General features: G+C 61.5%; 57 protein-coding genes (1 of these 57 cut by a window edge). 18 read left to right on the plus strand and 39 right to left on the minus strand.

Translation table 11 applies throughout. The features are described from left to right. From KW841_RS28155 to KW841_RS28170, 4 genes are all read right to left on the minus strand, one after another. A protein-coding gene (locus tag KW841_RS28155; RefSeq protein WP_305729911.1) for an AraC family transcriptional regulator crosses the window boundary here: on the minus strand, positions 1–512 show its 5' portion. Its footprint begins 448 nt before the window's first position; only the first 512 of its 960 coding nucleotides appear in the window; it begins with the start codon at positions 510–512; its stop codon lies off the left edge, out of view. Positions 513–684: 172 nt separating this feature from the next. Beyond that, positions 685–1,614, minus strand: a complete 930-nt coding sequence (catA, locus tag KW841_RS28160; RefSeq protein WP_218480577.1) for a catechol 1,2-dioxygenase — start codon at positions 1,612–1,614, stop codon at positions 685–687. A 53-nt stretch (positions 1,615–1,667) separates the two neighbouring features. After that, complete coding sequence (gene catC / locus KW841_RS28165; RefSeq protein ID WP_007978984.1) at positions 1,668–1,958, minus strand: muconolactone Delta-isomerase; 291 nt, start codon at positions 1,956–1,958, stop codon at positions 1,668–1,670. Positions 1,959–1,968: 10 nt separating this feature from the next. Beyond that, on the minus strand, positions 1,969–3,108 hold the full coding sequence (locus KW841_RS28170; RefSeq protein WP_162130297.1) for a muconate cycloisomerase family protein: 1,140 nt from the start codon (positions 3,106–3,108) through the stop codon (positions 1,969–1,971). Positions 3,109–3,232: 124 nt separating this feature from the next. Here KW841_RS28170 and KW841_RS28175 point away from each other — a divergent pair, with 124 nt between their 5' ends. Then, positions 3,233–4,120 (plus strand): LysR family transcriptional regulator, encoded by an 888-nt coding sequence (locus KW841_RS28175; RefSeq protein ID WP_218480578.1) that lies wholly within the window; start codon positions 3,233–3,235, stop codon positions 4,118–4,120. Positions 4,121–4,314: 194 nt separating this feature from the next. On the opposite strand, the gene KW841_RS28180 is transcribed toward KW841_RS28175, so the two are convergent. Both KW841_RS28180 and KW841_RS28185 read right to left on the minus strand, forming a co-directional pair. After that, positions 4,315–4,554 (minus strand): DUF1652 domain-containing protein, encoded by a 240-nt coding sequence (locus KW841_RS28180; RefSeq protein ID WP_102701593.1) that lies wholly within the window; start codon positions 4,552–4,554, stop codon positions 4,315–4,317. 118 nt (positions 4,555–4,672) lie between these two features. Continuing rightward, positions 4,673–5,572 (minus strand): polysaccharide deacetylase family protein, encoded by a 900-nt coding sequence (locus KW841_RS28185; RefSeq protein WP_218480579.1) that lies wholly within the window; start codon positions 5,570–5,572, stop codon positions 4,673–4,675. Between the two features lie 172 nt (positions 5,573–5,744). Between KW841_RS28185 and KW841_RS28190 the strand changes: the two genes are divergently transcribed. After that, a complete protein-coding gene (locus KW841_RS28190) occupies positions 5,745–6,425 on the plus strand; it encodes an SOS response-associated peptidase family protein (protein WP_218480580.1) in 681 nt (226 codons plus the stop codon). Positions 6,426–6,609: 184 nt separating this feature from the next. Here KW841_RS28190 and KW841_RS28195 read toward each other — a convergent pair whose 3' ends face one another. From KW841_RS28195 to KW841_RS28205, 3 genes are all read right to left on the minus strand, one after another. Continuing rightward, on the minus strand, positions 6,610–6,756 hold the full coding sequence (locus KW841_RS28195; protein ID WP_218480581.1) for a hypothetical protein: 147 nt from the start codon (positions 6,754–6,756) through the stop codon (positions 6,610–6,612). A gap of 65 nt (positions 6,757–6,821) precedes the next feature. Beyond that, on the minus strand, positions 6,822–7,133 hold the full coding sequence (locus KW841_RS28200; RefSeq protein WP_165824817.1) for an AzlD domain-containing protein: 312 nt from the start codon (positions 7,131–7,133) through the stop codon (positions 6,822–6,824). Further along, positions 7,133–7,831 (minus strand): AzlC family ABC transporter permease, encoded by a 699-nt coding sequence (locus KW841_RS28205; RefSeq protein WP_041474903.1) that lies wholly within the window; start codon positions 7,829–7,831, stop codon positions 7,133–7,135. The genes KW841_RS28200 and KW841_RS28205 overlap by 1 nt, the downstream gene beginning before the upstream one ends. Before the next feature lie 169 nt (positions 7,832–8,000). On the opposite strand from KW841_RS28205, the gene KW841_RS28210 reads away from it, so the two are divergent. The 3 genes from KW841_RS28210 (at position 8,001) to KW841_RS28220 (ending at position 10,533) form a co-directional block, all read left to right on the plus strand. Further along, positions 8,001–8,936 carry a sensor domain-containing diguanylate cyclase gene (locus KW841_RS28210; protein WP_102701597.1) on the plus strand — a complete coding sequence of 312 codons (936 nt, stop codon included), beginning with the start codon at positions 8,001–8,003 and terminating at the stop codon, positions 8,934–8,936. 286 nt (positions 8,937–9,222) lie between these two features. Further along, positions 9,223–10,098 carry a 4-hydroxy-tetrahydrodipicolinate synthase gene (dapA, locus tag KW841_RS28215; RefSeq protein ID WP_218480582.1) on the plus strand — a complete coding sequence of 292 codons (876 nt, stop codon included), beginning with the start codon at positions 9,223–9,225 and terminating at the stop codon, positions 10,096–10,098. Between the two features lie 60 nt (positions 10,099–10,158). Next, positions 10,159–10,533, plus strand: a complete 375-nt coding sequence (locus tag KW841_RS28220; protein WP_218480583.1) for a DUF2784 domain-containing protein — start codon at positions 10,159–10,161, stop codon at positions 10,531–10,533. Positions 10,534–10,595: 62 nt separating this feature from the next. Here KW841_RS28220 and KW841_RS28225 read toward each other — a convergent pair whose 3' ends face one another. Both KW841_RS28225 and KW841_RS28230 read right to left on the minus strand, forming a co-directional pair. Further along, a complete protein-coding gene (locus tag KW841_RS28225; RefSeq protein ID WP_218480584.1) occupies positions 10,596–12,140 on the minus strand; it encodes a GGDEF domain-containing protein in 1,545 nt (514 codons plus the stop codon). 81 nt (positions 12,141–12,221) lie between these two features. Beyond that, positions 12,222–12,749 (minus strand): DUF3087 domain-containing protein, encoded by a 528-nt coding sequence (locus KW841_RS28230; RefSeq protein ID WP_218480585.1) that lies wholly within the window; start codon positions 12,747–12,749, stop codon positions 12,222–12,224. A gap of 234 nt (positions 12,750–12,983) precedes the next feature. Here KW841_RS28230 and ppnN point away from each other — a divergent pair, with 234 nt between their 5' ends. After that, entirely contained in the window at positions 12,984–14,357 is a 1,374-nt protein-coding gene (gene ppnN, locus KW841_RS28235; protein WP_218480586.1) for a nucleotide 5'-monophosphate nucleosidase PpnN, read from the plus strand. 89 nt (positions 14,358–14,446) lie between these two features. After that, positions 14,447–14,887: an NUDIX hydrolase gene (locus tag KW841_RS28240; RefSeq protein WP_218480587.1), complete on the plus strand. Its 441-nt coding sequence runs from the start codon at positions 14,447–14,449 to the stop codon at positions 14,885–14,887. Positions 14,888–15,071: 184 nt separating this feature from the next. On the opposite strand, the gene KW841_RS28245 is transcribed toward KW841_RS28240, so the two are convergent. The 16 genes from KW841_RS28245 to KW841_RS28320 all read right to left on the minus strand — a co-directional run bounded on the left by KW841_RS28245 (position 15,072) and on the right by KW841_RS28320 (position 28,741). Beyond that, the gene (locus KW841_RS28245) at positions 15,072–15,395 is read right to left on the minus strand and encodes a DUF6124 family protein (RefSeq protein WP_218480588.1); all 324 of its coding nucleotides are present in this window, start codon (positions 15,393–15,395) and stop codon (positions 15,072–15,074) included. Positions 15,396–16,473: 1,078 nt separating this feature from the next. Next, complete coding sequence (locus tag KW841_RS28250; RefSeq protein ID WP_218480589.1) at positions 16,474–17,013, minus strand: type II secretion system GspH family protein; 540 nt, start codon at positions 17,011–17,013, stop codon at positions 16,474–16,476. Then, entirely contained in the window at positions 16,988–17,362 is a 375-nt protein-coding gene (locus KW841_RS28255; protein ID WP_218480590.1) for a type II secretion system protein, read from the minus strand. Before KW841_RS28255 ends, KW841_RS28250 begins: the two co-directional genes overlap by 26 nt. 4 nt (positions 17,363–17,366) lie before the next feature. Further along, positions 17,367–17,840, minus strand: coding sequence for a type II secretion system protein (locus KW841_RS28260; protein WP_218480591.1), 474 nt, complete (start codon positions 17,838–17,840; stop codon positions 17,367–17,369). A gap of 2 nt (positions 17,841–17,842) precedes the next feature. Then, entirely contained in the window at positions 17,843–19,669 is a 1,827-nt protein-coding gene (locus KW841_RS28265) for a secretin N-terminal domain-containing protein (protein ID WP_218480592.1), read from the minus strand. Beyond that, positions 19,666–20,184, minus strand: coding sequence for a hypothetical protein (locus tag KW841_RS28270; RefSeq protein WP_218480593.1), 519 nt, complete (start codon positions 20,182–20,184; stop codon positions 19,666–19,668). Before KW841_RS28270 ends, KW841_RS28265 begins: the two co-directional genes overlap by 4 nt. After that, positions 20,184–20,732 carry a GspMb/PilO family protein gene (locus tag KW841_RS28275; RefSeq protein WP_102702444.1) on the minus strand — a complete coding sequence of 183 codons (549 nt, stop codon included), beginning with the start codon at positions 20,730–20,732 and terminating at the stop codon, positions 20,184–20,186. Before KW841_RS28275 ends, KW841_RS28270 begins: the two co-directional genes overlap by 1 nt. Continuing rightward, positions 20,719–21,264 (minus strand): PilN domain-containing protein, encoded by a 546-nt coding sequence (locus KW841_RS28280; RefSeq protein ID WP_095967671.1) that lies wholly within the window; start codon positions 21,262–21,264, stop codon positions 20,719–20,721. The genes KW841_RS28275 and KW841_RS28280 overlap by 14 nt, the downstream gene beginning before the upstream one ends. A 1-nt stretch (position 21,265) precedes the next feature. Then, on the minus strand, positions 21,266–22,069 hold the full coding sequence (locus tag KW841_RS28285; RefSeq protein ID WP_218480594.1) for a hypothetical protein: 804 nt from the start codon (positions 22,067–22,069) through the stop codon (positions 21,266–21,268). Beyond that, positions 22,050–23,756, minus strand: a complete 1,707-nt coding sequence (locus tag KW841_RS28290) for a GspE/PulE family protein (RefSeq protein WP_218480595.1) — start codon at positions 23,754–23,756, stop codon at positions 22,050–22,052. Before KW841_RS28290 ends, KW841_RS28285 begins: the two co-directional genes overlap by 20 nt. Positions 23,757–23,840: 84 nt before the next feature. After that, positions 23,841–24,374 (minus strand): response regulator, encoded by a 534-nt coding sequence (locus KW841_RS28295; RefSeq protein ID WP_218480596.1) that lies wholly within the window; start codon positions 24,372–24,374, stop codon positions 23,841–23,843. 219 nt (positions 24,375–24,593) lie between these two features. Further along, complete coding sequence (locus tag KW841_RS28300; protein ID WP_218480597.1) at positions 24,594–24,875, minus strand: peptidylprolyl isomerase; 282 nt, start codon at positions 24,873–24,875, stop codon at positions 24,594–24,596. 13 nt (positions 24,876–24,888) lie between these two features. Then, positions 24,889–26,439, minus strand: a complete 1,551-nt coding sequence (locus KW841_RS28305; RefSeq protein WP_218480622.1) for an ABC transporter substrate-binding protein — start codon at positions 26,437–26,439, stop codon at positions 24,889–24,891. An 8-nt stretch (positions 26,440–26,447) separates the two neighbouring features. Beyond that, positions 26,448–27,068, minus strand: coding sequence for an SCO family protein (locus KW841_RS28310; RefSeq protein WP_218480598.1), 621 nt, complete (start codon positions 27,066–27,068; stop codon positions 26,448–26,450). After that, complete coding sequence (locus tag KW841_RS28315; protein ID WP_218480599.1) at positions 27,065–27,721, minus strand: SCO family protein; 657 nt, start codon at positions 27,719–27,721, stop codon at positions 27,065–27,067. Before KW841_RS28315 ends, KW841_RS28310 begins: the two co-directional genes overlap by 4 nt. Positions 27,722–28,132: 411 nt before the next feature. Next, positions 28,133–28,741, minus strand: a complete 609-nt coding sequence (locus KW841_RS28320) for a lytic transglycosylase domain-containing protein (protein ID WP_218480600.1) — start codon at positions 28,739–28,741, stop codon at positions 28,133–28,135. 194 nt (positions 28,742–28,935) lie between these two features. On the opposite strand from KW841_RS28320, the gene gspG reads away from it, so the two are divergent. The 3 genes from gspG (at position 28,936) to KW841_RS28335 (ending at position 31,291) form a co-directional block, all read left to right on the plus strand. Beyond that, positions 28,936–29,370: a type II secretion system major pseudopilin GspG gene (gene gspG / locus KW841_RS28325; RefSeq protein WP_015095760.1), complete on the plus strand. Its 435-nt coding sequence runs from the start codon at positions 28,936–28,938 to the stop codon at positions 29,368–29,370. Between the two features lie 14 nt (positions 29,371–29,384). Beyond that, entirely contained in the window at positions 29,385–30,572 is a 1,188-nt protein-coding gene (locus tag KW841_RS28330) for a type II secretion system F family protein (protein ID WP_218480601.1), read from the plus strand. Between the two features lie 155 nt (positions 30,573–30,727). Beyond that, the gene (locus KW841_RS28335) at positions 30,728–31,291 is read left to right on the plus strand and encodes a hypothetical protein (protein WP_218480602.1); all 564 of its coding nucleotides are present in this window, start codon (positions 30,728–30,730) and stop codon (positions 31,289–31,291) included. 152 nt (positions 31,292–31,443) lie between these two features. On the opposite strand, the gene KW841_RS28340 is transcribed toward KW841_RS28335, so the two are convergent. Further along, positions 31,444–32,340, minus strand: a complete 897-nt coding sequence (locus KW841_RS28340; protein ID WP_218480603.1) for a LysR family transcriptional regulator — start codon at positions 32,338–32,340, stop codon at positions 31,444–31,446. A gap of 151 nt (positions 32,341–32,491) precedes the next feature. Here KW841_RS28340 and KW841_RS28345 point away from each other — a divergent pair, with 151 nt between their 5' ends. Beyond that, positions 32,492–33,919 (plus strand): mechanosensitive ion channel family protein, encoded by a 1,428-nt coding sequence (locus tag KW841_RS28345; RefSeq protein WP_218480604.1) that lies wholly within the window; start codon positions 32,492–32,494, stop codon positions 33,917–33,919. A 121-nt stretch (positions 33,920–34,040) separates the two neighbouring features. Here KW841_RS28345 and ycaC read toward each other — a convergent pair whose 3' ends face one another. The 6 genes from ycaC to KW841_RS28375 all read right to left on the minus strand — a co-directional run bounded on the left by ycaC (position 34,041) and on the right by KW841_RS28375 (position 40,006). Beyond that, positions 34,041–34,667: an isochorismate family cysteine hydrolase YcaC gene (ycaC, locus tag KW841_RS28350; RefSeq protein WP_007977200.1), complete on the minus strand. Its 627-nt coding sequence runs from the start codon at positions 34,665–34,667 to the stop codon at positions 34,041–34,043. 69 nt (positions 34,668–34,736) lie between these two features. Further along, positions 34,737–36,575 (minus strand): amidohydrolase, encoded by a 1,839-nt coding sequence (locus KW841_RS28355; protein ID WP_218480605.1) that lies wholly within the window; start codon positions 36,573–36,575, stop codon positions 34,737–34,739. After that, entirely contained in the window at positions 36,575–37,183 is a 609-nt protein-coding gene (locus KW841_RS28360) for an antibiotic biosynthesis monooxygenase (protein ID WP_007977196.1), read from the minus strand. The genes KW841_RS28355 and KW841_RS28360 overlap by 1 nt, the downstream gene beginning before the upstream one ends. After that, the gene (locus KW841_RS28365; protein WP_218480606.1) at positions 37,176–37,592 is read right to left on the minus strand and encodes a DoxX family protein; all 417 of its coding nucleotides are present in this window, start codon (positions 37,590–37,592) and stop codon (positions 37,176–37,178) included. Before KW841_RS28365 ends, KW841_RS28360 begins: the two co-directional genes overlap by 8 nt. A 271-nt stretch (positions 37,593–37,863) precedes the next feature. Further along, positions 37,864–38,130 carry a DUF6124 family protein gene (locus tag KW841_RS28370; protein ID WP_095968231.1) on the minus strand — a complete coding sequence of 89 codons (267 nt, stop codon included), beginning with the start codon at positions 38,128–38,130 and terminating at the stop codon, positions 37,864–37,866. A gap of 958 nt (positions 38,131–39,088) precedes the next feature. Further along, positions 39,089–40,006, minus strand: a complete 918-nt coding sequence (locus KW841_RS28375) for a LysR family transcriptional regulator (protein ID WP_218480607.1) — start codon at positions 40,004–40,006, stop codon at positions 39,089–39,091. A 158-nt stretch (positions 40,007–40,164) separates the two neighbouring features. On the opposite strand from KW841_RS28375, the gene KW841_RS28380 reads away from it, so the two are divergent. Continuing rightward, positions 40,165–40,608, plus strand: coding sequence for a helix-turn-helix domain-containing protein (locus KW841_RS28380; RefSeq protein WP_218480608.1), 444 nt, complete (start codon positions 40,165–40,167; stop codon positions 40,606–40,608). A gap of 36 nt (positions 40,609–40,644) precedes the next feature. Here KW841_RS28380 and KW841_RS28385 read toward each other — a convergent pair whose 3' ends face one another. Both KW841_RS28385 and KW841_RS28390 read right to left on the minus strand, forming a co-directional pair. Beyond that, on the minus strand, positions 40,645–41,469 hold the full coding sequence (locus tag KW841_RS28385; protein ID WP_218480609.1) for an alpha/beta fold hydrolase: 825 nt from the start codon (positions 41,467–41,469) through the stop codon (positions 40,645–40,647). A gap of 35 nt (positions 41,470–41,504) precedes the next feature. Next, positions 41,505–42,080: a flavodoxin family protein gene (locus KW841_RS28390; RefSeq protein ID WP_218480610.1), complete on the minus strand. Its 576-nt coding sequence runs from the start codon at positions 42,078–42,080 to the stop codon at positions 41,505–41,507. A gap of 367 nt (positions 42,081–42,447) precedes the next feature. On the opposite strand from KW841_RS28390, the gene KW841_RS28395 reads away from it, so the two are divergent. Further along, entirely contained in the window at positions 42,448–45,252 is a 2,805-nt protein-coding gene (locus KW841_RS28395) for a winged helix-turn-helix domain-containing protein (RefSeq protein WP_218480611.1), read from the plus strand. On the opposite strand, the gene KW841_RS28400 is transcribed toward KW841_RS28395, so the two are convergent. Further along, entirely contained in the window at positions 45,217–46,701 is a 1,485-nt protein-coding gene (locus KW841_RS28400; RefSeq protein ID WP_218480612.1) for a winged helix-turn-helix domain-containing protein, read from the minus strand. The two genes, KW841_RS28395 and KW841_RS28400, sit on opposite strands and share 36 nt — an antisense overlap. 161 nt (positions 46,702–46,862) lie before the next feature. Beyond that, complete coding sequence (locus KW841_RS28405) at positions 46,863–47,813, minus strand: GlxA family transcriptional regulator (RefSeq protein ID WP_218480613.1); 951 nt, start codon at positions 47,811–47,813, stop codon at positions 46,863–46,865. Between the two features lie 319 nt (positions 47,814–48,132). On the opposite strand from KW841_RS28405, the gene KW841_RS28410 reads away from it, so the two are divergent. Further along, positions 48,133–48,855: a pirin family protein gene (locus KW841_RS28410; protein WP_218480614.1), complete on the plus strand. Its 723-nt coding sequence runs from the start codon at positions 48,133–48,135 to the stop codon at positions 48,853–48,855. 42 nt (positions 48,856–48,897) lie between these two features. Here KW841_RS28410 and KW841_RS28415 read toward each other — a convergent pair whose 3' ends face one another. After that, the gene (locus KW841_RS28415; protein WP_218480615.1) at positions 48,898–49,962 is read right to left on the minus strand and encodes an AraC family transcriptional regulator; all 1,065 of its coding nucleotides are present in this window, start codon (positions 49,960–49,962) and stop codon (positions 48,898–48,900) included. 162 nt (positions 49,963–50,124) lie between these two features. Between KW841_RS28415 and KW841_RS28420 the strand changes: the two genes are divergently transcribed. The 4 genes from KW841_RS28420 (at position 50,125) to KW841_RS28435 (ending at position 53,204) form a co-directional block, all read left to right on the plus strand. Further along, complete coding sequence (locus tag KW841_RS28420) at positions 50,125–50,976, plus strand: 3-hydroxybutyryl-CoA dehydrogenase (protein ID WP_218480616.1); 852 nt, start codon at positions 50,125–50,127, stop codon at positions 50,974–50,976. Continuing rightward, positions 50,963–51,622 carry a TetR/AcrR family transcriptional regulator gene (locus KW841_RS28425; RefSeq protein ID WP_218480617.1) on the plus strand — a complete coding sequence of 220 codons (660 nt, stop codon included), beginning with the start codon at positions 50,963–50,965 and terminating at the stop codon, positions 51,620–51,622. The genes KW841_RS28420 and KW841_RS28425 overlap by 14 nt, the downstream gene beginning before the upstream one ends. 89 nt (positions 51,623–51,711) lie before the next feature. Further along, positions 51,712–52,125 carry a VOC family protein gene (locus KW841_RS28430; protein WP_218480618.1) on the plus strand — a complete coding sequence of 138 codons (414 nt, stop codon included), beginning with the start codon at positions 51,712–51,714 and terminating at the stop codon, positions 52,123–52,125. A gap of 317 nt (positions 52,126–52,442) precedes the next feature. After that, positions 52,443–53,204, plus strand: a complete 762-nt coding sequence (locus KW841_RS28435) for a hypothetical protein (protein WP_218480619.1) — start codon at positions 52,443–52,445, stop codon at positions 53,202–53,204. Positions 53,205–53,337 lie beyond the last annotated feature (133 nt).

Here is a 53,337-nt window from a genome sequence, read left to right on the forward strand (position 1 = left end):
CAGATCATCGCCAACAGGTTGACGAAACCTTCCAGTTCATTGAGCTGATAACGGTTTTCCAGAAACCGCACGCCCTGCTCCGGATAGCGCCAGCGCTGCTCATCGCAGACTGATTCAAACAAGCGGGTCGGGACCTTGAGGATGAATTTCTCGCAATCGGCAGAGTACGTCAGGTCCACCGGATCGTCGGGGTTGATCAGCAGCAATTCGCCGGGAGCGAAGTAATGCTCCTGGCCGTGTCCACGCCACAGGCAGTTGCCGCGCAGCAGCACTTGCAGGTGATAAATGCTGTCCAGCGCACCGGACGTCACGCGCACACTGGCACCGTAGCTGATGCGACACAGGTCGAGGCTGGCGAACTTGCGATGATCAAGGCTGGCCAGCGGGCTGCCGGCACGGGGCATGAGAATGCAGTGGTTACCGACGTGCTGATTGACGTAGCCCGACACGGCGTAAGGGTCGGCATGGTCGAACACCCGGCTGCGCTGACTCAACAGTTGCGCTTGCATCATCAGGTCACTCTCGTTGTTGTTATGAGTTGCTTCAGTTCATTCTAGAGCCGAAACACTTGTAGGAGCGAGCCTGCTCGCGATGGATTTGAGGACGCCGCGGGGCATCAGGCACCCAGCGTCATCGTTGACGACCATCGCGAGCAGGCTCGCTCCTACAGGGGAGCGCGGATTATCAGTCTTCCAGTGCGCGGACCCGTTCGTGGCGCTGCTGTTCTTCAGGTTGTGCAGAGGACTGCAGGGTGAAGTCGAACTCGATTTCGGCAAAGCGACCGCTCACGCCATGGGCCGCCGCGCGCTGCTGATCGTCGCTGAAGGTGATCTTGGCGATCAGTTCGTCGCGGGTGGCGTAGGCGAAATCGTCGTGCAGGTATTGATCGCCGTCGAGGTTGATCTGGGTGGTCAGGTGGCGATGATCCGGCGCGGAAATGAAGAAGTGCACGTGCGCCGGGCGCTGGCCATGACGGCCCAGTTGATCGAGCAGTTGCTGGGTCGGACCGTCCGGTGGGCAGCCATAGCCCGATGGCACGATGCTACGGAAACGGTAGCGGCCTTCGGCGTCGGTCACGATGCGGCGACGCAGGTTGAATTCCGACTGCGAGGCATCGAAGTACGAGTAGGTGCCGCCGGTGTTGGCGTGCCAGACATCCACCACGGCCCCGGCCAAGGGTTCGCCGGCGGTGTTGAGCACGCGGCCTTGCATGAACAGGGTCACGCCCGGATCGACGCCGTCATCCAGACGCGCCTCACCCTCGGACAACGGCGCACCGGCCACGTACAACGGGCCTTCGATGGTGCGCGGAGTGCCGCCGGTCTTGCCGGCCTGTTCGTCTTCGGCGTCCATCAACAGGTCGAGGTAGTGCTCCAGGCCAATACCGGCCACCAGCAACCCGGCTTCCTGGCGCGCGCCCAGCACGTTGAGGTAATTGACGGCCTTCCAGAACTCTTCCGGGGTCACGGCCAGGTCTTCGATGATGTTCACCGAGTCACGCAGGATGCGGTAGACCAGCGCCTTGGTCCGTGGATCGCCGGCGTCGTTGAGCAGGCCGCTGGCCTCTTCGAGAAATTTCTGGACTTCGGCAGTGTGGGAAATCTTGACGTTCATTTTTTTGGGTTCCTCATCTTGTAATTATTAGCGTAGCGCTGAGCAGGCTGGGCTCAGCGGTCATCGTCACGGATGGAAGAAGGATGCCGGCACATCGCGTCGATTTCGATGGCCATGTAGGGAAACAATGGCAATTGCATCAGCAGGTCATGCAGTTCCTGAACACTGTCGACATCGAACACGCTGTAGTTGGCGTAGTGCCCGGCGATGCGCCACAGGTGACGCCACTTGCCCTGCTCTTGCAGGCGCTGGGCCAGGGCTTTTTCGTCAGCCTTGAGCCTGGCCGCCGCCTCCGGATTCATGTCGACCGGCAGGTTCACAGTCATTTTTACGTGAAACAGCATAATGCTCTCCTCAGGCTTGATGAGTGGTCTTGTCGCGACGGAAGAACGCCAGGCGCTCTTCATCCAGGCTCAGGCCCAGGCCCGGTGTTTTCGGCACGTGCAGTTCAAAATCGCGATACACCAGCGGCTCGCTGAGAATGTCTTCGGTCAGCAGCAGCGGGCCGAACAGTTCGGTGTCCCACGCCAGTTTGTTCAGGGTGACGAAGGCATGGGCCGACGCCATCGTGCCCAGGCCGCCTTCGAGCATGGTGCCGCCGTACAGGGCGATGCCGGCCGCTTCGGCGATGCAGGCGGTACGCAACACGGCGCGCGGGCCGCCGTTCTTGGCGATCTTCAGGGCGAACACCGAGGCCGCGCCTTCGCGGGCCAGGTTGAACGCATCTTCCACGCATTCGATGGATTCGTCGGCCATGATCGGCGCCGGGCTCATCGCATTCAGACGGGCCATGCCGGCGCGGTTGTTGCGCGAGATCGGCTGTTCGATCAGGTCGATGCCGTTGCTGCCGAGGATTCGGCAGGCACGTATCGCGACGGCTTCATCCCACGCCTGATTGACGTCGACACGTACGCTGGCGCGGTCACCCAGGGCTTTCTTGATGGCGATGACGTGGGCCAGGTCGCGATTGACCTCGCCGGCACCGATCTTCAGTTTGAAGATGCGGTGACGGCGCAGGTCGAGCATTTTTTCCGCTTCGGCGATGTCTTTTTCCGTGTCACCGCTGGCCAGGGTCCAGGCGACGGGGAGCGCATCACGCACGCGGCCACCGAGCAATTCACTGACCGGCAGGCCGAGGCGCTTGCCCTGGGCGTCGAGCAGCGCGGTTTCGATACCGGATTTGGCGAAGGTGTTGCCACGGATGCTGCGCTCCAGGCGCAACATGGCGGCGTTGACGTTGCCGCTGTCCTGGCCGATCAACAAGGGGGCGAAGTGCGTGTCGATGTTGGTCTTGATGCTGTCCGGGCTTTCATTGCCGTAGGCCAGGCCACCGATGGTGGTGGATTCGCCGATGCCTTCGATGCCGTCGGCGCAACGCACGCGGATGATCACCAGGGTCTGGTTCTGCATGGTGTGCATGGCCAGCTTGTGCGGGCGGATAGTCGGCAGATCGACGATGATCGTCTCGATCGACTCAATGGCGGTTGCAAGCATTTCGATACCCGTCAGGTTCTTGAAGTTCTGAAATCGATTCTCGTACGGCTTTTTTCCTGAAGCCAATATAGAATTGGTCTGACTTGATACCTTAAAGGTATGCAACTGATTCGCTGGAGGCTCCATGGAACTGCGGCACCTGCGTTACTTCCAGGTATTGGCTCAAACCCTCAACTTCACCCGCGCGGCCGAACTGCTGCACATCGCCCAACCGCCGTTGAGCCGGCAGATCCAGCAACTGGAGGACGAACTGGGGGTGATGTTGCTGGAGCGCGGCCGCCCGCTGAAGCTGACCGACGCCGGGCGGTTTTTCCATGAGCACTCCACCGCCCTGCTCGAACAACTGAACAAGGTCTGCGACAACACGCGGCGTATCGGCCTGGGTGAAAAAACCTGGCTGGGTATCGGCTTTGCGCCCTCGACCCTGTATGGCGTGCTGCCGGAACTGATCCGCCGGTTACGCAGTGGCGAACCGCTGGAGCTGGAATTGGGCCTGTCGGAAATGACCACCCTGCAACAGGTGCAGGCATTGAAGGCCGGGCGCATCGACATCGGTTTTGGCCGGATCCGCATCGACGACCCGGCCATCGTCCAGACCGTGCTCACCGAAGACCGCCTGGTCGCCGCCCTGCCCGCCGGCCATCCATTGCTCGCCGGCCCCATCAGCCTACGGGAACTGGCCAGGGAACCCTTTGTGCTGTACCCCGGCAATCCACGGCCGAGTTACGCCGACCATGTGATCGCACTGTTTGAGTCCTACGGCGTAAGCATCCACGTCGCGCAGTGGACCAACGAACTGCAAACGGCGATCGGTCTGGTGGGGGCAGGAATCGGGGTCACGCTGGTGCCGGCCTCGGTGCAGTTGCTGCACCGCGACGACATCGGTTTCACACCCTTGCTGGAAGACAACGCGACCTCGCCGATCATCCTCAGCCGACGGGTGGGGGATGTTTCGCCGGGGTTGAACCATTGTTTGCGGATGATTGATGAGCTGTTGCCGCCGGCAGCGTAAGACGATGATCATTTGTGGCGAGGGGGCTTGCCCCCGTTGGGGCGCGTAGCGGCCCTAAAAGCCGTTATCCGGTTTCTCGGAGATGAACGTAGGGACCATTTTGGGGGCGCTTCGCACCCCAACGGGGGCAAGCCCCCTCGCCACAGGCAAGCTCCCTCGCCACAGGACGGTGCATGCATTCGATCAGCGAAGTATCAGCCCGCAAACGCCCGGCGCCCGGCCTTCATCTCGGTACGCAACTCGCCGATAAAATCAGAGATGGCGCGCACGCTGGTCAGTTCGGCTGTCGAGACACCGCTGATCAGCAGCTCCACCCGCCCGGTGACGGGGTCGTAGACTTCGATGCGCAGCAGCCCGAGATTCTCGGTGCACTCGCACGACAGTGGCTCAAAACCGGACTCTACGATGTTGCAAAGCACTGAAATAGGAACCATGACCGATGCCTCGGCGGCAGTTGATCGGATTGGATCCGTTTCAGAATAGATACACTTTGCGAGTCTGCACAAGAAATCATTCGCAATTACTGTTAACCAGCGCTCATTCCTGTTCGGTTTAACGGGCGTTCCGGCCCCAGATCCAGTTCCAGAACCCCGGCAACTCGACGGGCTGAGAGCCATCGCGCACGGTTCGCGCCATGGCCGCCCGCTGTAGCGCAGCCTGGTCGTCGTAAAACGGCTTGTCCGCGGTTTTCACGCCGGTCTCCCGGGCGCTGTCGAGCAGAATCTGCAGGTATTCACGGGTATGCCGGGCGGTATAGCGGTTGAGGTCGTGAAACGTCACCACGATCGGTATCACCCCGTCGACCACCGGCAATTCGCCACGAGCCATGCGTTCGCGCACTTCAGACATCGAGCGCAGCATGTGCGACCGGCGCCGGGGGCTGGCGTTGAAACCCCAGATCTTGCCGTCATTGGCGCTCAAGTCCGTGAGCAGCACGTGCAGGCCATGCTGCTGATAAGCGGCGAAGGTGCGCTTGTCGTAGTTCCAGAATGGCGGGCGCAACAGGGTTGGGGGGGCGCCGGTGATCGCCGCGATGTCGGCGCTGCCATCGGTCAGGGCCTGCTCCAGCTCTTGCGGCTCCAGCGAGCGATGATTGGTGTGCCAGGGCGTTGCCGTGTGGAAGCCCAGAATGTGACCTTCGGCGTGTTCGCGCCGCATGATGTCCCGACCCAAGTCACTGCCACCGGCGCGCGGCGCGCGGGTCTGCACGAAAAACACGGCTTTGATCCCCGGCTGCAGCGGGTTTTGCGCCAGGCTCTCAAGCACCGTGACGGTCGGATTCCACCAGCTCGATGCACTGGGACCGTCATCGAACGTCAGCAGAAAACGGATGGGCGGTTGCGCCTGCAAACGCTGTTCGGTCTGCGGCGTCATTGCAATGGGTGCGGCGATACAACCCAGCAAGCCAACTGCCAGGGCGCACACCGTTAAACACTTGAACCACTGTTTCATCTTTTGCCTTGGGCCAGACCATCAGGATTGAAATACAAGTTGACGGGAATCCTTTGCCCGAGACGCCGGGCCGAGGTTGGATAAGGTACACAGGCTTTGGTTCCGACGCTTGCCAAGCCTGTTTCGTCGCCACCTACTAAACTGAAAAAACGCTCAACCAGAGTGTCAGGCCATGTGCGGACGACTGTCGCAATACCGCGGGATTCACGACTTCGTGGCGGTGCTGAGCATCCCCGACGCGCTGGTCAATCACGTCGGCAACGAACCCCTGGCGCACTATAACGCCGCGCCCACCACGCAACTTGCCCTGCTGCACCTGGAGAACGAGCGGCTGCACGCCGACGCCGTGCGCTGGGGTTGGCGGCCGCACTGGGCAACGGATCGCACAGAGCCGATCAATGCCCGGGTCGAGAAAGTCGCCCACGGCCCGTACTTCCGGGCCATCTGGCCGCATCGCGCGATCTGCCCGATCGATAACTGGTTTGAATGGGTCGACGCCGGTGACGGCAACAAACAACCCTGGTTGATCCGGCGACGGGACCGGGCGCCGGCTTTCTGCGCAGCCATCGGCCAGTACCCCATCGGCGGAGCCCCGCACAGGGAGCACGACGGTTTCGTGATTCTCACGGCAGACAGTGCAGGCGGCCTGCTTGACGTGCATGACCGGCGGCCGGTGGTGTTCTCGCCCGAACTGGCGCGGGAATGGCTGGACCCGGCAACGCCCAAGGAAAGAGCCGAGGAAATGGCGTTATCCCAAGGCGAAGTCAGTGATGTATTTGAGTGGTACAAGGTGGACAAGGCCGTTGGCAATGTCAGGAACCAGGGCGCCGCGCTGATCAAGGAAGTTCCTTGAATCTGTCGATAACGACAAAGCCCCACTCAATGGCGTAATGCTGCTCAGTCAAGGAAATTGTAGGAGCGAGCTTGCTCGCGATGGACTCAAGAGCGCCGCGTTCAGCCAGTAAACACGCGTTATCGTTAACGACCATCGCGAGCAAGCTCGCTCCTACAATGGCGGGCTTTGTTGTTTGGGTTGATCAGAACTTGCGGTCAGGTTCTGACAGTTCCGTACCGTCGTCAGGATGCTTCCAGTCCGGTACCGAACGCTTCTGCTGCTCAATCTCTTCTTCCGTGGGTTCGTCCACGTCTTCTTCCGGGTCCGCACGCTTGGGTTCATTGGCCATGTTCACCTCGCTTCCTGAAGGGATCGGTCATCCACTTTAAGCTTAGATCAGTTCCCCTGCTCCGCTCAGAGCCACCAGCGCAGCAAAAAGAAAAAGCCCATGCTCAACAGCATGCTGAGCAACGTATTGCGCGTGTAAAGCACCAGCCCCACCGCCACCAGCGAGCTGATCAGATAGGGGTTGTCCCAGTGCAGGTTCAGCTGTTTTTCCGGCATGAACACAATCGGCCCACAGATAGCCGTCAACATGCCCGGTACGGCAAACCCGAGGAATTGCCGGGCATTGCTGCTCAGGCGCACCGGCAGGCGCGGTTCGAGAAAAACGTAGCGGTTGAGGAACACCAACACGCCCATTCCGATAATCACAGCCCAGACCATCATGTGCGTCCACCGTAGAATTTATTGCAGACAAACCCGGCAGTCATCCCCGCCAGCCCCGACAGCACCAGCGCTGAACCCCATTGCCAGTAGCTGAACAGCACCGAACAAAACAGCGACACCGCCACGCACACCACGGTCGGCACGTTGCGTACCACCGGGGTGATCAGGGCAATGAAGGTGGCCGCGATGGAAAAATCCAGGCCCAGGTGTTCAAGGCCCGGGATGCTGCTGCCGAGCACAATGCCCGCCAGGGTGAACAGGTTCCAGGCGATGTAGAACGTCAGGCCCACGCCCAGGGCGTACCAGCGGTTGAATTGCTGCTTGTCGTGCTGGCTGGTCAGGGCGAACAGCTCATCGGTGAGCAAGAAACCCAGGCCTGCACGCCAGCGCCCCGGCAATGGCGAAATCACCGAACGCATGCTCATCCCATAAAGCAAATGCTGGGAGGTCAGCAACAGCGTGGTGAGCAAGATCGAAAAGATCCCGGCACCGCCCTTGAGCATGCCAATGGCCACCAGTTGCGCCGCACCGGCAAACACAATGCTCGACAGGCCCTGGCCTTGCAGGGGCGTGAGGTTGGCTTCGATGGCCATGGAACCGGCCAGCAAGCCCCAGGGCGCGGTGGCCAGGGACAGCGGCATGATCGCCGCGGCCCCGCGCAGAAAGGCGCTGCGCGGCATGAGTGAGTTGGGCATGACAGTCTACAGACAGGGAAAGACCTGAGACTTTGCCAGCTGTGGCGGCCAATGGCTTGAACAATCTTGCTCACTCAGACGCCTGCGTGCCATTCATCGGCTGCCCGCTTGATTCGCCTCAGTGGTAGCAACATGATGGCCCTGCATTTTTCATCGAGGCAGGTCCTTCATGATTTCAGCCGAAACCGACAGCGACGTTTACAAAACCCTGCTTGAGTCGACCAAAGCCATTCCCTGGCGCATCGACTGGAAAACCATGACCTTCAGCTACATCGGACCACAGATCGAAGAACTGCTGGGCTGGAAGCAGCACAGCTGGGCCTCGGTCAATGACTGGGTCGAGCGCATGCACCCGGATGACCGCGACTACGTGATGGACTTCTGTGTCTCGCAATCGCGGGCCGGCATCGATCACGAGGCCGACTATCGCGCACTGACCGACAGCGGCGAGTACGTGTGGATCCGCGATGTGGTGCACGTGGTGCGCAAGGACGGCGAAGTCGAGGCGCTGGTGGGGTTCATGTTCGATATCAGCGAGCGCAAGAAAACCGAAGAACACCTGATCCGCCTGCAAAAGCAGCTCGAAGAGTATTCCTTCCAGGACGGTCTGACCGGCATCGCCAACCGCCGCATGTTCGATACCGTGCTGGAACGCGAGTGGAACTCGGCCCAGCGTACCGGCTTGCCGTTGTCGGTGATGGTGCTGGATATCGACTACTTCAAGCAGTACAACGACCATTACGGCCACATCAAGGGCGACGAATGCCTGCGCCGCGTCGCGCAAACCTTGTCCCTGGCGGCGAACCGGCCACGGGATTTCATCGCCCGGATCGGCGGTGAAGAGTTCGTCTGGCTGCTGCCGGAAACCGATGCCGAATCCGCACGGCTGGTGGCGCACAAATGCCTGCACCTGATTCGCCAGCAGCAAATCCCCCATGAATTCTCGAACGTGTCGAAGCTGCTGAGTATCAGCCTCGGCGTCGGCACCACCCTGGCATCGATGCATGCCACGGCCCTGGAGTTCGTCGAGCAGGTCGATCATCTGCTCTACAAGGCCAAGCACAATGGCCGGATGCGCGCCGAGTTCGCTGATTTTCGTGATTGACAAAAGGCGCGCCGGCTTTTAAAACTGGGCGCCTCACTCAGGGTGTAAGCAAGTATGTCCGCAACCTTCAACCTCAACACTTCCGTCATTGGCTTGATTGCCAAGGCGCAAGGTTGCGTTGCGCACGCCCTCAAATCGAAGAAACAGTCGCTCATGTGACCGGGGCGCGCTGTCCCGTCAGATGAGCTGACAGGACATTGAGCGCGCCGGACCACACGCCCCTTGCTTACTCTCCTTCCATGCCCCTGACGGTGACGAAATCGGTCAACCATCAGGAGAAAAAAGCATGTCAGCGTTTCAGGGTATCTGGGTTCCACTGGTCACCCCCTTCCACAACGGCGCCATCGATTTCGTCGGCTTGCGCCGGCTAGTCAGCCATCTGCTGGAAAAAGGTGTCGACGGCCTCATCGTTTGCGGCACCACCGGCGAGCCGGCGGCGATGGGCAAACATGAGCAACTGGCCGCGCTTGATGCGGTGCTGGAGCGGGTGCCGGCGCAACGGGTGGTCATGGGCCTGGCCGGCAACAACCTGACCGAGTTGTTGCAGTTCCAGAGCGAGATCCTCAAGCGCCCGGTGGCGGGCCTGCTGGTGCCGGCACCGTATTACATCCGCCCGTCCCAGGCCGGCCTCGAAGCGTTTTTCCGCACGGTCGCCGATGCCTCCAGCGTGCCACTGATTCTCTACGACATCCCCTACCGTACCGGCGTGGTTTTCGAACAGGCGACCCTGCTCAACATCGTCGCCCACGAGCGGATCGTCGCGATCAAGGATTGCGGCGGTAACTTTTCCAACACCCTCGCCTTGCTCGATAGCGGCCATGTCGACGTGCTGTGCGGCGAAGACAACCAGATCTTCAATGCCCTGTGCCTGGGCGCCAAAGGCGCGATCGCCGCGTCGGCGCATGTTCATCCGGACCTGTTCGTGCAGTTGCACCGGCAGATCCGCGACAACCGATTGGCTGAAGGTCGCGCCACGTTTTTCCGTTTGCTGCCACTGATCAACAGCCTGTTCCTGGAGCCCAACCCAGCCCCGGTGAAAACCGCGCTGGCCCTGCAAGGCTTGATCGGAGACGAACTGCGCGCACCGATGCAACGCAGCAGCGAATCGATGACCGAGCGTTTGCAAGGCGTGCTCAGGACATTGGATCGCGACAATCGATAGAGCGCCCGCCACCGGCCCGAGTACCATGGAGCGATTCGATCAGCCTTCAGGGGCACCGACATGCTGTACCGAATCGCCGCCGACGGGCTGATGCTGTTTCACCTGTCGTTCATTGTGTTTGTCGTGTTCGGCGGGCTGCTGGTGCTCAAATGGCGCCACCTGATCTGGTGGCATCCACCCGCTGCGCTGTGGGGGATGGCGGTGGAGTTCTTCCACCTGCCCTGCCCGCTGACCGACTGGGAAAACCGCATGCGCCATGGGGCCGGGCAAACCGGCTATGGCGGCGGGTTCATCGAACATTACATTTGGCCGGTGATTTACCCGGCAGGCCTGACGCCCGGCATTCAGCTGGGTTTGGGCAGCGTGGTGTTGGTGATCAATGTGTTGGTCTATCTTCGATTGATCAGGCAGTGGCGATTGCGGCGGGCGACCTGAAAGATCGCAGCCTGCGGCAGCTCCTACACAGGGAACGGACCGGTTTGCCTGACGCCTGAGCCTCAGTTGGCAATCACACTCATATTGCGCCCACTGGCCTTGGCCACGTACAGCGCCTTGTCCGCCGCACCGATCAGGTCTTCGGAGCGAACCTGGGACGCACCATTGCTGGCACACACGCCAACGCTGACGGTGACGGCGCCTTCCGGGCTGTCGCTGTGGGCAATTTCAGCCTGAAGCACCGCGCGGCGGATTTTCTCCGCCACCAGGAATGCCCCCACGTAGTCGGTGCCGGGCAGCACCACTGCAAACTCCTCGCCACCATAACGGGCGGCCAGATCACCGGGGCGCTTGATGTTGCTGGTGATGATCGCACCGACCTTGCGCAAACACTCATCACCGGCCGGGTGACCGTAGCGGTCATTGAACGGTTTGAAATGATCGACATCGATCATCAGCAGCGCCAGCTCGCTCTGGCTGCGTCGGGCACGGCCCATTTCGGCATCGATGAACGCGTCGAGCTGACGCCGGTTGGCCAGCCCCGTCAGCGCATCCTTGAGGGCCAGGCCTTCGAGGTTGCGATTGACCTCCAGGAGCTTGTCCTGGGTGTCCAGCAACTCGACCTGCACCAGGTTCTGCTGCTTCATCAGCTTGATCAGCCGGAACCCCAGTACCCCGAGAACACTGAGCAACAGCGTGACGATACCGGCGCTGAGCAGCGTTTCCTTGCGCCAACTGGCCAGCACTTCATCCTTGTTCAGCGCGGCAAACACGATCAGCGGATAACCCTCGACCCGGCGATACCCCGTCACCCGCTCGACACCGTCGATGACCGACGTGATCGTGGCCGTGCCCGCATCGCTCTTGGGCAACAACTGGGTGAACAACGGGCTCTTGGCAAGGCTGCTGCCGATATCCGATTCCTTGAAGGGCCGGCGAATGACAATGCTGGCGTTGTCGGCGATCAGGGTGATCACGCCGTTGCTGCCCATGTCGATGCTGTCGTAGAGCTGCAGGAAATGACTGAGGTAGATCGTCGCCAGCGCCACGCCGGCAAAACTGCCGTCGGGATGATTGAGCCGACGCGAAACCGTCATGATCCACTCGCCGCTCGACCGGCTCTTGATCGACGGCCCGATGTGCGGCCCTCGGCTGGGGTTGTCGCGATGGAAGATGAAGTATTCGCGGTCGGAATTGTTGACGCCGGTTTGGCCGGCGCCATTGGAATTGGCGAGCCACTGCCCGTTTTCGTCAAAAACGAACAAGCCATGGAGCTGGCTCAACTCACTGCGCTGGGCATTGAGCAATGCCGGCAGCCGGGATTGATCCACGCCGTCGTGTTCCAGGCGATCGACCAGCGTGAACAGCAGCGTATCGGCCTGCTTGATCGTTGCCTGCGCTTGCGAAGCCAGGGTCTGCGCCAGGTTGGACATCACCACTTGCTTGTCATGCAGGTGGTACTGGCGTGAGCTCCAGGCTTCCCAGATCACGATAGCCACCATCGACAGGCACACCGCCATCAGCAAGGTCACCGCCGAGCGGACCTTGAGCCTTGCCACGGTTGGCCGAAGCATTTCAATTTGATCGTTGATCAATGGATGTCCCATGGTGCTCCCTGTGTCGATGACGGACGAACCTTCCTGATCGCCGTTTTTGCTCACTATGCCCGAGCCGGGCTCGCATTGATGTTAGCGCTGCGCCTGCTTTAGCGCCTCCAGCCACGCCGGATCCAGTCGTGTCTGTTCGATTTCGATACCCTGGGCTTGCATCCGTTCCCTGTGCTGGTCCATTTCGCGGATCAACTGGCCGTGGTCACTGGAGTTGCCATCGAGTTGATGCATCTGGTTCAAGCCCAAATGGTAGAAACGCAACAGCTTCATCGCAACCGGATCACCGCGTTCCACGGCCGCCGTTACATGATGCATGACATTGGTGATGCTCATCAGGCTGCGCTTGAGCTGCCAACTGTAGACCGCAGGCGCCATCCACGCCTGGTGCCAGAACACCTTGCGCATCAGCGCCACCATCACCAGCACGGCAACAAACACGCCACCGACGTTGAAGCGCAGATTGTCGCCCCCGGGCGTGCCGAACAGCGCCACTGCCGCCGAGGACAGCAGCATCGCCAGCGCCAGGAAGATCAGGGCAATGATGACCGTGCTGCGCCGCGTCTGTTGCCGGTAGGTATCAGCGTTCATCGGCTGGATTGCGAACATTGCGTCGGGTTTCCTGAGCTGAAAGGGTAAAAAGGGGTCTGAGGCAAAAAGACAGCGGGCCATTATCCCCTCTGCGAGGGATTTAGCTATGCTGGGGCTCCTTTTCATCTTTTCATCGTCAAGCGGGGGACATGGCGAGACCGCGCAGTTCGTGCCATCTTCTTTCATGAATACACATTATTCGGATGCCATTCGTAGTTGCTGTGGGAATGACATCGTTTTAAGGATCATTGAATGACCCAACGCCAAGTTATCAACGCCTCCGTCAGTCCAAAAGGCAGCCTGGAAACGCTCTCGCAACGGGAAGTCCAGCAATTGAGCGAAGCCGGTTCCGGCAGTACCTATACCCTCTTCCGCCAGTGCGCCCTGGCCATCCTCAACACCGGCGCCCATGTCGACAACGCCAAGACCATTCTGGAAGCCTACAAGGATTTCGAGATCCGCATTCACCAGCAGGACCGCGGCGTACGCCTGGAACTGCTGAACGCCCCGGCCGACGCCTTCGTCGACGGCGAAATGATCGCCAGCACCCGGGAAATGCTGTTCAGCGCCCTGCGTGACATCGTCTACACCGAAAACGAACTCGACAGCCAGCGCATCGACCTGAGCAACTCCCAGGGCATCAGCGACTACGTCTTCCACCTGCTGCGCAACGCCCGCACCCTGCGCCCCGGCGTCGAGCCGAAGATCGTGGTGTGCTGGGGCGGGCACTCGATCAACACCGAAGAATACAAATACACCAAGAAAGTCGGCCACGAACTGGGCCTGCGCAGCCTGGACATCTGCACCGGTTGCGGCCCCGGCGTGATGAAAGGCCCGATGAAAGGCGCGACCATCGCCCACGCCAAGCAACGCATCCACGGCGGCCGCTACCTGGGCCTGACCGAACCCGGCATCATCGCCGCCGAAGCGCCGAACCCGATCGTCAACGAACTGGTGATCCTGCCGGACATCGAAAAACGCCTGGAAGCCTTCGTCCGTGTCGGCCACGGCATCATCATCTTCCCGGGCGGCGCCGGTACAGCCGAAGAGTTCCTGTACCTGCTGGGCATCCTGATGCACCCGGACAACGCAGGCATTCCCTTCCCGGTCGTCCTCACCGGGCCGAAACATGCCGCACCGTACCTGGAGCAACTGGACGCGTTCGTCGGCGCCACCCTGGGCGACGCCGCCAAGCAGCACTACCAGATCATCATCGATGACCCGGCCGAAGTGGCGCGCCAGATGACCCTGGGCCTCAAGGCGGTCAAGCAGTTCCGCCGCGAGCGCAACGACGCGTTCCACTTCAACTGGCTGCTGAAAATCGACGAAGGCTTCCAGCGCCCGTTCGACCCGACCCACGAAAACATGGCCAACCTGAAACTGAGCCTCGACCTGCCCTCCCACGAACTGGCGGCCAACCTGCGCCGCGCGTTCTCCGGCATCGTCGCCGGCAACGTCAAGGACAAGGGCATCCGCCTGATCGAAGAGCACGGGCCTTACCAGATCCGTGGCGACGCCGCGATCATGCAACCGCTGGACCTGCTGCTCAAAGCCTTCGTCGCCCAGCACCGCATGAAACTGCCGGGCGGCGCGGCGTATGTGCCGTGTTACCGGGTGGTGGCTTGACCCTTTCGGTGTAATAACACCGACATGAGCTTTACCGTCGCGGGCCGCAGTGAAAGCTGCGGTTCGCGGCACTCTATGGAAAGAAAAAAATGCGCCAACGCCATTCCGCCAGACTGCTGGTGATCAATCCCTCGCAACAGGTTCTGCTGTTTCACTTCCAGCACAAAGGCGATGCCCTCGACGGCCAAAGCCACTGGGCGACACCCGGTGGCGGGCTTGAGCCGGGTGAGTCCTTTGAGGCGGCGGCGGTTCGTGAACTGTTTGAAGAAACCGGGCTGAATGTCGCTGCCGTGGGAGCCAGCGTTGCAGAGCGCAGTTTTCCGATGATGCTGCCAAGCGGTGAAACGGTGCTGTCGGTTGAACGGTATTTTGTGGTTCATACCGAGAGTGAACGTCTGTCCCGTGAAGGATGGACGGCTCACGAAGTCCGGGTGATGGCGGACCATAAGTGGTGGTCCGTAGCCGAACTGCGTGAGACCCGAGAAACGGTGTGGCCGGAGCACTTGATCAATATGCTGGAAAGCGCCTGAAGCGTTCCGGCGTACACAACCCTGTGGCGAGGGGGCTCGCCCCCGCTGGGCTGCGCAGCGGCCCTAAAAGCCGTTACCCGGTTTCCCGGAGATGAACGTAAGGACCATTTTTTGGGGGGCGCTTCGCACCCCAACGGGGCGGTGCGGCGATCCGACAAGCCCCCTCGCCACAAAAGCTCGGCGTTTAGTCCAATGGAGCAACGTTATCCAGTGCACGGTTAACTGCCAGGTCCGCCAGCATGATCACCTGCTGGATCCCCAGCAGCATGCTGCGTTGCGGACCATCCAGGAATGTTGCGAAATCACTGGCCATGACACTCGCCGAGGCCAGCGATTCGCAGGCGTGGGCCAACAGGCTTTCGGTATCGATGTCTGGCGCGATGATGAACATTGTGCTGGGGTTGTGGGGCGCGTTGTTCTTGAGGATGGCGGGTTTGAGGTGGAGAGTTGATGCACTCCGGGTGGTATCGGTTTCTGATTCGGGGGGATTGGGCGTGGGTTTGAACATGGTGGAGCTCCTGTAGAAACTGGAACCACCAAGACCTGTCGCTAAACAAGTAAGGGTGGCGACTGTACGAAGGTTAGCGAACCGGTTACAGGCAAACCCGGCAGACCCGAAGGTCTCCGACGCACAGCCGCCATAATCAAATTGCAGGCATAGAAACGAATGCAATCAAGACTGGAGTGCTGGTGTCCCTGTATCTGTTCGGATCGCTAAATCCGGTCGCTGAATTTGCAGCGACCCGACAACGATAGAGTCAGGGTCCAAGGCCCACAAGCTGGCGGATTCTGGCGTAGTTGTAGGCAACGACGCAAGGCGGTGTAGCCTCACTCCTGATCCTACAGCCTTGCCTGACATCCATAATTTCTGGCCATTTTGCTGGTGTGAGGCAGAGGACTTTCGTTGGCTGCAAGGCCGTCTTCGCGAGCAAGCCCACAGGTGCCTACCGGCCGACCTGGTACTGATGGGAGAGTGTTTCCCTGTAGGAGCTGCCGAAGGCTGCGATCTTTTGATTTTGATTTTTGACAATGTCGAAGGGGCAGAAGATCAAGATCAAAAGATCGCAGCCTTCGGCAGCTCCTACAGGGGGAATGCGTTTAGTCGAAGGAGATTGGTCGGCCATAAGGCCGCCCGCGTACAGCCCCACCACTCATCAGGCCGAGCGTTAGCTCGCCTGCAGCTCTTGATCTTGATCCACCCGCCCCCTCGGCAGGCTGAGTGGAGGCGTTCATCCGGGGGTAGGCGCGCAGCGCCGTTCGACGCAGTCGAACTCATTGCATGTAGGTCGAAGCGAAGCCGACCGGAGGGCAATGCCCCCGGATGGACACCGGAGCGAAGGAACCCCGAGCCTCAGCGAGGGGCCGTACGTAAGGGGCGAGACCTTTGGTTCCTTTGGGGCGTTTGCCAAAGGGACTCGCCGTCAGGGCGAAACCATAAGCCGCCGTTACCAAAAAAACGGATATGTACACAGTCAACAAAAGACAGGTCGGCTATCAGGCCGCCTTCGCGAGCAAGCCCGCTCCCACAATTGGACCAGGTACATTTGGCGCAAATGTGTTGGCTGTTAAAACCCGCTCCCAAGGGTTCAAGGCTGCAATGCCTGGGGCGCGATGGACTGTTCTTTGGGCAGCCCCTCGGTGCCATCGAGGACAACTTTCTCGGCCACGAACTGCCAATCCTTGTAGCTGGCCATGCCTTTGAAGTCCGACCACTCGCTGGGAAAGTTCTCTTGTTTGAGCGGCTTCTGCTCGGACGGGCAGTACACACCGCTAATCCGTCCGTCGACACCGCGTATCAGCTCCCATTCGCCCCCCGTCATCGGCTCCGGGTACAACTTGCGGATATGGTGCCTGGCCGACGGGAAGCGCTCGTCCTGCAACAGGTCCGCGAGTTCTTTGGGGTACATGGCGACGCCGGGCGAGCTGCGGTAATAGCTGCGCAGCGCCTGGGCATACTGCGTTCCGACCCAGAGCAACTGGTTTTCGCGATCCCGGCGTGAAGCGGTGGCCCACAACTCGCCGGCACTGGCCAGGCCCATGCCCATCACGACAATCAGAAACAGCACACCCAGGTAGGTGAAGCCGTCCTGGCCCGAAGGCTTACCACTCGGAGTAAAGGCTGCCATCACGTGCCCTCCCGCTGGCGCCACTCTTGATATCGGCCACCCCGCCCGCCACGCCATCCGGTGGCGCGACCATGACCCAGGTGTCCTTGCGCTCGGCAATCGGATCCAGCGGCTGGTTGCGCAGGTAGCGCAGCTCGACCAGTTGTTCGATGGAGTCGGGATATCGCCCGGTGTCCCCGTAGTAGTGGTCCAGCGCCTCGCGCATGGACGACAGGCTCTGGCGCAGGGTGGTCTCTTTCGAGGCTTCCAGGCTGGTGAAATAGCGTGGCATGGCGATCGTCATCAGGGTCGCGATGATTGCCATGACCACCATCAGTTCCAACAAGGTAAAACCCTTTTGCCGACGCATATGCTCACCACTCCCGATAGGCGATGCCATTGAGCCCCTTGCCCCGGGCCTTGGAGTAAACGTCAAAGACGTCCTGGCCCTCACGCGGGTTCTCAGCCGAACTGTCATAGGCACGCAGGCCCCAGCCACCCTCGTCGTCACGCTTGACAGTGGCCAGCGGATCACGGGGGATGCGCCGCAGGAAATAGAACTTGGCGCCCTTGGCGCTGCGCACGTCACGTACACCATCGACCAGCACTTTCAGGTTCGGCGGGTAGCCGTTGCTGTCGAGCGTCTTCTCGATGTAACCGGCGTCGAAGGCGCGTTTATAGGCGTCGATGGCATCGCGGATCTGGTACAGCGCGGTCCGCAGATCCTGCTCTTTGCCCCGACGCACCACCGTCTCGGTCAGCGGTGCGGCCATGCCGGCCAACAGGCCGACCAGGGCAAGCGTCACCACGACTTCGATCAGGGTAAAACCGCGTTGGGAGGCGTTCATGATCAAGGCTTCCCGACGGTAACTGTGGTGGCGATCGGTGCGCTCATGGGGCCGGTCTGAACCGTGGTGCTCATCGAGCGGTCAGGGGCCTGGATGTGCATGCTGGTTTCGGTGCCGGTCGGGAATTCCATGTCCGACGGGCTCTGGTACGGCAGGTTGCGCACGATCCGCGGGGTGATCGACAGCACCAGTTCGGATTTGCTGATGTCGTCTTTATTGCTGCCGAACAGGCGGCCCAGGCCAGGAATGTCGCCAAGGCCAGGGATCTTGTTACCGCTGCTGCCATGGTCGTTGCGCACCAGACCGGCGAGAATCTGTGTTTCGCCATCATGCAGACGCAAGGTGGTCTGGGCGTTGCGGGTATCGACCTGGACGGGAATGGTGCCCTGGGCGGTCGGCGACAGCGGCGTGGCGTTACTGACTTCCAACGCGATCTTGATCGCCACTTCGTTGTTCAGGTGCACGATGGGCTGCACTTCAAGCTTCAGACCGACGTCGAGGTAAGTCACGCTTTCGGTGATCACCGGGCCCTGGGTCGAAGGCACCGAGGTGGCGCTGATGATCGGCACGCGCTGACCGATGTGGATGCGCGCCTGTTCACGGTTGCTCACCCGGATCACCGGGCTGGCCAGGGTGTTGATGTCCTTGTCCTGGGCGTTGATCTTGGCCTGGGGCGCCGGGCTGATGGAGATGCGGCTGGAGTCGATGCCTTTGAGCTGGTCAAGGATGGACACTGGCGAGCCGTCGCTGTTGATCACACCGAAGGTGTTGGGCCATTGCAGACCGAGGTCGAGAATGCGCTGACGGGCCACTTCCATCACTTCCACTTCCAGCACCACTTCGGGGTTGGACTGGTCCTGCGATTGCAGGAGTTTTTCCGCCATGCGGATGGCGTCGCCGGTGTCGCGCATGGTCAGGGTATTGAGGCGTTCATCGACGAACACGTCGCGGGTCTTGAGCATGGTCTTGATCATGTTCAGCGCGGTGTTGGCATCGATGCTGGTCAGGTAGAAGGTGCGCATCACCAATTCCTGGTAATCCTTGAGCTTCTGCGGCGAGTCCGGGTAAATCAGCAAGGTGTTTTCATTCACCACTTTCTGATGCAACTGGTTCTGTTGCAGCAGCAAATCCACGGCGTCTTCGATGCGCACATCACGTACGAAGATCGTGGCTTTCATGTCCGGGCGCAGGTCCTTGTCGAAGATGAAGTTCAGGCCGGCGACCTGGGACAGCACTTCGAAAATGGTCTTCAGGTTGGCGTCGCGAAACTCCAGGGTCACCGGCCGGTCCAGGCGTGTACGCAGCTGCGGGTACTGCACCACGTTGCGGCTCTGCACCAGGCGGATGCTGTCTTGCAGTTCCCGGGCCCCCTCGTTCTGTGGGTCCAGTTCGAGAATCTGCTTGACCTGGCGGTCGGCACCGTAGATGTCACCGCGACGCAGGTCGCCACGGGCCATTTCGAGTTTCTCATCCATGCTGCGCAAGTAGTCGAGTTGACGCAGGGAGTCCTGGGCACGACGGTTGTTCGGCTCGATACCCAGGACCCGGCTGTAGCCCATGCGGGCCCCGGCAAAATTACGCTGGGCGCGGTCCATGTCGGCCTGGGTCAGCAGTGCCGTCACGGCGCGGGCCCGACCACTGTTGAGTGCTATGTGCAGATCGGTATCGCGAGGGTTCTCGCGCAACCCCTGTTCGATGCGAGCCAGGCCGGCTTCGTACTGGCCGGATTCCATCAGGGCGGAAGCTTCTTCCTTGGCGACCTGCGCCGAACTGCATGCAGCCAGCCCTGCGCAGAGACAAAGGCTCATCAGCAAACGGGATTTGTTCATTCCGTACTCCCCACAGACAGAGTCTGAGCTAAATGCAGAGGCAGGTAGACCAGGCTCAGCTCCTCTTTGGAAATGCGCTCGATCCGCCAGGTTTCGTCGATAACATCCCCTTTGCGTACGACGTATATTTTTTCGCCGCTCTGCAAGAACACCTGCAGATCGGAACGGTCATCCAGCCTGCCGACAAACTGGAAGGGCAACGGCGGTGCAGTGGGGACCTGCACCTCTGGGGTCACGACTACCGGTTGTTCAATGACGGTGCCGAGGACCGGCTCCGCTTTCCAGCTGCGGGCGGCGAACAGGTCGCCTGCCGGGCTCAGGTCCTTGATCGGCACGACCGCCGCGGCGCTCGATGCAGCCGCCGCTGCGCCCGGGGCCTTGCCTTTGGCTGACGTGGCCACGGCGGCCAGCGCCGGGTCGCTGTCGTCAGCCTGCTTGAAGTATTCGGGGAACCAGGCGAGCGCGGCCGCTACACCGAAGAACGCCACCCAACCCACCACTCGTTTGGTATTCATCATGACCTCGACAGGTAAAGGGTCATGCGGATCCGCCCGGTCAGGTCGGTATCGGCGATCTTCTTGCGCTGCAGCTCCACATCCTCCAGCACCACCGCCGGCAATTGACCGAGCAAGGCGTGCAGGAAACGCCGCAGTTGCGGATAGCTGCCACGTACCGGCAGCAGAATCTGATAACGGGCCAGGTGCGTCTTGGGGTCCACGCCCAGGGAGTACTCACCCCGGGACAAGGTGATGCGCTCCTGGGCGGCCAGGGCGTAGATCTTGTCGATGGCCACGGTGGCCTGGGGCTGGGACGGCAACTTGCTGCGGAAGTCGTCGAGCTGGCGCTGCGGCACCACCGGTGCAGCCACCGTGCCGTCTTCGACCTTGGCCAGGTACTCGGTGGCTTCGCGGGTCTGCTGGCTGAGGCTTTGCAGCGACTGCCAGTCCGGCAGCAATCCGACCAGGCCATAGCTCAGCGCCAGCACCAGCATGGCCAACCCTGCCAGCCCCGGAACGCCCAGGCCTTGCAGGTATTCGTGGACGATCAATTTATGGATTTGCATCGCCGATCTCCCAGGTAGCCGACAGGTTGAACTGCACCGGGTGTTCCGGCACGTTGGCGACAATTTCGTGGCTCAGCAGCGACACGTCGGACAGTTCGTCGCTGGCTTCGAGGCGACGGTGGAAATCGAGCATGGCGTCCAGGTCCATCGCCTCGGCGCTGATCCGGACCTGGCCTTTGCGAGCGTCCGGGGTCAGGGTCAGCAGGGCAATGTTGTCCCGTGGCATGGCTTCCAGCGTGGCGAACAGACGCTCCCAGGGGCGGCGCAACTGCTGGGAGACCTTGCGCATTTCGGCCAGGTTCTGCGCCTGCTCGCGAGTTTGTGCCGGGGTCAGGCCGGGCTTGCTGCCGTTGTCGCCGGTAAGCACTCGCTGGGTGGTTTGCAGGTGGCCCTGCTGTTGTTCGGCCTCGTTGCTCAGGTGCTGCTGCACCAGAGCGCAAGTCAGTGTCAGCACCACGCCACCGGCCAGCAGGCTCCAGCCCAGGGGGCCTGCACGGCGGCGCGGCTGAAAGTCGAGCATCAGGGGGCGCATGTCAGGCCACCGCCCGAGACATGACGTACAGGCAATCGCGTACGGCTGTCCGGTCTTCTTCGAGGGTGCGCAGATGCACACCGGGCACATCAGGGGGCGAGTCGATGCGCGCCGGCGCATGCAGGTAGACCGTCAACGGCCGTTCGCTGGTGGATGCCTGCAACTGGTTCTCACGGCCGATCAGCGCCGTCAGGGCCGCATCACTGTCGCTGCTGCCCACCGAACGCACCGACGTCCAGCGCCCTTCCCTGGCCAGCAGCAACACGCTGCGTACCGGTTCGGCGACCACGAACAGGAAGTCCCCGGCATCAAGGCTTTTATCGAAATGGTTGAACGCCGCCATCAGGTACGGTTGCACCGAACGCAAGCGCAAGCCACGCGCGCTGACCAGGGCGCGCAGGCGGTCGAGCAAGTCCTGGGGCAGCGCGGTGGCGATGCGGTCATAACCGGCAGGCTCGGCCGACAGCACCAGGCTCCAGGGTTGCGTCGGTGCACCGTAGAGGTCTTCGAAACACAGTTGAGCGAAGCCGAGCAATTCGGCCGGGCTGCTGATCTGATCGCTCCAGGGCACCAGGCAATAGCGGCTGAAGTGTCCGGAGATCACCACCGTCAGTTCCGCCCTGGCAACGGCGTGCTCGGCCAGCAAACGGTCGAGGGTGTCGAGGGCCACCGCCCAAGCCTGGAAACCTTCGTCGATGTAACCGACGCTGCCCAGCCAGTGGGTTGCACTGCCTTGGCGATGCCCCAGGCCTACACCGTTGGCGCCGAGCACGGCGACAAATTGCTCACGAGATAAAAGTGACACGATTGATCTCCTCGAGAGTGGTCCGGCCTTGTTCCACCATCTCCAGCGCCGACTCGCGCAGCAGGCGCAAGCCACGTTTGCAGGCATGGGCCTTGATTTTCGAGATGGGTTGGCGCTCGACGATCATTTGCCGCAATTCGTCATCCAGGTGCAGCAGTTCGGCAATCGCACTGCGCCCGCGATAGCCGGTGCCCCGGCAATGCCCGCACCCCTTGCCGTGGACGAACCGGTAGTGAGCGACCTTTTGCGGATCGAGCCCCGAGACCTCCAGCTCTTCTTCTGTCGGGCTGTAAGGGGCGCTGCAACTGGTGCAGACCAGACGGATCAAACGCTGGGCCAGGACGGCATTGAGTGCCGAGACCAGGCTGTAGGGATCGATTTCCATCTGGGTGAATCGGCCGATCACGTCGAACACGTTGTTGGCGTGGATGGTGGTGAACACCAGGTGACCGGTGAGCGCCGATTGCACGGCGATCTGCGCGGTGTCCGGGTCGCGGATTTCACCGACCATGATCTTGTCCGGGTCATGACGCAGGATCGAGCGCAGGCCCCGGGCGAAGGTCAGGCCCTTTTTCTCGTTGACGGGGATTTGCAGCACGCCCGGCAGTTGATACTCCACCGGGTCTTCAATGGTGATGATCTTGTCCACGCCGTGGTTGATCTCGGTGATCATCGCGTACAGGGTGGTGGTCTTGCCGCTACCGGTAGGCCCGGTTACCAGCACCATGCCGTAGGGTTCGGCGGCCAGCCGGCGCAACTGGCGCAGGGTATCTTCTTCAAAGCCCAGGGCTTGCAGTTGCACGCCACAGACTTTGTCGGCGAGGTCCTGTTTGTCGAGCACCCGCAGCACCGCGTCTTCGCCGAAGATGCTCGGCATGATCGACACCCGGAAGTCGATCTGTCGGCCGCTGATGCCGATCTTGAAACGTCCGTCCTGGGGCACGCGCTTTTCGCCGATGTCCAGTTCAGCCATGACCTTGACCCGGGAAATCACTTGCTCGGCGAACTCGCTGCCCTGGATCTTGCTGATGTTGTTGAGCACACCGTCGATCCGGTACTTGATCACCAGGCCGCTGCCGGTGGTGCCCAGGTGAATGTCGCTGGCGTGCATTTTCAGCGCGTCGTACAGCGTCGAGTTGACCAGCTTGACCACCACGCTGGCGTCTTCGCTGATGCTGGTCAGGGACAGGCTTTGCAGGGTATCGACTTCGGCTCCGCCCTCGGCCTGGGCGTTGAGCGACTCCACCGCGTGGAAACTTTCTTCGTGACGTGCCAGGTAGGCCTTCAAGTCGTCGGCATGCACCAGGTACAGCGGCGCGCCGTGCAGGCATTCATCGATCCAGGCCAGGCGTGCGCTGTCGAAGGGGTCGGCGAACACACCGATGACCGCATCGTCGTGACGCAGCAGGATGAACTCACGCTTGAGGCATTGGGCCAGGGTCACCCGGTCGAACACCGGGGTGGCACTGAACAGGCTGTCGGTGTCGAGCACCGGGTAGTGCAGGGTTGCGCCCAGGCACTGGATGAAAGGCATGGGAGCCAGCTCACTCAACTCCCCGAGGGTGTCCAGCATCCGCTCGCCGGAACTGGTGGCCAGGGCGCGTGCCCGGGCCAGTTGTTCACTGCTGAAGCGAGTCGGTACACATTCCACTTGCGCCGGTTCTACGGCAAGGGATAGACGGTCCATGGCTTGCTCTCCAACGCCCGGGGCTTTGAGCCCTGTCGGCGCGGCGAGTCATTTCGGCACAGGCCGGAACGTCTTGTCGCGCCACTACTCCCCGGTGAGCAATTGTTCGTCGTCTGGCGCCATGGAAGCCGAAGTGTTTTTTCGGCGATCTGCAAGCACCCAACTACCGTCGTACAACTGCAGCGGGAAACTCTCGGTCCTGCTCTGGCGTCGTTCGACGAATCCTTCGCAAGTGCTCACACCCGGCCTGGGCTCGCGCCGCCTGCCCAGAAGATCAAGCACTGCACGGGCCAATTCCGCCAACGGAAAGGGTTTGAACAGGATATGGCTGACTCCCAGTAGCCGGGCCCGCTCGCAAACTTCCGCGGTTGGATGCCCTGTGATCAGCACAAAATGGCACTTCCTGTTCTGGCGGACGGCATCGAGCACCTGAAAGCCTTCCATATCCGGCAAGCGGTAATCGAACACCATCACATCGGGTGCGAAATCGTCTGCTGCGGCGATTCCATGTGCACCGTCGTGAGCAATCCGGACTTCCAGCGCTTGCGCCTGCAGGTAACCCTGGAGGTTTTCCGCCAGCAGCTGTTCGTCATCAACAACCAGTACTTTGTTCAACAAGGTCGACTCCTTGAAACCGCAGGTCCGGGTTTTGAACCTGGCGGAGCGCGTGCCCTGAGAGGACTAACGCACACTTCATGCCAGACTGAGCGCCGGTAATTTTAGGTCTTCATGTCCTTGAATTTAAAAACAATGCCTTTTCGTACAGCAATCCCATCCCCCAAAAACGGGGAAAGCGATCGGATTGGCATTGAAGTTTTTCCCCCACTGTTGGGGAACCTAGTCATCATCAATCCGCTCGATCCGATTGTGCGAGTGGCTGATGGCCCCCGGTGCCAGGGAAAACGCTGCAGCCTCGAACTGCGGCACCCTCCGTCCACGGGGAAAGTAACCCAGGTTACCCCCTTCGCAGGCCGACGCCTCTTCGGCCCCGGCAATGATGGGGGCCCTGATCGCAGTTAAGCGTAGACCCGCGGCCCCGACTGTGGAAGCGTCAGCACCGGGCGCTACCTTGACCAGGATATGTCGGGCCCGCAGGACCGGCAAAGTGTCGAGTTTCATGATCGGCCTCCGGTCAGGGCGTGGCAGCGACAGGTTTATAGGGGGCGACCAGATAGAATCGCTGGTCCGGCAGATCCACCGTGACGATATGGGCACCGCTCAAGCCCAGGCGTCGGCCTGGACCAAAGCTCATCAGGGGCGTCAGCCCGGTATCGAAGTCATGCAGGCCTTCCAGGGCACTGACCAGCTTTTCGCGGCTGGCATCCCGCCCGGCCTGCTTCATGCCTTCGCTGAGCAGCATCATCGAACTGAACGCGCCCACTTGCAGTATCGCGTGCTGGCCACCGAGGCCCTGGTGTTCGCGCAACTGGGTCAGGGCCAGGCGCCCGGCCTGGGTCCAGTCGCTGGGCACGAACGGATAGGCCAGGAACACTCGCCGGGAAAATCCGCTGGGCACCTGCGTCAGATTGCCCGCCACCTGGTTCGAGGTGGCGAACAGGTAAGGCACCTGCCCCGCCGTTTGCAGACGCTCGGCCAGTCGGCTGAAGCCGCTGCTGGTGCCCAGGTAAAACACCGAGCGCGAGCCCAGGGGCAAATCTTCCCCGCTCGGGTCGTAGGCTTGCAGGCGCACCTTTTGCCAGGCGTGCCCCTGCAAGTACTGGCCGAGTTCCTGCGCCGCCAGCCGTTGGCCGGATTCGTCCGGATAGGCGATCAGCGTCGGCCCCTGAAGCACCCGCAGGCTGGCACTGGCGTAATCGGCCAGGGCGATCAATTGCTCACGAAGCCCCGGCAGTGGTTCGAATATCTGCGGACTGGCGTGGGGCGTGCCCTGCAAGGACAGCGGCCCGATCAGCGGAATGCCGGCCCGTTCCAGGTGCACGGCGAGGTCCACGTCCAATGCCGGCGCCAGCGGGGCGATCAGGGCGAACACCTGCTCTTCATCGATCAACCGGTTCAGCGCCTTTTCGGCACTGGCGCGATCAGTACCGGGGTCGAGTATGGTCAGGCGCAACTGCCGGCCGTGAATGCCCCCCGCCTCGTTGATACGCTTCACGCAGCCCTTGAGCACCGCCGCCACCGTGGCGCTCTCCTCGCTCAATGGCCCGGTGCCCGGCAGCAACGTGCCCAGGTGCAGACTGTCGGGGGTCAGGCCCGGATCGCGGTCTTCGGCCAGGCGTTTGAGGTACGCCGTGAGATTGCGTTGATCGTTCATCGACAACACGAATCGTGGCATCGACGGATCGAGCCGGTTATTGCCGGGGTCGCGCCCCTCCTGCACCGCCTGCGCCAGGGTACTGTCGCTGTAGGCCGGGTAACTGCGGCCGTTGAAGTGCTGCTGGCCATGGCTGCCGGCCAGCCGCGACCAATTCAGGTCCGGTGGGCGCACCCCGCCTTCCGGTCGCCCGAGGCCGTCGTCGCCATGACATTTGGCGCACGGCAGGCTGGTGGCCGGCAGCAGCATGTTCGATGCGCCGACCCGGACCATGATCGGCTCGCCGCTGGCCGATATACCTTCGCGGTACAGGCGCTTGCCGGCACTTTCGCTGAGGTTCAGCGGCAGCGCCTGGACGCTGAGCGTGAGGCCGCCGAAGAGCAGCAGGCCAAGGACGAGGGCAGTATTGATGGCCATGGCTAGCGTCCGGCCACGGGCATTGTCAGCAACTGCAGGCGCTGGGCGATGGTGGCCGCCGGGGCATCGGGACTGATTTTGCTCCAGCGCTTGTTCGCCACGTCACCGACGATCAAGTGGGTGGAGTGCTGCTCGGGGGTTGGCACGATCTGACCGATACGACCCAGTACAAGGTCCATTTGCGCCTTGTCGCCGGTAAGAAAAAACCAGTGGGGCCCATCGATGCCCTGTTTCAAGGTGTAAGCCTTGAGTACCGCCGGGGTGTCCCGCAGCGGATCACTGGTAAGGGAGATAAAGGTGATGCCGTCGGCCTTGTCGCCGAGCACTTCACGCACTTCTTTGAGCTTGCGGGTAATCAGCGGGCAAGCATCGTCGCAACGGGTGAAAATCACATTGAGCAGCACCACACGGTCCTTCAATGTGTCGCTGTAGAAGCGCAGCGTGTTGCCGTTCTGGTCCTGCAACGGCGTGTCGGTGAACCAGGTTTTCGCATCGTGGGTGCCGCTGGACGGTTGCGCGGCGGCCACCACAGGCGCGGTCTGCTCATGCCCTTCGTGGGCAAACGCCACTGAACTGAAAATGCAGTAGCAGATGCCCAGGGTGAAGCAGTCGATGGCTCTCATGGCTGTCGCTCCATGGCAATGGCAGTGTGCTTGACGTGGGTATTGCGTTCACCGCTGAGCTTCTCGACGGCCCGGGCCAGTTCCGTCGGGTCGGTGAAACCGTAATAGCGGGTCCAGAGGCGGTTGTTGCCGTCGCCCACCAGAATCAGCGGCGGGTGGTTCTGGAAGTCACCGCCGTAGGCACCCAGGCCCTTGAGGGTGGCATCGACCGACTGCGGCGAACCGGTCAGCCAGCTCCAGCCCGGCCCCTGCTGGAAGGTGCGGGCGTAGTCGTTCAGGCGTTGGGGATCGTCACGCTGCGGGTCGATGCTGATCGACACCAGTTGCACCTCGGTGCCGACCCGCGCACCCAGCCGTTTCTGCACCTTGCCCATGATCGAGGACACCATCGGGCAGACCGTGGTGCAGTTGGTGTAGATGAAACCCATGACCACGATCTTGTTGCTCACCAGGTCTTTTTCCAGGCTGACGACCTTGCCGTTCTGGTCCAGCAAGGCCACGTCGGCAATCCTGATCCGGGCGGTCTCCTGGCCGACCTTCATGGCTGCCATGTCGTGCCCGGCGTGCTCGTCCGTCGAATGAGCCGGCACCTGGTCGAAACCGAAGGCCAACAGGCAGAACGTCAGCATTGCGCGATGCGCGAATCGGTTCATGTCAGTTTCCTCTTAGTGGGTATCGCCTGGTTCGCCCCGAACACACAAAGCGTCACCGGACAAGGGTTGGCCCGAGGCTTTGTCCATCACACGAAATTGCCGTCGGCGGGATAGGCCAGCAGGTTCTGCAGATTGATGGTCAGGCAATCGTCGGCAGCCACCCGCTGCAAATTAATCAAGGACAAGGCGCGGAATATGCCGATCATGGACTCGGACCTCGCTGCGGGTTATCGGGGAACACTTCTCGACAAATCGTCTGGAGCAATCCGCATGCCAAAAAAAATACGTTATTAATCAGACCGTTATAATCACGACTTGATAAGCTGGGGGATATTCCCCACCCAATCCCCAACTTTCCGACTGGGGCCACCATTCCCCACTATTGGGGAAAATCGCCCCCGGCGGTTTCGATCACAGCGGCGCATCCGCGGACAACCCTTGCAAACGCCGATACTGGTTCAGCACGTTGGGCACATAACGCTGGGTTTCGGCAAACGGCGGGACCACGTTGCCACGGCTGAGCACCGCTTGCGGGCCGGCGTTGTAGGCCGCTACGGCGAGGCGGATATCGTTGTCGAACATCGTCATCAGGCGCTTGAGATAGCGGGCACCGCCCTGGATGTTGGCCTTGGGGTCGTAGACGTTGGTCACGCCCATTTCGCGGGCGGTGTCGGGCATCAACTGCATCAGTCCGCGAGCGCCCTTGGGTGAGGTAGCGCGGGCGTTGTAGCTCGACTCGGTCTTGATCACTGCGTGCAGCAGCGCCGCCGGCAGTTCGTTGGCCGTGGCGGCCGCCGCCACCAGTTCGGCGTAGGGTTGCGCGGCGATCATCTGCGGCTGCTGGTCGAGGCTGACGACCGGCGCATCGGGTTCACGGATCACCCGTTCATAGTGGCGTCCGGGGCGGTGGACATTGGACAGGACGTAGCTGCCATTGGCGTCCACGGAAACAAACACATCGGCCTGGGCGGCGCCGGTCAACACCAGCAGACCCAGCAACCCGGTGGTGAGTAACTTCATTGTCAGACCTCCCCTCCCGGCCCCGAAAAATGGGGGTATTGCCCCAATGGCCAGTCGTGCAACAGCCATACGCAAGCACTGTGCCGTAAGTGAGAAGGCCCATGGCACGGGGGGTGCAGAAGGATCACCAAGCATGAGCATGGCAATTGCATGCAACTGCATGGCAACACTGCTGCCTACCGTGCGAGGTCATCATGAATCAGCATCTGCGTTATGCCCGGCGAACCCAAAGCGGGTTCACCCTGCTCGAACTGTTGGTGGTGCTGGTGGTGCTGGGGCTGTTGGCCGGCATCGTCGCGCCGAAGTATTTCGCCCAGCTGGGCCGTTCCGAAGTGAAAGTGGCCAAGGCACAAATAGAAGGCTTGAGCAAAGCCCTGGACATTTACCGCCTGGAGGTCGGCCATTACCCGTCGACCGAACAGGGTTTGCAGGCGCTGGTCACGGCACCCGCCGACGAACCGCGCTGGACCGGCCCGTACCTGCAGAAGAAACTTCCCCAAGACCCTTGGGGCCGCAACTACAGCTATCGCTATCCCGGTGAAAACAGCGAATACGACCTGTTGTCCATGGGCAAGGACGGGCAACCCGGCGGCGAAGGCGAGAACGCCGAAGTCACCAACTGGAACTGACGGATATGGCGACCATGCGCTTTCATCTCAAAGCCGTCGGCAAGGCCGGTGTCGTCTCAATGACCGTCGATGCGCCGGGGCAAAGCGAAGCCAGGCGCATCGCCGAAGACCAGGGCCTGCGGGTAGTCAGCCTGCACGCCGAGCGACATTGGCGCGCGTTGCGCCTGCAAAGGCGCGAGACGTTCAACCTGGTGTTGTTCAGCCAGGAGCTGACCACCTTGCTCAACGCCGGCCTGCCGTTGATCGATGCGCTGGAAAGCCTGGCGGAAAAGGAAAACGCGCCACAAGCCCGCAAAACCCTGAGCGAACTGGTGCGCCTGCTTTACGAGGGCAAATCGTTTTCCCAGGCCCTGGGCCAGTTGTCGGCCATTTTCCCGCCTTTGTACGTGGCGCTGGTGCAGTCCAGCGAGAAGACCGGCGCCGTCGGCGATGCCCTGGGCCGATATGTCAGCTATCGACAGCGCATGGACGAGGTTCGCCAGAAGATCATCAGCGCGTCGATCTACCCCATGCTGTTGCTGGTAGTGGGCGGCGGCGTGGTGTTGTTCTTGATGGGCTACGTCGTGCCGCGCTTCAGCCTGGTGTTCGAAGGGCTGGGGTCGAACCTGCCGTGGTTGTCGCAGATCCTGATGAGCAGCGGCATGTTCCTTCACGCCCACCAGGGCGAATTCTTCGGTGGCTTGCTGGCCATCATCGTCGCCCTCGTCCTGCTGCAGCGCCAACCGGCGTTTCGGCGGGGGCTGGACCGGGTGATCGAAAAACTCCCCGCGGTGCACCAGCGCATCTTCATGTATGAGCTGGCACGCTTCTACCGTTCCCTGGGCATCCTGCTGCAAGGCGGCATTCCCCTCGTCACCGCCATGGGCATGGTCCGCAACCTGCTCACCGTCGCCTCCCGCAGCCGGCTGGACCAGGCCTGCGAACGGGTGCGCGAAGGGCAATCGTTGTCCACCGCACTGGAGCTCAACCAACTGGTGACCCCCGTGTCCCTGCGCCTGCTACGCGCCGGTGAACAGTCCGGCAACCTCGGGCAGATGATGGAGCGCAGCGCCGATTTCTATGACGAAGAAATCAGCCGCTGGATCGAATGGTTCGTGCGGCTGTTCGAACCCTTGCTCATGACCTTCATCGGCCTGTTGATCGGGGTGATCGTGATCCTGATGTACATCCCGATCTTCGAACTGGCCTCGAGTATTCACTGACTTTTGGAACAGGGCCGCGCTGTCCGTTGCATTTCTTCAACCATCAAACTGAATAAATCAGCCTGCCGAGGTGTTTAACAGGTTCCCATGGGAAAAAGCAGCACGTTGCAAGCTTCATCAACGTTCCAGGCTCAAACAAGAAGACGGAGAACGACATGCACATCAATAAGCTTTTACTGGCAGTAGCTATTGGCGCGGTTCTGTCGGCGTCTACCGTACTGATTCCGGACAACCTGTCCGGGGTATCCAGTGCTCAGGCCAAGGATGGGGGTAGTGGCGGTGGGGGTGGCGGCAGTGGAGGCGGTGGTGGTGGCAATGGAGGCGGTGGCGGCGGCAATGGAGGTGGTGGTGGCGGCGGCGGTGGCGGCAATGGAGGTGGCGGCGGTGGCAATGGAGGCGGCGGTGGCGGTAGTCACGGCGGAAGCGGCAGTGGCGGCAACAGCGGCAGCGGCCATAGCGGCGACCATGGCAGCAACAGCGGCCATGGCAGTGCCAACAGCGGTTCGAGCCACTCCGGAACGGCCTCGTCCTCAGGACGCAGCGGCACCCATGATGAAGCGGGGGATGACCATGGCGTCCACGCCAATGGCGAACCCGGCGATGACCGTGGCGTCCATGCCAATGGCGAACCCGGCGATGACCGTGGTGTCCATGCCAATGGCGAGCCCGGCGATGACCGTGGTGTCCATGCCGAACCCGGCGATGACAAAAGGAGCTGATTCCCGCTGATTCCCATACAACACAAAACCCTGTGGGAGCGGCGGTGCGGCGATCCGACTTGCTCGCGAAGGCGGTGGGTCAGTCAACAACTTCTTTGACTGTCACACCGCCTTCGCGAGCAAGCCCGCATTTGATTGTGTCGACCATTTTATTACAACCCACCCTCAGACTGATCCAGCGCCTCGCGCAAGAACTCAACCAGCACCTGCACCGGCCGCGAACTCTGACGATGCTGCGGATACACCGCCGATAACGTCAGCGGTTCGGGGCGCACATCCTCCAGTACCTCCACCAGCCTTCCATCCGTCAGTGCCGAGCCGACGATGAACGCCGGCAAATACGTGATCCCCAGGCCGGCGATAGCCGCATCCCTGAGCACCTCGCCGTTGTTGACCCGCATCCGACCGGTGACGTTGACCATCAGCGGCTTGCCCTGCCCCGCAAAACGCCATTGCACCTGCCGACCATGGCCGTACGGCAAACAGTCATGACCGTGCAAATCCTCAGGTTTGCGCGGTGTGCCGCGCTCGGCCAGGTACCCGGGGCTGGCGCAGTACACCCGCTGGATCGACGCGATCCGCCGGGCAATCAAGGTCGAGTCCTCGAGCGTGCCGATGCGCAACGCCAGGTCGTATCCCTCACCCAGCAAATCCACAGGCCGATCGCTCAGATCCATCTCCACCGTCACGTCGCGATAGCGCTGCAAAAACACCGGCAACAGACAGCCCAGATGCGCCAGTGCGAACGACAGCGGAGCGCTCACACGAATGGTCCCGCGTGGCTCGGTGGTCTGGCCGGCGATGCCCTGCTCCACTTGCTCGACTTCGCTGAGCAGGCGCAAGGCTGACTCGTAATAGCTTTGCCCCAGCGGCGTGACATCCAGTCGCCGGGTCGAGCGATTGAGCAGGCGCACGCCCAGGCGCTCTTCGAGTTGCATCAAGCGACGGCTGACAAACTGCTTGGACAGCCCCAGTTGATCGGCGGCAGCCGTGAAGCTTCCAGACTCCATGACCTGGCAAAAAATACGCATATCTTCGAAGGGGTTCATTGTCACTTCCTGGTTGACAGTCAAACACTTTATAGCCGCTTTTTCCTTTCCTGACACAGCATTAATCTGCTCCGCACTCAAGCGGGCGACGACTCCCTCGCCACAACAGCACCCTCCACCTGCGCGACCTCATTTCTACTGGAGCATTCCCATGTCCTTTCTCCTCGGTCACCTGCTCTCCCTGAGCACCCTGCTGCTGGCCATCGACGCCCTGCTCTGGCACCTCGCGCCATTCAAGCATCGCGTCAGCCGGGTCGGTGTGCGCCTGGCGCTGTTTGTGCTGTTCGGCGCGATGCTCATCAATGCTGGCGTCAGCCCGTTGCAGGCGCCGTTGTTTGCCGATGATCGCGTGGCGCAACTGGGGGCCACGGCGCTGGGGATTCTCTGGTGGCTGTACGCGGCGCGGGTGCTCACCGAAGTGATCGGCCTGGCCCTGATGCGGCGCATCGGCCACAGCGGCAGGCTGTTGCAGGATGTCATCGGCGCAGTGGTGTTCCTGATTGCGGTGGTGGCCGCCGCCGGCTACGTGCTGGAACTGCCAGTGAAAGGTTTGCTGGCGACCTCCGGCGTCGTCGCCATCGTAGTGGGCCTGGCATTGCAGAGCACCTTGAGCGACGTGTTCTCCGGCATCGTGCTCAACACCACCAAGCCCTATCAGGTCGATGACCGGGTTTCCATCGACGGTATTGAAGGCAAGGTGCTGGACATCGACTGGCGTGCCACCCACCTGCTGACCAGCGCCGGCAGCACAGCGGTAGTGCCGAACTCGGTGGCGGCCAAGGCAAAGATCGTCAACCTCAGCCGCCCGTTCAACATGCACGGCGTGTCGATCAGCATTCAGGTACCCAACCACATTCGCCCGCGTCGGGTACTCGATGCCCTGGACCGTACTCTTCAGGGCAGCAGCAGTCTGCTCCTCGATCCGGCGCCGAAAGCCGTGCTCAAGGAGGCCGGCGAAACCATGTCCGAATACGTGGCCAGCGGCTTCATCGCCGAATTGGGCAAAAAGGGTGAAGTGCGTAATCAACTGTTCGACCTGGCCCATCGGCACCTCGAAGCGGCAGGCATTTCCCGGCAACCCGATGGCGTGATCGAGCCGTCGACCCGCGCACGGGCACTGCTCGACGAAGTGAAGATCTTCCGCTCCCTGAGCGCCGAGGAACGGGATCGACTGGCCCAGAACATGGTGGCGCAGCAATACGCGGCCGGTGATGTGGTGCTGGACCTGGAGGAAGTACCGGACAGTCTGTTCGTCATCGCCACCGGCGTGGTCAGCGCCACCGTCCCCGACGGCAGCACGCAGATCGAAGCCGGGCGCATGGGGCCGAGTGAAGTCATGGGCGAACAAAGCATCCTCGCCGATACGCCGTCCCAGGCACGGTTCACTGCCATGACCTCAAGCATCATCTACCGCCTCGACAAATCCCTGACCCGCAACTGCATGGCGCAACGTCGGGAGGTCGATCGGGCGTTGAACAAGCTGCAAGCGGTGCGCCAGCAGAACAGCCGGATGGCGTTGATGGCCAAACCGGCGGCGGTCAGGAAAGGTGGTTTTTTGGGGTGGTTGCAGAGTCGATAAGCGGATGTGAACGCAAAACCCTGTGGGAGCGGGCTTGCTCGCGAAAGCTTTCTGTCAGTCAACACATGTGTCGACTGATACGCCGCCATCGCGAGCAAGCTCGCTCCCACAGGTGTACGTCTTACTTGGCCGTGAACTTCATGTAGCTGTTGATCAGGTTGCGATAGTTCGGCAGGCGTTCCGACAGCAGGTTGGCCAGGCCTTCCATGTCATTGCGCCAGTCGCCTTGCAGCTCGCAGGCCACGGAGAACCAGTTCAGCAGGTGCGCACCGGCGGCCGACATGCGCGCCCAGGCCGCTTGTTGCACGGTGGTGTTGAAGGTGCCGGAAGCGTCGGTCACCACAAACACCTCAAAGCCTTCGGCAATGGCCGACAGGGTCGGGAACGCCACGCACACGTCGGTCACCACACCGGCGATGATCAGTTGCTTGCGACCGGTGGCCTTGATCGCCTTGACGAAGTCTTCGTTGTCCCAGGCGTTGATCTGGCCCGGGCGGGCAATGAACGGCGCGTCCGGGAACTGCGCCTTGAGCTCCGGCACGATCGGGCCGTTCGGACCGCTGTCGAAACTGGTGGTGAGGATGGTCGGCAGCTTGAAGAATTTGGCGATGTCGCCCAGCGCCAGTACGTTGTTCTTGAACTCGTTGGGCGAGAAATCCTGCACCAGCGAGATCAGACCGGTCTGGTGGTCGACCAGCAATACCACGGCATCGTCTTTGTTCAGGCGTTTGTACGGAACGTTGCTCATTGGAAGCTCCTTGATGGATGGTTGTTGCATACCGCGCCGCCCTGTTGGGTCGGCGCTTTCTTGAGTTCGTCAGAAGGCAAAACACGAGCAGCCAAAGGCGCCCCAGAAACCGGCGAAATCGCTGACCGGCGCGTTCGACAGGCGCGCCCGTTCATGGCTGTGGGAATGCACCGCGCACGGCCCGCTGCAGTGGTGGACCTGGGCCTGCATCGGCGACGTCGGGCGCCAGTGCCCCGGCACTTTCACCACCGGCGACCAGTCCGGCAGCACCGGCACGCTGGCCGGCCCGAGCTTCTCGAAGTCACCGGCGCCGTACACCACTTTGCCGCCGACTACCGTCAGCACCGACTCGATCCACTTGATCGCCTCTTCATCGATGCTGAAGAAGTCCGCACTGAGGGCGGCGACGTCGGCCAATTGCCCGACCTTGATCTGGCCTTTCTTGCCTTGCTCGGACGAGAACCAGGCGCTGCCGTGGGTGAACAGTTCCAGCGCCGTCAGGCGTGAAAGACCTTCGGCGTGCAGTTCCAGGCCGCCGACGGTGCGGCCACTGACCATCCAGTACAGCGAAGTCCACGGGTTGTAGCTCGATACCCGCGTGGCGTCGGTACCGGCACCGACCGGTACACCCTCGGCCAGCATGCGCTTGATCGGTGGCGTGGCTTCGGCCGCTTTCGCGCCGTAACGCTCGACGAAATATTCGCCCTGAAACGCCATGCGATCCTGAATCGCAATGCCACCACCCAGCGCCCTCACCCGCTCGATGTTCTGCGGGGTGATGGTTTCGGCGTGGTCAAAAAACCACGGCAAGCCGTTGAACGGAATGTCGCGGTTGACCTTCTCGAACACGTCGAGCATGCGGCTGATGGATTCGTTGTAGGTCGCGTGCAAACGGAACGGCCAGCGTTGCTCGACGAGGTGACGCACCACCGGTTCCAGTTCGGCTTCCATGGTTTGCGGCAGGTCCGGGCGCGGCTCGAGGAAGTCTTCGAAGTCCGCCGCCGAGAACACCAGCATTTCCCCGGCGCCGTTGTGCCGCAGGTAATCGTCACCCTGGTGCAGCTTCACGCTGCCGGTCCAGTTCTTGAAGTCGGTCAGCTCTTCCTTGGGTTTCTGGGTGAACAGGTTGTAGGCAATGCGCACGGTCAGTTGCTCATCCTTCGCCAACTGCTCGATCACCTGGTAATCGTCCGGATAGTTCTGGAAACCACCGCCGGCATCGATGGCACTGGTCAGGCCCAGGCGGTTGAGTTCGCGCATGAACTGGCGGGTCGAGTTGACCTGATACTCCAACGGCAGCTTCGGCCCCTTGGCCAGGGTCGAGTACAGAATCATCGCGTTGGGCCGCGCCACCAGCATGCCGGTCGGCTCGCCGTTGGCATCGCGCACGATCTCGCCACCCGGCGGGTTCGGCGTGTCACGGGTGTAACCGGCGACACGCAACGCCGCGCGGTTGAGCAAGGCACGGTCGTACAGGTGCAACACAAACACCGGGGTGTCCGGTGCCGCCTGGTTGAGCTCGGCCAGGGTCGGCATGCGCTTCTCGGCGAACTGGAATTCGTTCCAGCCACCGACCACCCGCACCCACTGCGGCGTCGGCGTGCGGTCGGCCTGATCCTTGAGCATGCGCAAGGCATCGGCCAGGGACGGTACACCTTCCCAACGCAATTCAAGGTTGTAGTTCAAGCCACCACGGATCAGGTGCAAGTGCGAGTCGTTGAGCCCGGGAATCACACAGCGGCCCTTGAGGTCGATCACTTGGGTGCTCGATCCACGCAGGGCCATGGCCTCGGCATCACTGCCCACCGCGACAAAGCGACCGTCGCTGATCGCCACCGCGCTGGCGAGCGGCTTTTCGCGGTCAACGGTATGAAATTGGCCATTGAACAGAATCAGATCGGCGTTCATCACGGTTCCTCGTGCAAAGTAGCGGGAGACAGCCAGGGCGCGAACAGACGCGTCGCCATGGGCATGAAGATGTAAACCACCGAGAGCACGATGGTCAGGGTGATCAGGAACGTGGCCACCACGTAGTTGGAGAGCAAGGCGTTGAGCCGCAACAACGGCCCCCAGAGCAGCGGCACCAGCAAGGTGTGCGGCAGGATCACCAGCAACGTCACCACGGCCTGCTTCCAGCGCGGCGGTGGCGTACCGGCTTCGGCCTGGGGCGAGAACCAGAACTCGTTGACCGGATTGACTTCGGTCTGGTCGCCATCGGCCAGCATCGGCGCGGCTTCGTCGACCAATGCCTGGCGCTGTGGCGAATCGAGCCAGTTCTGCATCGCCTCGGTCGAGCAAAAGCGCAGCACGCAGGTATAGGTGTCGAGGCCGGCGTTCTTGCCGCGCACCACATCCACACCCAGGTGCCCGACATTCTGCGCGGCCACCTTGACGATGTTGCGCAGCCAGGCTTCATAAGGCACTTCAAAACCGGCCTTGACCCGGTGCTTGACGATCAGCGTCACCACCTCATCAGGCCCGGGACTTGCCGGCTCACGGCGATTGAGATCAGACATAACGCAAGGCTCCGGCGAAACGGATATTGAGCGCCAGCCGTCCCGGTCCGGCGATGAGAATGCTGGTGAATACGATCAGCAACAGCCAGCCGAACTGGCCTTCGAAGAGGGTCCACTGCGGATGCACGAGCAACATCGACACCCACAGCAAAAACAGAATAGGCAAACATGCCAGACGCACCAGCAACCCGCCGACGATCAGCAGCGGGCACACCACCTCGGCGAAGATCGCCAGCATCAGCGTCAGGTTCGCGCCCAGGTGGAAAGGGTCTTCGATGTTCTGCAACTCGGCACTGTAGTAAAGCAGCTTGGGTAAACCGTGCACCCACAACAGAAACAACCCGCCGCTGACCCGCAGGAAAAGCAGCCCCCAGTCTTGCGCCCGATCATATCGTCGCGAAGCGTCCATGGCCCACCTGCACAAATGAAAAACCACCGGCGTCGATGCGCCGGGACTGGATTCGATAGTGCCGGGACGGGGGGAGGAAAAATTGAATGTACGTGCTCTGTTTGCAGGAAGACCGAGAGCGACCAAACGACATAGTTCCCTGTGGGAGCGAGCTTGCTCGCGATTGCGGCACAACATTCAACATTGATGTTGGCTGATCCACCGCCATCGTCGGAACGCCGCCCGGAGCAAGCTCGCTCCCACAGGTTTATTTGTTGTTGCTACTACCGGGTTATTCCTGCGGATCGAGATTATCCAGCGCCCGATTCACCGCCAGCTCACCCAACATGATGATCTGCGCAATCCCAAGCAGCGCGTTGCGATGCGGGCTCTGCAGAAAGCCTGCAAGATCACTGGCCATGATGCTGGCCGAGGCCAGGGATTCGCAGGCGTGGGCCAACAGGGTTTCGGTGTTGATGTCGGGGGTGATGACAAACATTGTGCTGGGATTGCGCGGTGAGGCGGGGTCTTTCGGGGGATTCGGGGTGGGTTTGAACATGGTGGAACTCCTTGATCAATGGAGCCGCCACAGGTCGCTGCTAAACGAATTGGGTGGCGGCTGTACGCGGGTTAGCAGACCAGGGATCAAGGAACCCGGCGCACCGAAGTGCCCCACGCACAGCCACCATCATGCAGACCAAAATGATCTTGAGGTGACACTGGCGAGCCTTGAAATTTACCGAGCTGCTAAACCCGATCGCTGAATGGCCAGCGACGCGGAGAACGTTAGAGATCAGGGCCAAGACACACAAGCCGGCGGATTCTGGCGTAGTTGTAGGCAACGACGCAAGGCGGTGTGGCCTTCAGGAATAGAGGCTGACGGCTTTTAAACAGGGTTGTCGGAACACTGCATTTTCCCTGTAAGAGATTGGTTGGCTGGCAGTCCGCCTTCGCGGGCAAGCCCGCTCCCACAGGGATTGGGGACATCTGCAAAAATCAGGTCGGCTGGCAGACCGCCTTCGCGAGCAGGCTCGCTCCCACATTTGGACTGGGTACATTCGAAAGAAATTGGTCGGCTGGCAGGCCGCCATCGCGAGCAAGCTCGCTCCCACAGAAGAGCAAAGGCAGAGCAGTCCACACCGCGCCGCTTCTCACCACTCATCAGGCCGAGCGTTAGCTCGCCTGCAGCTCTTGATCCACCCGCCCCCTCGGCAGGCTGAGTGGAGGCGTTCATCCGGGGGTGGGCGCGCAGCGCCGTTCGGCGAAGCCGAACACATCGAGAGGAGGTCGAAGCGAAGCCGACCGGAGGCGATGCCCCCGGATGAATGCCGGAGCGAAGGAACCCCGAGCCTCAGCGAGGGGCCGTACGTAAGGGGCGAGACCTTTGGTTCCTTTGGGGCGTTTGCCAAAGGGACTCGCCGTAAGGGCGAAACCATAAGCCGCCGTTACCGCAGCAACGGATATGTACTCAATCAACCAAGAGCCTGGTCGGCCCAGAGGCCGCCAAGGTCAAAAGCCTAACGAATATCCAAAGCCACAGACATGAACTGACTGATCCGCGAGCGCAACCACCGCTCCGCCGGATCATTGTCATGCACCCCGCTCCAGGCCATCGACAACTGCGCCGCCTCAATCTCGAACGGCGGATCCTCGGCGCGCAACCCGCACCCCTCGACCAACGCACACGCCGCATAATCCGGCACGGTAGCGATCATCTCGGTGCCCGCGAGCAACGCCCGCAACCCACTGAACTGCGGCACCCCCAGCACCACACGACGACTGCGCCCGACCTTCGCCAGATCCAGATCGATATTGCCGCTCAAGTCACCGGAAAACGACACCATCGCATGGGGCCGTTCGCAGTACTCATCCAGGGTCAGCTGCCCCGGCCGGGTATCACCGCGCAGCACTTTGCAGGGAATATCGCGCAGTTTCTTGCGCTTGGCATTGGCCGGCAGGTCCGTGGTGTAACTGACGCCCACCGAGATCTCTCCCGACGCCAGCAACGCCGGCATCAACAGGTAATTGGCCCGCCGCACAACCACGACGATGCCCGGTGCCTCCTCTTGCAATTGACGCAGCAACGGCGGAAACAATCCGAACTCGGCATCGTCCGACAGCCCGATGCGGAACACATCGCAACTGGTCGCCGGATCGAACTCCTTGGCCCGGCTGACCGCACCGGAAATGGTGTCCATCGCCGGCTGCAGCTCCTTGAGAATCGCCAGCGCCCGCGCCGTCGGCTCCATGCCGCGACCGTTGCGCAGCAGCAACGGATCGTCGAACAGATCACGCAGCCGCCCCAGCGCGGCGCTCACCGCCGGTTGACCCATGAACAGTTTTTCCGCGACGCGGGTCAGGTTCTTTTCGAACATCAGCGCCTCGAAAATCACCAGCAGGTTCATGTCGACGCGACGCAGATCATTACGGTTCATAGGCACGGTTCCCTTGTGTGTTCGGCCAGGCGCGAGGTTGGGAAGTGTGTCTGACTTTACCCAGGCCGTCCCGCGCTTAACGAGGAATTAACAACGATTAACTCGCAAGCCAGAGCCTTCGGGTCCAAAAATGAAGCCTACCGACTCGGACATTTACCATGGCTCACGTTCAGCAAAATGCCGCGCCCGCGCCATTCACGCCTGTGCCAAAGAAAAGCACCGGCGGCCTCAGCCCGCAGCGCGAACGGCTGGTTAAACAACTGATCCTCGAGCGCCTCGGCGACAGCCTGGAAGTCACTGAACTGGCACAGGCCTGCGCCCTCTCGCGCAGTCATTTCTCCCGCGCCTTCAAGTGCAGCACCGGACTCTCGCCGCAGGACTGGATTCGCCGGCAACGCATAACCCTGGCCAAGCAATTGATCCAGTACACCGACATGAGCCTGACGCAGATCAGCCTCGAATGCGGTTTCTGCGATCAGGCGCACTTCTGCCACCTCTTCACCCGCAGCGAAGGCATCAATCCGTTTGCCTGGCGCTGTCAGATGGTGCGTGGCCTTGAAAGCAAAAGATCGCAGCCTTCGGGCATGCACGCTACCGTGTAGGAGCTGCCGAAGGCTGCGATCTTTTGATCTGGCTTTTTAACCTTTCAAGAACGCCAACAGGTCAGCATTCAGCTGATCCTTGTGGGTGTCCGTCAATCCGTGAGGGGCACCCGGGTAGATCTTCAGGGTCGAGCCTTTCACCAGCCTGGCCGAGGAGACACCCGCCGCCTCGTAAGGCACGACCTGATCCGCGTCGCCATGCACCACCAGCGTCGGCACGTCGAATTTCTTCAAGTCTTCGGTGAAGTCGGTTTCCGAGAACGCCTTGATGCAGTCATAAGCATTCTTGTGGCCGGCCATCATGCCTTGCATCCAGAACCAGTCGATCATGCCCTGGGACGGTTTCGCGCCGGGCTTGTTGAAGCCGAAAAACGGCCCGCTGGCGAGGTCGATGTAGAGCTGCGAGCGGTCGGCCAGCGAGGCCTGGCGGATGCCGTCGAACACTTCTAGTGGCAAGCCACCGGGGTTGGCTTCGGTCTTGAGCATCAGGGGCGGCACCGCGGAAATCAGCCCGGCCTTGGCCACGCGGCCAGTGCCGTGGCGACCGATGTAGCGCGCCACCTCGCCACCGCCGGTGGAGAAGCCGAACAGCACCGCGTCTTGCAGGTCGAGCAGCTCGATCAACTGTGCCAGATCGTCGGCGTAATGGTCCATGTCATTGCCCGACCATGGCTGACTGGAACGCCCATGACCGCGACGGTCGTGGGCGATGACCCGATACCCGTTGTTGGCCAGGAAAATCATCTGCGACTCCCAACTGTCAGCGTTCAGCGGCCAGCCGTGGCTGAAGACAATCGGCTGACCGGTGCCCCAGTCCTTGTAGTAAATCTCGACGCCGTCGCGGGTAGTGAAGGTGCTCATGGGTGATGCCTCCTTAACGAGGGTTGGGGGGTGAATCAAACCGGTAGTCGGTTCAGGCGATCGGCCAGGCGCGCCACCCGCTCGCCCAGATGCGCGGCAGTGCAGCGATCCTCGGGAGGCGGCGCATCGTCGGGGGATTGCTCGACATTCGACTGGGCCATGGCGCCCAGTGAGCTGCCCAGGCGATTGAGTTGGCCGTTGAACGCGCCGGTGCCGGAACGCGCCGGCAGCAGGTCGAGGCCGACCCAGATCATCGAGTGCTGCGCGGCGAACACCGCCATCTGCAGCAAGGTGTTGAGTTTGTCGCCGCACAGGCAGCCGGAATTGGTGAAGCCCGCCGCGAGTTTGTCGCGCCAGGGCTGGGCCAGGTAGAACGCGGCCGTGGCCTCCATGAAGCCCTTGAAGGCTGCCGAGGCGCTGCCCATGTAGGTCGGCGCGCCGAAGATGATGGCGTCGGCGTTGTGCAGCCGCGCCCATTGCTCGTCCACTTCCTCGACCGGGATCAACCGGCAGGTGCTGCCCAGGTGCCGTTCCACTCCCGCGGCCACGGCTTCGGCCATGACCCGGGTGTGCCCGTAGCCACTGTGATAGACCACCACCACGTTGCTCATTGCTCTGTCCTTGCGATGGGTTGAAATCCCTTTGTAGGAGCGAGCTTGCTCGCGATGGAGTATCAGTCGACACCCATGTGGCTGACACACCATCGCGAGCAAGCTCGCTCCTACAGGGATAGAGTTTTGTGCGCAGACCAGACGCGCGACGAGTTAATCGTTGTTAATTTTCCTTGGCGCGCAAAAAGCCCCGGCCTGTCATGCCCATCTGTCGCACCCAATGTTTTCGGGACCGACAGCCGCTGGACGATACGCTAGAGTCAATGCCTGCCCCTTCAGTCACCCGGGCGGCACGTTGCGCTGCGTAAAAAACCTGAGGAATATGCTCGTAAACCGCGAACCAGACGGCTGCAGCAGGAGCGACTCGTTGACCTTTTCCCCCGAACAGGCTGTGCATTTCGGCCCCTACCGGGTCTACCCCGGACAACGCCTGGTGATGGAGGCCGACCAGCCCTTGCGCCTGGGCCGGCGCGCCATGGACATCCTGTTGATCCTGCTGGAACACGCCGGAAATGTGGTCAGCAAGCAGCAATTGATCGCCCGGGTCTGGCCCGACAGCGTGGTCGAAGACATCAACCTGCGGGTGCACATGGCCGCGTTGCGCAAGGCGCTCGGCGACGGTCAGGCCGGCCAGCGCTACATCGTCACCGTGGCCCAGCGCGGGTACAGCTTCGTTGCACCGCACTCACGGGAGCCGGTCGAACAATCACCAGCACCCGAGGCCTGCACACCGAGCCGGCATAACCTGCCGGTGCGCCGCACACGCATGATCGGCCGGCGGACGCTGGTCGACAATCTGGTGGTGCAACTGCCGCGCCAGCGCTTCATCACCCTCGTCGGTCCCGGCGGCATCGGCAAGACCACCGTGGCCTTGCGGGTCGCCGAACAAATGATCGGTCGCTACCGGGACGGCATCCGCCTGCTGGACCTGGCACCGATCAACTGCCCGCTGATGATCAACGGTCATCTGGCGACGTTGCTTGAGTTGGCCCTGCACGACGACGAATCCCTGAGCGGGCTGGCGGACAACCTGCGTGACCGCCACATGCTGCTGGTCATCGACAACTGCGAACACCTGGTCGACGCCATCGCCCTGCTCTGCGAAAACATTCTGCGCAGTGCGCCGCACGTGCACATTCTCGCCACCAGCCGCGAGAGCCTGCGGGCCGAAGGCGAATTCGTCCAGCGCCTGGCATCACTCGACTGCCCGCCGCCCATCGCCGTCCTCGACCGTGCCCAGGCCATGACCTTTTCCGCCCTGCAACTGTTTGTCGAGCGGGCCATGGCCAGCCATGACAGCTTTGAACTGACGGACGATGAACTGCCGCTGTTGATCGACATCTGCCACCGACTGGACGGCATTCCATTGGCCATCGAACTGGCGGCGGCGCAAGTGGGCAACTTCGGATTAGCCGGTTTGCTGGCGCAGTTGCAAAGCAGTTTCCGGGTGTTGACCCAGCCCTGCCAGACGCCCCCGGCACGCCATCAGACCCTGCGCGCGACACTGGACTGGAGCTTCGAGCTGCTCAACGCCTGCGAAAAGACCTGCCTGCGCCGACTGAGCGTGTTTCGCGGCGGCTTCACCCTGGAGTCCGCAGCGGCGGTGATTGTCGGCGAACACATCGAACCTCGCGAAGTCTTCGGCTCGATCACCCAATTGGTCGCCAAGTCCCTGTTGAACGTGGAGGTGGGCGATGAGGATGTCTACTACCGTCTGCTCGATACCACCCGCAGCCATGCGCTGGAAAAACTCGCGCAAAGCCCTGACCTGCCCGGCACGCGGGAGCGCCATGCCGAGCGTTGCCTGGCGCTGATGCAACAGGCGCAGGACGAATGGGAGAACACCTCGACCGGCCTGTGGCTCGAGCGCTATGGCCGGACCCTGGAGGACATCCGCGCGGCCCTCGACTGGGGTCTGCACGGGCAGGGGCCGCAGGCACTGGCGATACGCCTGGCCGCGACGTCCACGCCCCTGTGGCAGGAGCTGTCACTGCTAAAGGAACACGGCGGTTATGTGCGCAAAGCCCTGGCCCTGCTCGAGCAGTCTGCCGAGCCGTGCCCGCGTTTGCAGATGACCCTCAAGCTGGCCCTGGGCAGTGCCTGTTACCACGCTCAAGGCGCGAGCGCCGAAACCGTTGGCGCCTTTGTCAGTGCCAGAACCCTGGCCAGCCGACTCAACGATGTGGCCGGCCAATTGCGGGCGATTTCCGGTCACCTGGCGGTCAATCTCAGTTGCGGCCAATACCAGATGGCCCTGCAACAGAGCCGGCAATTCGATCAACTGGGGCTGCATGACGACGCCCTGTTATCCCTGAGCACGCATCGATTGCGGGTGCTTACCCTGCATTTTTCCGGCGACCAGCAACAGGCCGGGGAGTATGCCGAACAGGTACTGCAACGCATGGCCCACAGTGGTCATCTCAACCGGTTCACCCATGGCTTCGGCGTGCAATACGACCAGAGTGTCGCGGCGCTGACCATCCAGGCGCGCATCCTCTGGCTGCGAGGCCAACCGGAACAGGCCTGGCGCGCAGCCCGGCAGGCGCTGGACATCGCGTTGCAGATCAACCACGGCACGTCGATCTGCTACACCCTCGCGCTCGCCGGCTGCCTGATCGCCTACTACAACGGTGACACCCGCAGCGCCCGCGAACTCCTGCGCCTGCTGCTGCAACAGGCGCAGAAACACTCGGTCCTGCTGTTCCATACCTGGGCGCAACACTACGCGCAGGTGATCGGCGGCGTCGATGTCGCGCCCGCCAGGCAACGAAGTGTCGGATTGATCAAAGACATCATGGTCACGCTGGACTCCACCTGCGTCGATGACGACTTGCTCGAACGTGCGCAAAGCGGCGCGTCGGGCTGGAGCACGGCAGAGATTCTGCGGGCCAGGGCCGAGACGCTGCTGGCAACGGAGTGTCCGGCCAACGCCGCGATGGCTGAAACCGTGCTGCTCAAGGCACTCGACGTGGCAAAAACCCAGGGTGCCCTGGCCTGGGAGCTGCGCAGCGCCACCTCGCTGGCGCAATTGTGGCAGCGTCAGGGCCGCCACCAGCGGGCGCATGCATTGCTGGCGCCGGTCTACCAGCGCTTCACCGAAGGTTTTGCCACGCCGGACCTGAAGGCCGTGCGCCACTTACTCGGTGAGTTGCATTGCCACTTGCCGGTCTGAAAGCCGGGGCGTTTGACTGACGTAACCGGCATAACGCATTTCAAGGGTGCGCAACTCTCCACTGAGTTCGAGCTTTTCCAGGGCGTAGGTGCGGGTGGTATTGAGAAAGCGGTAACGGATCACCCCGCCGCCCTGCTCCAGGGACAGCAGTGATTTGAGTGCGAGGTTGTCCAGCACGTCGGCCAGCTCGGCGACCGGTAACGCGTCGCCACTGATCACGCCTATCGCGGCATCCTGGGTGAAGGCCATCTTGAATACCGCCAAACGCTGCAACACGGATTGTTCCAGCGGATTCAACCGTTCGTAGCTCCAGTCCAGTGCAGCCTTGAGCGTCTGGTGCCGGGGGACGGCCGTGCGGCGGCCTTGGGACAGCAACTGAAAACAGTTATCGAGTTGCGCTTGCAACCCCACCAGCGCCAGCGCATCGATTTGCGCCGCCGCCAATTCAATCGCCAGCGGCAGGCCGTCGAGGCGCCGGCAGATTTCCCGTACGGCCTTGAGGTCCTGTTCGCGCAAGGTGAAGCCTTGCTGACGGGCCCGGGCGCGGCTGACGAACAACTGCACCGCCGAATAGCCCATGACCTCGGCAACGCTGCGCAGCGCCGACGTCGGCGGCACCGCCAGCGGTGGCAGACGCAACACGGTTTCGCCCGCGGCCTTGAGCGGCTCGCGGCTGGTGGCGAGGATCGACAGTCGCGGCATCGATTGCAGCAGAGTCTCGACCAACGTCCGGCAACGTTCGATCAGATGTTCGCAGTTGTCCAGGACCAACAAGGCATGCCGCTGTGCATGTGTTTCCAGCGTGGTGCCGACCTCCAGCCCAAGGGTTCGCGTGAGATGATCGGTCACTTGCGCCGGGTCATCGATCGCCGCCAGATCCACCAACCACACGCCGTGCCGATAGTGCTGCAACAACAGTTCGGCCACGCGCAAGGCCACGGTGGTCTTGCCGATCCCGCAAGGCCCGACCAGGGTCATGAATCGCCGCACCGGCAACTGCCGCACCAGGCTGCCGACAAGGGCATCGCGCCCGGAGATCGACGTGAGCCGTGCCGGCAAGTTGTGCAGGGGCTTTTGTACGGTCTGGCTCGGGAACGCTACGGGCTCCGGCAAGTGCTGCACCGGGGCGACAAAACTGTAGCCGCGCTGGGGAATGTTGACGATGTAGCACTGACCGTTCTGCCCATCGCCCAAGGCCCGACGCAGGGCGGCGATGTGCACGCGCAGGTTGATCTCTTCGACCACGGAGCGTGGCCAGACCTGCGCAATCAACTCGTCCTTGCTGACCACCGAACCCGCGTGTTCGACCAGCACCTGCAACACGTCAAGGGCGCGGCCGCCCAGGCGCAGCGGTCGATTACCCTCCAGCACCAGCCGCTGACTGAGGTGGAAAGCGTAGGGTCCGAATTGCAGCACCGCTTCGTTGCTGACATCTCTGAGGCTGTTCATGGGCAGTCACTCGCGGGACACCTGATCTGGCACATGAGTCCATCCAGGCTCCGCACCTTCCTTGCAATGAGTTACCTCGTATCTTGGCAGTCCTCGGTGACGGTACAACCGTTGCGGGGGGAGCGTAACGGCCATTGCGGTGCGCATAACGGACACGCGCCCTAGCTGAACTGCTCGCGGTATTGAGTCGGGGTCAGGCCAAGCTTTTCACTGAACAGAAAACGCATGTGCCGCACGCTGCCGAAGCCGCTTTTGAAGGCCACGGTCTTGAGCGGCAACTCGGTGGTTTCCAGCAGGTTCCTGGCGCAATCGATGCGCGCGCTTTGCACAAACTCCATTGGCGTCATGTTCACCTCCCGGGCAAAAACCCTGGTGAAATGCCGCGGGCTCATGTTGGCGAGTCCCGACATGCATTCGATGCTGAAGGACTTGTCGAGGTGCTCGAGCACATGGTTCTGCACGCGGGTAATCGCCGTTTCGTGAGGCGCCACCGCCGCCATCAACGGGCTGAACTGTGCCTGCCCGCCCTGACGCTTCATTACGACCAGCAACACCTTGGCCACGTCCTGGGCGACTTTTTTGCCGTGGTCCTGCGCCACCACCGACAACGCCAGGTCGATCCCGGCGGTGACGCCGCCGGAGGTGATCAGGTTGCGGTCCTGGACAAAGATCTGGTCGGTTTCGACGTTCGCCTTCGGAAAGCCCTTGATCAGCCGCTCGGTGTAGTGCCAGTGGGTGGTGACGCGATAGCCGTCGAGCAAGCCCGCATGCCCCAGCACGAACGCCCCGGTGCAGATCGAGCCATAAGCGACGGACCGGCTGACGTTGTGCCTGAGCCAGTCGAGCAACGGCGGATGCTTTTCGTTGTAGGCACCGGGACCACCGGGTACCAGCAGCAAATCAAAACCTTCGCAGGCCTGATCGATGTGCCGGTCGGCCTGCACGCTCACACCATTGGACGCCCGCAATGCGCCCGGTTCGGTGCCGATGGTCGACAGCACATAGTGATCGTCGGGTTTCAGATAACGATTGGCGATGGAAAACACTTCCATGGGCCCGGCCATATCGAGCAGGAGAAAGTCGGGAAACAGCACCATTGCCACGGTTTTCATGGATTGGAATTCACTGGGATCAAAGGCGGAAACATTGACCGACATTGAAACCTGTGGGAGCGGGCTTGCCCGCGATGGCTGAGCTCCAGTTGGCATTGAAGTTGACTGGCACACCGCTATCGCGGGCAAGCCCGCTCCCACAGGTTTGGTTGCCGTGGGTTATGGCGAATTATGCCTCAAGAATGAGCGATTCATGTCGCAAACAATTGTCAATCTGACAGAGACAGTATTTCAATTTTCACCTACTTATTGCACAAACCAGTAAACATTAACCTTCTCCTCACTCGGACGAATTCACGTCCCCACAGGAGATTTCATCATGCTGACTCTTCGCAAAGCCTCGGATCGTGGCCTGGCCAATCACGGCTGGTTGAAGTCGTTCCACACCTTTTCCTTCGCCAACTACCGCAATCCGAAAGAGCAGGGTTTTTCCGACCTGTTGGTGATCAACGACGACCGCGTCGCCGCCGGCAAAGGCTTCGGCCAGCACCCGCATCGCGACATGGAGATCTTCTCCTATGTGCTTGAGGGTGCCCTGGAACACAAGGACACCCTGGGCACCGGGTCGGTGATCCGCCCCGGCGATGTGCAACTGATGAGCGCCGGCAGCGGCGTGGCCCACAGTGAGTTCAACCACTCCAGTACACGGCCGGTGCACTTTCTGCAGATCTGGATCGTGCCCGACGTCAGCGGCGCCAAACCGCGCTATCAGCAGGAGCACTTCAGCACCCAGAAAAAACGCGGGCGCCTGCAACTGATCATCTCGCCGGACGGCGCCAAGGGTTCGCTGAAGGTGCGTCAGGATGCACGGGTGTATGCCGGCCTGATCGACGGCAAGGAAAGCGCGACCCTGGAGTTGGCCGCCAACCGTTATGCCTACGTGCACGTGGCCCGGGGCAGCGTCGAACTCAACGGCATGTTGCTGCAGGAAGGCGACGGTGTGCGGGTCCGTGATGAACAGGCGCTGACCTTGAGCAACGGCGTGGACGCTGAAGTATTGGTCTTCGACCTGCGTCCGCAGGAATTGCCGGAAATGCCATGACCCATCCCCTGTAGGAGCGAGCCTGCTCGCGAAGGCGGAGTGTCAGACGACATCACTGTTGAATGACCTATCGCTTTCGCGAGCAGGCTCGCTCCCACAGTCTCCCTGATAACGGGCGCGATAGCGCCCGGGGCTTTCCCCGGTCCACTTCTTGAACGCCCGATGGAAGGCGCTGGGCTCCTGGAAGCCCAGTTGCTCGGCGATATCGCTGATGCTCGCGTCGCTCTGGCGCAGTTGCTCAAAAGCCACGCCACGGCGTACTTCGTCCTTGATCTCCTGATAGGAACAGCCTTCGCGCTCCAGCTTGCGGCGGAAGGTGCTCGGGCTCAGGTGCTGTTCCAGGGCAAAGGCCTGCAACGTCGGCCATTCACTGTAGTGACTGCCGCGCAAGCGCTGATGAACCTGCGAGGCCAGGCCATGCTGGTTACGGAAGCGGATCACCAGCCATTGCGGCGCGGTGCGCAGGAACACTTTCAGCGACGCCAGGTCCTGAACCACCGGCAGGCGCAGGTAATGGCTGGCAAATTCGATTTCAGTGCGCTCGGCACCGAAGGTCAGGTTGGGGCCCCAAAGCAGGCGGTCGTCACTCAGCGACAGGCGCGAATGGCGGAAGTCCGCACGGTCAATGGGAATGCGCCGCCCGCCCAGCCAACACAGCAGACTGATCATCAACACCAGGAAGGTTTCTTCGCCAAACCGGCTGGCATCGTTGTCCTTCGAATGGGTCTGCAGGCTGATGACCGCGCGCTTGCCACGCACGGCCAGCGCGCCACGAAAGTCGCGCAGGAACAATCCGAAGTTGGCCAGGCACTGACGCATGGCCTTGTGCAGATCGGGTTCCTGAATCAGGGCGCGGCAAATCAGGGCGAAACTGCCCGGCGGCATGCCATGGGAATCGAGCCCGAAAAACTCGTCGTCTAATTCGCGGATCTGAATCAGCCACAACGCCGCAAACGCGTTGGCCGGCACCCGCGCCGTGGGTTGTTGCATGACCGCCGGATCAATGCCCGCCTGTTCGAGCACGGCCGTCACGCGCTGCGGATCGTCCCTCAGCCCATGGATCATTGCCTGCACGAAATAGGCGGCAACCGAGTCCTTTTCCCGCATTGGTTCGCTTCTCTCTCATCGCCCGAATGGCAAAAAACATCAGTGCCGTTGAACAGTTTTGGCATAGGACAACCGCCCTGCCGGCTCTAGACTCGCGGCAATAGTACGCCTTCGGCCGCAATCGCGGCCAAGGTATCGCAGGGTTTGATCGAAGGACGGAAAATGAATCTGCAAAACATCGGTGTAATCGGCGCGGGCACCATGGGCAACGGCATCGCACAAGTCTGTGCCATGGCCGGTTTCAACGTGACCCTGCTCGACATCTCTGAAAGCGCTTTGCAAAAAGCCGTCGCCACGGTCGGTAAAAACCTGGATCGGCAGATCGCCAAGGAAACCCTGACGCCAGAGCAGAAACAGGCCACCCTCGACAAAATCCGCACCAGCACCGACTACAGCGTCCTGGGTGACGCGCAACTGGTCATCGAAGCGGCCACTGAGAATCTCGACCTGAAACTGCGTGTGCTGCAACAGATCGCCGCGCAAGTCGGCAGCGAATGCGTCATTGCCTCCAATACCTCGTCGCTGTCGATCACCCAACTGGCCGCCAGTGTCAGCCAGCCAGAGCGCTTCATCGGCCTGCATTTCTTCAACCCGGTGCCGGTGATGGGCCTGATCGAAGTCATCCGCGGCCTGCAAACCAGTGACGCGACCCACCAACTGGCGCTGGACATGGCGACCACCCTCGGCAAAACCGCGATCACCGCCGGCAACCGTCCGGGTTTCGTGGTCAACCGGATCCTGGTGCCGATGATCAACGAGGCGATCCTGGTGTTCCAGGAAGGCCTGGCCAGCGCCGAAGACATCGACGCCGGCATGCGCCTGGGTTGCAACCAGCCTATCGGTCCGTTGGCCCTGGCGGACCTGATTGGCCTGGATACCCTGTTGTCGATCCTCGAAGCCTTCTATGACGGATTCAACGACAGCAAATATCGCCCGGCGCCATTGCTCAAGGAAATGGTCGCTGCCGGTTACCTGGGGCGCAAGACGGGGCGCGGCTTCCATGCCTATGCCTGAGCGTTGCTCGCGCTTTGCCGAGTACCGGGACAAGGTCCTGGAGCTGTTTGCCTGCAAGGGGTTCGGCCAGGTCGGCATGCGTGAGCTCGCGACGTGCCTGGGGCTCTCCCCAGGCTCGCTGTATCACCATTACCCCAGCAAACAGCATCTGCTGCTGGACCTGATCGAGGAGTTCTACGAGGAGCTGCTGGCCACTCTGGGGCGCATCCAGCAAAAAGCGCCCGGCAAACGCGACAAACTCAACAGCCTGATCCGCGCTCATCTGAATCTGCATCGGGAGATGCCTTGGCATTTCCGCCTGGTGGAGCGCGACAGCGGTTGCCTGAACGAAGAGCAACAGGCTCGGGTCCGGCAACTGCGCGAGCAATATGAACGCACGTTGCTGAAGATGCTGGGCGCGAAGTCGCGTTTCAGCGAGCAAGGCCTGCTGGCCGCCGGGCATGCCATTGGCGCGCTGCTCAACAGTGCCCCCAGCTGGCTGACGCCCCATGTGCTGGACGAGCAGGAACGTGAGGAGCTGCTGGAAAGCTTGGTCAGCGGCGCCATCGAACGAGTGCTGGCGCCGCGGCGTGTGCCGGAGGCGATAAGTCTCGCCCGTCCTATGGAAAAAACATCTAAAGAAACACAAGCTCCGACAAAGATTTAGCGCTTTGCTTGTCGGCTCGACACAATCGGAATTCGCCGAAAAAACCGGCGTCCAAACCGTTGTGTGTACATGAGCGCCTGGAGCTGACCATGAAAATCAATCCCTACCTTATCTTCAACGGCGACTGCAAAGACGCCTTCACGTTCTACGCGAAGTGCCTGCAAGGCCAGATCGAAGCCATGCTGACCTTTGGTGAAACCCCTGCGGGTGAGCATTTCCCCAAGGGGCTGCACAACCTGATCATCCATACCCGCCTGATCGTGGGCGATCAGGCGATCATGGGGTCGGACACCACACCGGATCGCCCCGTCGATAAAATGAGTGCCTGCTCGATTTCACTTAACGTCTACAGCATTGCCGAGGCCGAACGGGTGTTCAATGCACTGGCAGACGGTGGCACTGTGCAGATGCCCCTGGAGACCACGTTCTGGGCGGCGCGCTTCGGCATGCTGGTCGACCGTTTTGGTGTGTCGTGGATGGTCAATTGCGAAAAGGATCAGTGAAGGGCCGTTGTCGAATGACAGAAACGAAGGCACAAGAAAGCCCAACCTGAAAAGGTTGGGCTTTCTGGCAACTCCCGGCCTGTCTGCTACCGTCAACTTGCCACATCGATAGCCGCGAACCGGAGGAGCAAACCCGCTATGCCAGCCCATGACCTGTCCTGGCCCAGCCGTTTCAAACGCTTGCTCCTGGAGCCTATGCCAACGGACCGCTGTGGGCTCGCGACGTGACGACCATCGAGGGGCGCAAGCTCAAAGGCATCGTGATCAAGTACCGGTAGAGCTCTCCCCGCGGAAGTCAGCGTCAACGGAGGTTGAGTTTGAATGACCTGGTGATCGCCCTCATCGTTTTTGCCTGCCTGTTCGCAAGCGCACTGCTGGGTTCGTACGTGAGGGAGCGGTTACCGAGCCAACATCTGAGCGATGACTCCGTGGCGGTGTTGAAGCTGGCCACCGGCCTCATCGCAACGATGTCGGCGCTGGTCCTCGGCTTGCTCGTTTCCTCAGCCAAAAACACCTTCGATACGGCCAATGCCGAGCTGGAGGGCGCGGCGGCGAAAGTGATTCAATTCGACCGCTTGCTGGCCCGCTATGGCCCCGATACCCAGGGCATCCGTACCGAACTCAAGCACAACTACGCCGAAGTCACCCAAGTGCTCGCGACCCGCGATCGCCGTCAGATTGCAAAACTCGACAGCCCCGAAGTGATCCGTCGCTCTGAAGGCCTGCAACGCCAGGTCGAATCACTTTCTCCCGATAACGATGATCAGCGCTCACTCAAAGCCAAGGCATTGCAAGACATGGACGCCGTGTATGCCGCCCGCTGGCTGACCCTGCTGCAGTCCAATCAATCGATCCCACCGGTGATGCTGGTGATCCTGGTGACGTGGCTGGGGATTATCTTCGGCTCGTTCGGCCTGTTTGCACCGCGCAACGGGACCATTGTCGTCGTTTTGCTGATGTGTGCCCTGTCGACGGGGGCGACCATCCTGCTGGTGGAGGAACTCAATCGACCGCTTGATGGTTTTATCTGTGTATCGCTTGAACCGCTGGAGCACACATTGGAGCGGTTGGGGCAGTAGTTTGAATTTCCTGCGGACAAAAACAAAACCCCAACTGCTTTCGCAATTGGGGTTTCGGAATTTAATCTTGACGATGACCTACTCTCACATGGGGAAACCCCACACTACCATCGGCGATGCATCGTTTCACTTC

This window comes from Pseudomonas sp. PDM28 (genome assembly GCF_019219115.1).
GTDB lineage: Bacteria > Pseudomonadota > Gammaproteobacteria > Pseudomonadales > Pseudomonadaceae > Aquipseudomonas > Aquipseudomonas laurylsulfatiphila.

Excerpts from the sequence above, each read along its gene's own strand:
- catA (WP_218480577.1), bottom strand. The coding sequence starts at position 1,614 with ATGAACGTCAAGATTTCCCACACTGCCGAAGTCCAGAAATTTCTCGAA.
- catC (WP_007978984.1), bottom strand. The coding sequence starts at position 1,958 with ATGCTGTTTCACGTAAAAATGACTGTGAACCTGCCGGTCGACATGAAT.
- KW841_RS28170 (WP_162130297.1), bottom strand. The coding sequence starts at position 3,108 with ATGCTTGCAACCGCCATTGAGTCGATCGAGACGATCATCGTCGATCTG.
- KW841_RS28175 (WP_218480578.1), top strand. The coding sequence starts at position 3,233 with ATGGAACTGCGGCACCTGCGTTACTTCCAGGTATTGGCTCAAACCCTC.
- KW841_RS28180 (WP_102701593.1), bottom strand. The coding sequence starts at position 4,554 with ATGGTTCCTATTTCAGTGCTTTGCAACATCGTAGAGTCCGGTTTTGAG.
- KW841_RS28185 (WP_218480579.1), bottom strand. The coding sequence starts at position 5,572 with ATGAAACAGTGGTTCAAGTGTTTAACGGTGTGCGCCCTGGCAGTTGGC.
- KW841_RS28190 (WP_218480580.1), top strand. The coding sequence starts at position 5,745 with ATGTGCGGACGACTGTCGCAATACCGCGGGATTCACGACTTCGTGGCG.
- KW841_RS28195 (WP_218480581.1), bottom strand. The coding sequence starts at position 6,756 with ATGGCCAATGAACCCAAGCGTGCGGACCCGGAAGAAGACGTGGACGAA.
- KW841_RS28200 (WP_165824817.1), bottom strand. The coding sequence starts at position 7,133 with ATGGTCTGGGCTGTGATTATCGGAATGGGCGTGTTGGTGTTCCTCAAC.
- KW841_RS28205 (WP_041474903.1), bottom strand. The coding sequence starts at position 7,831 with ATGCCCAACTCACTCATGCCGCGCAGCGCCTTTCTGCGCGGGGCCGCG.
- KW841_RS28210 (WP_102701597.1), top strand. The coding sequence starts at position 8,001 with ATGATTTCAGCCGAAACCGACAGCGACGTTTACAAAACCCTGCTTGAG.
- dapA (WP_218480582.1), top strand. The coding sequence starts at position 9,223 with ATGTCAGCGTTTCAGGGTATCTGGGTTCCACTGGTCACCCCCTTCCAC.
- KW841_RS28220 (WP_218480583.1), top strand. The coding sequence starts at position 10,159 with ATGCTGTACCGAATCGCCGCCGACGGGCTGATGCTGTTTCACCTGTCG.
- KW841_RS28225 (WP_218480584.1), bottom strand. The coding sequence starts at position 12,140 with ATGGGACATCCATTGATCAACGATCAAATTGAAATGCTTCGGCCAACC.
- KW841_RS28230 (WP_218480585.1), bottom strand. The coding sequence starts at position 12,749 with ATGTTCGCAATCCAGCCGATGAACGCTGATACCTACCGGCAACAGACG.
- ppnN (WP_218480586.1), top strand. The coding sequence starts at position 12,984 with ATGACCCAACGCCAAGTTATCAACGCCTCCGTCAGTCCAAAAGGCAGC.
- KW841_RS28240 (WP_218480587.1), top strand. The coding sequence starts at position 14,447 with ATGCGCCAACGCCATTCCGCCAGACTGCTGGTGATCAATCCCTCGCAA.
- KW841_RS28245 (WP_218480588.1), bottom strand. The coding sequence starts at position 15,395 with ATGTTCAAACCCACGCCCAATCCCCCCGAATCAGAAACCGATACCACC.
- KW841_RS28250 (WP_218480589.1), bottom strand. The coding sequence starts at position 17,013 with ATGGCAGCCTTTACTCCGAGTGGTAAGCCTTCGGGCCAGGACGGCTTC.
- KW841_RS28255 (WP_218480590.1), bottom strand. The coding sequence starts at position 17,362 with ATGCGTCGGCAAAAGGGTTTTACCTTGTTGGAACTGATGGTGGTCATG.
- KW841_RS28260 (WP_218480591.1), bottom strand. The coding sequence starts at position 17,840 with ATGAACGCCTCCCAACGCGGTTTTACCCTGATCGAAGTCGTGGTGACG.
- KW841_RS28265 (WP_218480592.1), bottom strand. The coding sequence starts at position 19,669 with ATGAACAAATCCCGTTTGCTGATGAGCCTTTGTCTCTGCGCAGGGCTG.
- KW841_RS28270 (WP_218480593.1), bottom strand. The coding sequence starts at position 20,184 with ATGAATACCAAACGAGTGGTGGGTTGGGTGGCGTTCTTCGGTGTAGCG.
- KW841_RS28275 (WP_102702444.1), bottom strand. The coding sequence starts at position 20,732 with ATGCAAATCCATAAATTGATCGTCCACGAATACCTGCAAGGCCTGGGC.
- KW841_RS28280 (WP_095967671.1), bottom strand. The coding sequence starts at position 21,264 with ATGCGCCCCCTGATGCTCGACTTTCAGCCGCGCCGCCGTGCAGGCCCC.
- KW841_RS28290 (WP_218480595.1), bottom strand. The coding sequence starts at position 23,756 with ATGGACCGTCTATCCCTTGCCGTAGAACCGGCGCAAGTGGAATGTGTA.
- KW841_RS28300 (WP_218480597.1), bottom strand. The coding sequence starts at position 24,875 with ATGAAACTCGACACTTTGCCGGTCCTGCGGGCCCGACATATCCTGGTC.
- KW841_RS28310 (WP_218480598.1), bottom strand. The coding sequence starts at position 27,068 with ATGAGAGCCATCGACTGCTTCACCCTGGGCATCTGCTACTGCATTTTC.
- KW841_RS28315 (WP_218480599.1), bottom strand. The coding sequence starts at position 27,721 with ATGAACCGATTCGCGCATCGCGCAATGCTGACGTTCTGCCTGTTGGCC.
- KW841_RS28320 (WP_218480600.1), bottom strand. The coding sequence starts at position 28,741 with ATGAAGTTACTCACCACCGGGTTGCTGGGTCTGCTGGTGTTGACCGGC.
- gspG (WP_015095760.1), top strand. The coding sequence starts at position 28,936 with ATGAATCAGCATCTGCGTTATGCCCGGCGAACCCAAAGCGGGTTCACC.
- KW841_RS28330 (WP_218480601.1), top strand. The coding sequence starts at position 29,385 with ATGCGCTTTCATCTCAAAGCCGTCGGCAAGGCCGGTGTCGTCTCAATG.
- KW841_RS28335 (WP_218480602.1), top strand. The coding sequence starts at position 30,728 with ATGCACATCAATAAGCTTTTACTGGCAGTAGCTATTGGCGCGGTTCTG.
- KW841_RS28340 (WP_218480603.1), bottom strand. The coding sequence starts at position 32,340 with ATGAACCCCTTCGAAGATATGCGTATTTTTTGCCAGGTCATGGAGTCT.
- KW841_RS28345 (WP_218480604.1), top strand. The coding sequence starts at position 32,492 with ATGTCCTTTCTCCTCGGTCACCTGCTCTCCCTGAGCACCCTGCTGCTG.
- ycaC (WP_007977200.1), bottom strand. The coding sequence starts at position 34,667 with ATGAGCAACGTTCCGTACAAACGCCTGAACAAAGACGATGCCGTGGTA.
- KW841_RS28355 (WP_218480605.1), bottom strand. The coding sequence starts at position 36,575 with ATGAACGCCGATCTGATTCTGTTCAATGGCCAATTTCATACCGTTGAC.
- KW841_RS28360 (WP_007977196.1), bottom strand. The coding sequence starts at position 37,183 with ATGTCTGATCTCAATCGCCGTGAGCCGGCAAGTCCCGGGCCTGATGAG.
- KW841_RS28365 (WP_218480606.1), bottom strand. The coding sequence starts at position 37,592 with ATGGACGCTTCGCGACGATATGATCGGGCGCAAGACTGGGGGCTGCTT.
- KW841_RS28370 (WP_095968231.1), bottom strand. The coding sequence starts at position 38,130 with ATGTTCAAACCCACCCCGAATCCCCCGAAAGACCCCGCCTCACCGCGC.
- KW841_RS28375 (WP_218480607.1), bottom strand. The coding sequence starts at position 40,006 with ATGAACCGTAATGATCTGCGTCGCGTCGACATGAACCTGCTGGTGATT.
- KW841_RS28380 (WP_218480608.1), top strand. The coding sequence starts at position 40,165 with ATGGCTCACGTTCAGCAAAATGCCGCGCCCGCGCCATTCACGCCTGTG.
- KW841_RS28385 (WP_218480609.1), bottom strand. The coding sequence starts at position 41,469 with ATGAGCACCTTCACTACCCGCGACGGCGTCGAGATTTACTACAAGGAC.
- KW841_RS28390 (WP_218480610.1), bottom strand. The coding sequence starts at position 42,080 with ATGAGCAACGTGGTGGTGGTCTATCACAGTGGCTACGGGCACACCCGG.
- KW841_RS28400 (WP_218480612.1), bottom strand. The coding sequence starts at position 46,701 with ATGAACAGCCTCAGAGATGTCAGCAACGAAGCGGTGCTGCAATTCGGA.
- KW841_RS28405 (WP_218480613.1), bottom strand. The coding sequence starts at position 47,813 with ATGAAAACCGTGGCAATGGTGCTGTTTCCCGACTTTCTCCTGCTCGAT.
- KW841_RS28410 (WP_218480614.1), top strand. The coding sequence starts at position 48,133 with ATGCTGACTCTTCGCAAAGCCTCGGATCGTGGCCTGGCCAATCACGGC.
- KW841_RS28415 (WP_218480615.1), bottom strand. The coding sequence starts at position 49,962 with ATGCGGGAAAAGGACTCGGTTGCCGCCTATTTCGTGCAGGCAATGATC.
- KW841_RS28420 (WP_218480616.1), top strand. The coding sequence starts at position 50,125 with ATGAATCTGCAAAACATCGGTGTAATCGGCGCGGGCACCATGGGCAAC.
- KW841_RS28425 (WP_218480617.1), top strand. The coding sequence starts at position 50,963 with ATGCCTATGCCTGAGCGTTGCTCGCGCTTTGCCGAGTACCGGGACAAG.
- KW841_RS28430 (WP_218480618.1), top strand. The coding sequence starts at position 51,712 with ATGAAAATCAATCCCTACCTTATCTTCAACGGCGACTGCAAAGACGCC.